The sequence below is a fragment of the Klebsiella sp. genome, from assembly GCF_027492335.1.
In the GTDB taxonomy this organism is placed as follows: domain Bacteria; phylum Pseudomonadota; class Gammaproteobacteria; order Enterobacterales; family Enterobacteriaceae; genus Klebsiella; species Klebsiella huaxiensis.
The window spans coordinates 114,458-164,128 of the sequence record NZ_JAPUEW010000079.1 but is presented as its reverse complement, the minus strand read 5'-3'; the positions used below and the strand labels follow the sequence as shown (position 1 = coordinate 164,128).

Sequence of the window (49,671 nt, the reverse complement as noted above, 5' to 3'; positions counted from 1 at the left end):
CGGTGAACCCGTAGCCCGGTCAGCGCAGCGCCACCGGGACGAAGCAGCGCCAGTGCATCAGGTTCCGCACATCTCCCGGAGGCGGCGCTTGACGCGCCTGTCCGGGCTACCGGCCCGCAGACGGCGGTGAACCCGTAGCCCGGTCAGCGCAGCGCCACCGGGACGAAGCAGCGCCAGCGTATCAGGTTCGGCACATCTCCCGGAGGCGGCGCTTGACGCGTCTTGTTCGGGCTACCAGCTTGCAGACGGCGGTGAACCCGTAGCCCGGTCAGCGCAGCGCCACCGGGACGAAGCAGCGCCAGCGTATCAGGTTCGGCACATCTCCCGGAGGCGGCGCTTGACGCGTCTTGTTCGGGCTACCAGACCAGCAAAAATCGATGAACCCGTAGCCGGGTAATAAGCCCATCAGGGCGTTCTGAACAGATCGAGCAGCGTGGCGACCTGCTCATCAATCGGCGTTAAATCCCGTTTAACGATCAGGTGCAGCGGCGTAGCCCGCCGTGCGCCGTGGCCCAGCGGCAGCGCTTTCAGCACCCCCTGTTTGAGCTGTGAACGAATGCGCTCTTCTGGCAGCCAGCCGAAACCAACCTGATATAACACCGCATCAATGGCGGCATCAATAGTGGAGAACGTCCACGCGTCGCGGGCGGATTGCGGGTCGTTGCTGCGGTCAGCGATGCGCACCAGCGGCCAGGGGGCCAGCGTATTATCATCCAGCGGCCCCTCGAATGCCGAAAGCGGGTGATCGCGATGGGCGACGGCGACAAAATCAATATTCATCAGCCACTCTCCGCGCCCGGTAATATCCTGACGGCGGGTCAGCACCATCACATCGGCCTCGGTGCGGGCAGGGTGTTCTTCCTCAAGGTTTTCCAGCACTTCGGTCAGCCTCACCTGGGTTTGCGGATAGTGTTGCTGAAACTGACGCAGAATGGCGAATAGCCGATCGCGGGGGAAAATGCTGTCGACCACCAGGTCCAGCCGGGTCCGCGCGCCGTCGCGCAGGGTCGCGGCATGGGTTTCAACATAAGAAAAGGCCTGCAAGAGCGGCTTGACCTGGCCGAGCAGCAGCTCGCCCGCTGGGGTCAGCACCGCACGACGACCTGATGGCGTGAGCAGCGTGACGCCCAGACGCTCCTGCAACAGCGCAAGGTTATAGCTCACCGAAGACTGGCTGCGGTGGGTCTCTTCCGCCGCCTTCGCAAAGCTACCCAGCTCAACAACTTTTTCCAGTAGCGCCCATTGCTCGAGGGTGGTCTTGTGCATAATTAATCTAAAAAATGGATGGATTTAATCCAAATATAGCGTTATTTATCCATTTTTTAAAGCAGTATGCTTGTTCTCAACAAATAGAGGAGAACAAATTATGAGTACTTTCGACAAACATGACCTCAGCGGTTTTATCGGCAAACATCTGGTTTATACCTACGATAATGGCTGGAACTACGAGATTTACGTTAAAAACAGCACGACTCTGGATTATCGAATTCATAGTGGGATCGTGGCGAATCGTTGGGTAAAAGATCAGCAGGCATACATTGTTCGCGTAGGTGAAAGCATTTATAAAATTTCCTGGACTGAACCGACCGGCACCGACGTGAGCCTGATTGTTAATCTCGGCGATAAACTGTTCCATGGCACCATCTTTTTCCCGCGCTGGGTCATTAATCATCCGGAAAAAACCGTCTGCTTCCAGAACGATCATATCCCGCTGATGGTGTCTTACCGCGAAGCCGGTCCAGCTTATCCAACAGAAGTGATCGATGAGTTTGCCACTATCACCTTTGTTCGCGATTGCGGCGCGGATAATAACGAAGTGATTAATTGTCCGGCTAACGAATTACCTCATAACTTTCCGGCCAATCTGTAACGTTGCTGAAATAATTTTGTGATTCAACTGGATTTTTTATATTTCGTAGACCATGTTTAAAGATGGTTTATTGGAATTCGGTTTAATATTCGTTTACTTTTCTCCAGCGCGTTCCTGCTATTTCTCCATGAAGTGGGAACGCCAACCCTCTGTTCATCTCGATTAAAATCAATTATCTCAATGATTTTCAAATAAAAATTAATGAACATCTAATTAATATTAATTTCTTAATATTATCCTAAGCAAACCTGTCTAAATTTAATAGCATCTAAATATCCTGTAATGAAATGCGCCATCAAACTGATTTCGCTTTCATTTTCATTTTGTTTAAGTCAGCAGGTGCAGGATATTTCTTATCGACCCCGTTCCTCGTCGGGTCATTTACAGAACAGGAAAATGATGAGCGATTTTTTGCCGTTTTCGCGCCCGTCGATGGGCGACGCAGAGCTGGCTGCGCTGCGTGAAGTTTTGCAATCGGGCTGGATCACCACCGGGCCGAAAAATCAGGCGCTGGAAGAGGCGTTCTGTACGTTAACTGGCAACCGCCACGCTATCGCAGTCAGTTCGGCGACCGGCGGTATGCACGTCACGCTCATGGCGATGGGAATCGGTGCGGGCGATGAAGTGATCACCCCTTCCCAAACCTGGGTCTCCACGCTGAACATGATCTGCCTGCTCGGCGCAACCCCGGTGATGATCGATGTCGATTCCGATAATCTGATGGTTACCCCTGAAGCGGTGGAAGCGGCGATCACTCCGCGTACTAAAGCGATCGTGCCCGTGCACTATGCGGGCGCGCCGGTGGATATCGACGCTATTCGCGCCATTGGCGAGCGGCACGGAATTGCGGTGATTGAAGACGCTGCACACGCGGCGGGAACGCACTACAAAGGCCGCCATGTCGGCTGGCGCGGCACCGCCATCTTCTCGTTCCATGCGATCAAAAATATGACCTGCGCCGAAGGCGGGTTGGTGGTGACCGACGATGACGAGCTGGCGACGCGCATTCGCAGCCTGAAGTTCCACGGTCTCGGTGTTGACGCCTATGACCGTCAGACCCTGGGTCGTGCCCCGCAGGCGGAGGTGATTTCTCCGGGCTTTAAATACAATCTGGCGGATATCAACGCCGCGCTGGCCCTGGTGCAGCTGGATAAACTGGCCCACGCCAATCTGTGGCGCGCCAAAATTGCCCAACGCTACTTGAGTGAACTCGCTGATACCCCATTCAAGCCGCTGTCAGTACCCGAGTGGGAACACCAGCACGCCTGGCACCTGTTTATTATCCGCGTCGATGAGGCCACCTGCGGTATCAGCCGCGATGCTCTGATGGAAAAACTGAAAGCCATGGGTATCGGCACCGGCCTGCACTTCCGCGCGGCGCACACGCAAAAGTATTACCGCGAGCGTTTCCCTGAAGTTTCATTACCGTATACGGAATGGAACAGCGCGCGCATTTGTTCCATTCCGTTGTTCCCGGATATGACCGATGACGATGTCACTCGGGTCATTGCCGCACTGCACCAGCTGTCAGGACGTTGATATGTTTAGCTATCCTCCCGTGAAAAAGGTCTCGGTCGTTATTCCTGTTTATAACGAACAGGAGAGCCTACCGGAGCTTATCCGCCGCACCGATACCGCCTGCGCGACGCTCGGACGCCAATATGAAATTCTGCTGGTCGACGATGGCAGTAGCGATGATTCGGCGCGGATGTTAACCGAAGCCGCTGAGGCCGAAGGCAGCCACGTGGTGGCGGTGTTGTTGAACCGCAACTATGGCCAACACTCGGCGATTATGGCGGGCTTCAGCCACGTCACCGGCGATCTGATCATTACCCTTGATGCCGACCTGCAAAACCCGCCGGAAGAGATCCCGCGTCTGGTGGAGAAGGCCGACGAGGGCTACGACGTAGTCGGTACCGTTCGCCAGAACCGCCAGGATACCTTTTTCCGTAAAAGCGCCTCGAAGATGATCAACCGCCTGATCCAGCGTACTACCGGTAAAGCGATGGGCGACTATGGCTGCATGCTGCGCGCCTATCGCCGCCACATTATCGATGCAATGCTCAACTGCCACGAGCGCAGTACGTTTATCCCAATTCTGGCGAATACCTTCGCCCGCCGGGCAATTGAGATCCCGGTAATGCATGCCGAGCGTGAATTTGGTGACTCCAAATACAGCTTTATGCGCCTGATTAACCTGATGTACGACCTGGTGACCTGCCTGACCACCACGCCGCTGCGTCTGTTGAGCCTGTTCGGCAGCGCCATCGCCCTGCTGGGCTTCGCCTTCGGCCTGCTGCTAGTGGTGCTGCGCCTGGTGTTTGGCCCACAGTGGGCGGCGGAAGGGGTGTTTATGCTCTTCGCGGTGTTGTTCATGTTTATCGGTGCCCAGTTTGTCGGTATGGGCCTGCTAGGGGAGTATATCGGTCGCATCTATAACGATGTTCGCGCCCGTCCCCGCTACTTTATTCAACGTGTTGTTCGCCAGCCGGAAACGGCATCTCAAGAGGAAGATCGTTCATGAAAGCTGTAGTCTTCGCTTATCACGATATGGGTTGTGCAGGTATTCAGTCTCTGCTGGATGCCGGTTATGACATCGCCGCTATTTTTACCCATCCGGATAACCCTGGCGAAAACCATTTCTTTGGCTCCGTGGCGCGTATTGCCGCAGAGCAAGGCATTCCGGTGTGGGCGCCAGAAGACGTGAACCATCCGCTGTGGATCGAACGTATCCGTGAGATAAAACCGGACGTGCTGTTCTCGTTCTATTACCGCAACCTGCTGTGCGATGACATTCTGAATCTCGCGCCGCAGGGGGCTTTCAACCTGCACGGTTCACTTCTGCCGAAATACCGTGGCCGTGCGCCGCTGAACTGGGTGCTGGTGAATGGTGAAAGCGAAACCGGCGTGACGCTGCATCGTATGGTTAACCGCGCGGACGCCGGGAATATCGTGGCGCAGAAAAGCGTGGCTATCGGCGCAGATGACGCGGCGCTGGTTCTGCATCGTAAACTTTGCGCTGCGGCATCCGAACTGCTGGGCCAGGCGCTGCCGGCTATCCGCGACGGTAAAACCGAAGAGCGTGCACAAGATGAAAGCCAGGCGACCTACGTGGGTCGCCGCACGCCGGAAGATGGTCGCCTCGATTGGGAGCAACCCGCTCAGACGCTGCATAACCTGGTGCGCGCGGTCTCCGATCCGTGGCCGGGCGCGTTCGGCTACGCCGGGGCAAATAAGTTTATCGTCTGGAAGTCCCGCGTGCGCCACGATCTAAGCGCTGCCAAAGCGGGTACGGTGATTTCCACTGCGCCTCTGGTTGTTGCCTGTCAGGAAGGGGCGCTGGAAATCGTCACCGGGCAGACCGAACGCGGCGTTTATATGCAGGGTACGCAACTGGCGCAGGCGCTGGGCCTGGTTGCTGGCGCGGTGCTGAGCAGCAAGCCGGTCGTGGCGATTAAGCGCCGCACCCGCGTGCTGATCCTCGGGGTGAACGGCTTTATCGGCAACCACCTGACCGAGCGCCTGCTGCAGGACGACAACTATGAGATTTACGGCCTGGATATTGGCTCTGACGCTATCAGCCGTTTCCTCGACAATCCGCGTTTCCACTTTGTGGAAGGCGATATCAGTATTCACTCGGAGTGGATCGAGTACCACATTAAGAAGTGCGACGTCGTGCTACCGCTGGTGGCGATTGCCACGCCTATCGAATACACCCGCAACCCGCTACGCGTGTTCGAACTGGACTTCGAAGAGAACCTGAAGATTATCCGCGACTGCGTGAAATACGATAAGCGCATTATCTTCCCGTCGACGTCCGAAGTGTACGGCATGTGCACCGACAATAACTTCGATGAAGATAGTTCGAACCTGGTGGTCGGGCCGATCAACAAACAGCGCTGGATTTACTCGGTTTCCAAGCAACTGCTGGACCGCGTGATCTGGGCCTATGGCGATAAGAACAACCTCAAGTTTACCCTGTTCCGTCCGTTCAACTGGATGGGGCCGCGTCTTGATAACCTGAACGCTGCACGCATCGGTAGCTCTCGTGCCATCACCCAACTGATCCTCAACCTGGTCGAAGGTTCGCCGATCAAGCTGATTGAGGGCGGTAAGCAGAAGCGTTGCTTCACTGATATCAGTGACGGTATCGAAGCGCTGTTCCGCATTATCGAGAACAAAGATGGCCGCTGTGACGGGCAGATTATCAACATTGGTAATCCGGATAACGAAGCGAGCATCAAAGAGCTGGCGGAAATGCTGCTGGCCTGCTTTGAGCGCCACCCGCTGCGCGACCGCTTCCCGCCGTTTGCCGGCTTCCGCGAAGTCGAAAGTAGCGATTATTACGGTAAAGGCTACCAGGACGTTGAGCACCGTAAGCCGAGCATTCGCAACGCGAAGCGCTGTCTGAACTGGGTGCCGACGGTAGAGATGGAAGAGACGGTGGAACACACCCTGGACTTCTTCTTGCGCACCGTTGAACTGGTGGACGACAACAAATCATGAGACAGGTCGGCTTACGCATAGATGTCGATACCTTTCGCGGTACGCGGGACGGGGTCCCGCGGCTGCTGGCTCTGCTAAGCCAGCACGGGATTCAGGCAAGCTTCTTTTTCAGCGTCGGGCCGGACAATATGGGGCGTCACTTATGGCGCCTGGTAAAACCGAAGTTTCTGTGGAAGATGCTGCGCTCAAAGGCCGCTTCGTTGTACGGCTGGGATATCCTGCTGGCCGGTACCGCCTGGCCGGGGCGCAGAATTGGTGCGGGTAATGAAGAGGTTATCCGCGCCGCCGCGCAGGAGCATGAAATCGGTCTGCACGCCTGGGATCACTATAGCTGGCAGGCGTGGAGCGGCGTCTGGCCACAGGAACGCCTGACGCTGGAGGTTGAGCGCGGACTGCTGGAGCTGGAGCGGATTATCGGCCGTCCAGTGGCCTGCTCCGCCGTGGCTGGCTGGCGTGCCGATCAGCGGGTCATCAAGGCCAAAGAAGCTTTTGATTTCCTCTATAACAGCGACTGTCGCGGGACAGGCCCGTTTCTGCCGCAGCTTGGCAACGGCGCGCCGGGAACCGTGCAAATCCCGGTGACGTTACCGACCTGGGATGAAGTGGTCGGCAGCGCGGTGGATATTGCGGGTTTCAATCGCTATCTGCTGGATTGTATCCATCGCGATACGGGTACGCCGGTCTATACCATCCACGCTGAAGTTGAAGGTATTGCCTTTGCTCAACAGTTCGATGAAATGCTGACCATGGCCGCTCAGGAAGAGATTCAGTTTTGCCCGCTAAGCCAGTTGCTGCCCGCCGATTTTAGCGTGCTGCCGCGAGGCAAAGTGGTTCGTGGAGAACTGGCTGGCCGGGAAGGCTGGCTTGGACGTGAACAATTACTCAATTCGGGTGTTTGATGAAAAGCATTCGCTACGGTGCGGCTCTGGTCGCTCTTTTTGCCCTCTACTATTTACTGCCGCTAAACTTCCGCTTGCTTTGGCAGCCGGATGAAACCCGCTATGCGGAAATCAGCCGTGAGATGCTGGCGACCGGCGACTGGGTGGTGCCGCATTTCCTCGGCCTGCGCTATTTTGAAAAACCAATCGCCGGATACTGGATTAACAGCATTGGCCAGTGGCTATTCGGTCACAATAATTTTGGCGTCCGCTTCGGGGTGGTGTTCTCCATTACCGTCACCGCCCTGCTGGTAGCCTGGCTGGCATGGCGGATTTTCCGCGATAAACGCCTGGCGATCCTGTCGCCGGTTATCTTCCTGACCGCGCTGCTGGTCTACGGTATCGGTACCTATGCGGTACTGGACCCGATGATTACCATGTGGATGGCGCTGGCGATGTGCAGCTTCTGGGGCGCGGTACAGGCCCAAAGTCACAGCGGCAAAATCGTTGGCTACGTCTTACTGGGCGTGGCCTGCGGAATGGGGGTGATGACCAAAGGCTTTCTCGCGCTGGCGGTGCCGGTGGTCGGGGTATTGCCGTGGGTGATTGCGCGTAAGCGCTGGCGCGAAGTGCTGACCTACGGCTGGCTGGCGGTGGGAGTCTGCGTGCTGGTAGTGCTGCCGTGGGGGCTTGCCATCGCCAAACGCGAACCGGACTTCTGGCGCTACTTCTTCTGGGTTGAACATATCCAGCGTTTTGCTGAAAAAGATGCCCAGCATAAAGCGCCGTTCTGGTACTACATCCCGTTCCTGATTGCCGGGAGCCTGCCGTGGCTGGCGCTGCTACCAGGGGCGCTCAAGCGCGGCTGGACCGAACGCGATGAGTCGCGCGGGGCGCTGTATTTGCTCGGATGGGTGGCGATGCCGTTCCTGTTCTTCAGCATTGCCAAAGGTAAGCTACCAACCTACATCCTGCCGTGTTTCGCGCCGCTGTCGATTCTGATGGCTCGCTACGCGCTGGATGCCGCGAAGGCCGGGGCGAAAGCGCTGAAAATCAACGGCATGATCAACTTAGGCTTCGGTCTGATTGGCCTGGTCGCCGTGCTGGTGGTCTCGCCTTGGGGCTTTATGCACAATCCGGTGTGGAGCCACATTGAGCTGTACAAGTGCCTGTTGGCGGCGCTGATCTTTGGCTGCTGGGCGCTGATGGGCTGGCTGGCGATGAAAGATAATGGCCGCCGCTGGACCTTAGCCGCCATTTGCCCGCTGGGACTGGCGCTGCTGGTAGGTTTTGCTATCCCGGACCGGGTTATTGACAGCAAACAGCCGCAGTTCCTGGTGGATATCGTCAGCGAGTCGCTGACGCCAAGCCGCTATGTTTTGACCAATAATGTCGGTATTGCCGGTGGGCTGTCGTGGGAGCTAAAGCGTAGCGATATCATTCTGTTCGACAAGCAGGGCGAGCTGAAGTACGGTCTGTCCTGGCCGGATGCGCAGAGCCAGTTTGTGGATAAAGAACAGTTTGCCGATTGGCTGGCTGCGCACCGCCAGCAGGGGCCGATTTCACTGGTTCTGCTGATGGACAAAGGAGAGAGTATGGCCGACTTACCGCTACCCAAACCTGATAACTCCTACGAGCTAGGCCGGGTAGTGTTTATCCAGTACTTGCCGCAATGAGCGTCTGGATCTGTCTGGTTTTCGCCAGCTTACTGAGCTGCGCCGGACAGCTGTGCCAGAAACAGGCAACCCGCCCGTCCAAATCGGGGCGGCGCGGGCACCACATCCTTGGCTGGCTGGGGTTAGCATTACTCTCCCTGGGCTGCAGCATGCTGTTGTGGCTTAGTGTACTGCAGTCTATCCCGGTCAGCATTGCCTACCCGATGCTGAGCCTGAACTTTGTCTGGGTAACCCTTGCGGCGTGGGGGATCTGGCGCGAGCCGGTGGCGCGCCGCCACTGGGTTGGCGTAGGGCTGATCGTCGTCGGGATCGTTATTCTGGGGAGCCGCATCTGATGGGCTTAATCTGGGCATTATTCAGCGTCGGACTGGTCAGCGGCGCGCAGCTGTTGCTGCGTAGCGCCATGGTTGAACTGCCGCCGCTGACGGATTTACTCACCTTTCTCAACCATCTGCTGCATCTGCGGGCGGGGACCTTTGGCCTGGTGTTTGGCCTGCTCGGCTATCTGTTGTCGATGGTCTGCTGGTACTTCGCCCTGCACCAATTACCGCTGGCGAAGGCCTACGCGCTACTCAGTCTGAGCTACATTCTGGTGTGGGCCGCCGCCATCTGGCTCCCCGGCTGGTATGAGCCTTTCCACTGGCAATCGTTATTGGGCGTGCTGCTGATTGTCGCCGGGGTGCTGACTATCTTCTGGCCGGTGAAGCGCCGGGGCTGATGCATCGGCGCTGCTTCGTCCCGGTGGCGCTGCGGCTTCCCGGGCTACGGGTTCACAACCGTCTGCGGGCCGGTAGCCCGGACAAGGCGCGTGAAGCGCCGCCTCCGGGAAATGGGCCGGCGCTATTCCCAAAAGCTATCTCTCAGGGCCAGCGCTTGATCACCAGCGAGGTGTTGATGCCGCCAAAAGCAAAATTGTTGCTTTGCAGGAACTCGCAATCAATCTTGCGGGCTTCACCCATGATGTAATCCAGTGCGCCGCAGTTAGCATCCGGCCGGTTTAAATTGAGCGTCGGGGCAAACCATCCCTCGCGCATCATTTGCAAACTCATCCAGGCTTCCAGCGCCCCGCAGGCACCCAGCGTATGGCCAAAATAACTTTTCAGTGACGAGATCGGCACGTTGTCGCCATAAATCGCTGCCGTTGCCAGGCTTTCCGCAATATCACCGCGGTCGGTAGCCGTGCCATGAGCCGAAATATAGCCGATATCCCGCGCGTTTAAGCCCGCCATTTTCAGCGACTGCTCCATACAAATCTGCATCGTCTCGCGCTGCGGCTGGGTGATATGCGCCGCATCGCAGTTGGTGGCAAAACCGATAATCTCGCCGTAAATGGTCGCGCCGCGCGCTTTGGCGTGCTCAAGTTCTTCCAGAATCAACGTGCCTGCGCCTTCGCCTATTACCAGCCCGTCGCGATGTTCATCAAACGGTGAGGGCGTGGTTTTCGGTTCGTCGTTACGCTGGCTGGTGGCGAACAGGGTATCAAACACCGCCGCTTCCGACGGACACAACTCTTCCGCGCCGCCAGCGACCATCACTGTTTGGTAGCCGTGACGAATCGCTTCCCATGCGTAGCCAATCGCCTGGCTGCCGGAGGTGCAGGCGCTGGAGGTAGGGATAACGCGACCGCGCAGGCCGAAAAACAGCCCGGTGTTGACGGCGGTGGTGTGTGGCATCATCTGCACGTAGGTGGTGCCGGTAATATTATTGGTGTGCTTTTCGGTCAACATGGTAGCGAATTCGCTCACCGGACCGGTGCTGCCGGTTGACGAGCCGTAGGCGATGCCGGTTTCACCATTGGTCAGCACCGCATCGCCAATCAGCCCGGCCTGCTCCAGCGCCAGTTCGGTCGCGCGGGTGGACATCAGCGACACGCGACCCATAGAGCGAATACGCTTGCGGGTATAGTGCTCCGGTGGGGTGAAATCATCCACCGGCGCGCCCAGCAGCGTGTGCAGCCCGTCATAAACCTGCCACTCCGGCATTTTGCGCACTGCGTTTTCATAGGCCAGCAGCCTGGCGGAAACGGTCTGCCAGCTTTCGCCAAAGGCGGTGACGCCGCCCATCCCTGTGATCACGACGCGACGTGTCATAACATCCCTCCATTGATAGAAATCACCTGACGGGTGACGTAACCCGCGATATCTGACATTAAATAGCTGGCAAGCCCGGCCACTTCATCGGCCTGGCCCATCCGTTTCATCGGGATCATCGACATGGCTTCTTTCAGCGCGGCCTCTTCCATTTCGATCATCCCGGTATCAATTAGCCCCGGCGCGATGCAGTTGACGGTAATTTTGCGTTTTGCCAGCTCAATCGCCAGCGCTTTTGTCGCTCCAATAATCCCCGCCTTGGCGGCGCTGTAGTTGACCTGGCCGCGATTGCCCATCACGCCGGAAACCGACGATAAGGTAATGATGCGCCCACCCTGACGAGCGCTAATCATCGACATCATGCACGGCTGGATAACGTTATAGAAGCTGTCGAGGTTGGTGTGGATCACCGCATCCCAGTCGTTATCGCTGAGCGCCGGGAAGGCGGCATCGCGGGTAATGCCGGCATTGCTGACGATGCCGTACCAGGCACCGTGCGCGTCGTTATCTTGCTCCAGCACTTCTCGACACTGCTCGCGGTTGGCGACGTCAAAGGCCAGCAGACGCCCCGTGCCGCCAGCATTGAGGATTGCATCCAACGTCCCCTGGGCACCTTGTGCATCGCGATGATAGTGAACGCCGACCACAAAGCCGTCCGCCGCCAGCTGGCGGGCGATAGCGCGACCGATGCCCTTACTGGCGCCGGTAACCAAAACTGAACGACTCATGCGGACGCTCCTTGTTGAAATAGGGTGTTAAGTTCTTCCGATGTCGGCTGGAAGGTGTTGACGCGACCGCTTGCCAGCATCTCTTCACCGGCCTGAATGGCGCATTCAAAGCTGCCAAAACGTGCATCTTGCATCAGCAGCGTGACGTTAATATCCAGCGTCAGGCCGTGGGGCAATATTCCCGCCGCACAGATTAATTCACGTGCCCCGAGCACCATGCCCAGCGAGATACTGGCCTGACCCGTCTGATGACGGTGCCAGCCGGACCAGACGCCAACGGTCTGCGCCATCAGCTCCAGGGCGAACCAGCCGGGCAGATTGCCTGCTGTATCAAGAAACGGGGCCAGCACGCCGTTAGGCGATATCGTGACGCGGCAGGTAGCGGAGTCGTCCGTCACGCTAACCACTTCTTCAAGCAGCAGCATTGGCGCATCGTGAGGCAGATAGTCTCCGGGCGCTAAATAGTGGCTCATGGCATTCTCCCGAGCAGGATACTGGCGTTATTGCCGCCAAAGGCAAACGAGTTTGACAGGATGACCGGGCGCGCCAGCGGCTGCGGGCACTCGATGATCCCGCAGGCAGGCAGCGTTTCATCGCGCGGCGACTGGCTGAAATCCTGCGGCGGTAGCGGCAGGTCGCGCTGCAAAACCAGCATACTGATGGCGGCTTCGGTGATCCCTGCCGCACCCAGCGTGTGTCCGGTCAGGTGCTTGGTAGAGCTGCATGGCACGCGCTCGCCAAACAGCTCGCTTACCACGTTGGACTCAATTTTGTCATTCAGCGGCGTGGCGGTACCGTGCAGATTGATATAGCCCACCTGCTCCGGCGTTAGCCCCGCGTCGTTCAGCGCCTGACGAATGGCGCGAATCGCCCCTTCGCCCTGCGGATGCGGGGCCGAAATATGGTACGCATCGCTGGATTCGCCAACGCCCAGCAATGCAATCGGCTGCGGCTCGCGGGTCAGCAGCATCAGCGCCGCGCCTTCGCCGATGGTAATCCCGCAGCGGTCGCGACCAAACGGCTGACAGAGCGTCGGCGAGAGTGATTCCAGACTATGGAAACCGTTGATTGGCATCCGGCTTAGCGTGTCCGCCCCGCCGACAATCGCCACATCCGCCAGCCCGGATTCAACCAGGCGACGTCCGCTCATGATCGCGCGGGCGCTGGATGAGCAGGCGGTAGAGAGCGTAAACGCCGGGCCGTCTAATGCCAGCCAGTGGCTGAGAAAGCGCGACGGGTCGCCCAACTCCTGCTGCGGGTACTGCCAGGCGCTGCTCGCTTTGCCGTTGAGCGTGAGATCAACATGCACGTCGCCTTCGTCCAGCCCGGAGGTGCTGGTGCCGAGCACCACGGCAACGCGGTCGCGACCAAACTGCGCAATGGCGTCATCTACCTGCGGCTGGATTTGCGCGAGCGCAGCCAGCAGTAGCTGATTATTGCGCGAACGATGGGCGCTAAACTCATCAGGAATCGTCGGCAGTTCACCGTCGACGCCGGCTAAAACCGCGTGCGGATGGCCCTGAAGCCAGCCGGTGCGCGGGCGCATACCGGGAGCCACGCCGCGCGTCAGATTGGCGGCTATTTCATCGGCGTTGTTGCCCAGCGCGTTAATCAAGCCAACCGCAGAAATGTAGATCATCTCAGTCACCCAGGTATTGAATGGTGATGTGGTATTTAAACACGTGCTGTTCGATGCTGATGGGCTCGCGCTTGCCTTTGCGGTTCAGGTAGGTGATTTCGGTGACCAGCTTGCCGCGGGCGTTGCGCAGCTCGCGCTTGTCGCCGATATCGGTGAGCGTCCAGCCCTTCGGCAGCTGTGGCTGCCAGGCGCTAATCGGCCAGTGGCTGAGCATCACGTCGGCCAGCACCTGGCTGGCTGGCGGCAACTGCGGCACCACGATCGACTGTTCGGCATGCAGCCCTTTTTCATCGTAAGTGACGAGGAACAGGCGGATACCGACAGAGGAGAGTCCTGCCAGGGTGAGTTTTTTATCATCGGCATTAAGCATCACCAGCAGCGACTGGGTTTTGCCGTTAAAACTGCCAGTGAGGAGCTGCTGGGAACTGACCGCCGGAGAGATCCCCGGCGCGGGTAGCGTCACGCGTGCGCCCGGTTCCAGCCACGCCTGTGGTCGGCCTTCTTGTTCGGGCTGTGAGTGGCTGCAACCGGCCAGCATCAGCGTGGCGACCAGCGCAGCGGCGCGCCAGAATGTCTGTTTAATCATCTTCTTTTTTTCTCTTTTTTCCCTGGCATCGCCAGCGGTGACAGCAGGAAGGCTGTGAAAATGCCGCTTACCAGCACAATGCCAAAGCTACTGATCGCCTGAGTGGCGCTAAAGACCAGCATCCCCAGCGTGAGCAAGGTGGTTAGCATGGCCAGCGTAATCGCTAAAAATGAGGTTAACGGCGTGCCGCGGGGATTGCTGAAAAACAGCGTGTAGTTAATGCCGATGCCGAGTACCAGCACCAGCGCCAGCAGCGAGAACAAATTGACTGCATGGCTGCTCAGCGCCAGCACTGCCAGACTGCAGCCCAGTGATAATACCGATGGCACGAGACTGATTAACCCTTTGTGCCAGCCAAGCCGCACCATCGCGCCGCAGGCAATCACTGCCAGCGCAACCAATAGCAGGCCGGTCAGAATATGGCGATACAGCGCGAACAGTTCGTCAAAGCTGCTTTTACGATCCATCCACGCGACGCCGGAGTATTTCGTGCTGAGGGTACTTAATGCAGCACTGTTTTTCATCCCTTCAACCGGTACCAGCACGCCACTTTCGCCATCGACCAGCGTTATCCACAGCAGCCGCCAGCCTTCGCTGGCCGGGCTGGCAAGCCAGGCATCGACCGTTACCGGCATGGCGTTAAGATCGGGATTTACCGTCGCCAGTCCGGCGTTGTTCAGGGCTTTGATGACGGCTGGCGCTGCGTTTTTCAGCAGGCTGAGATCCTGCTGCTGTCGGGCGAGTGAATTCAGCGCAATAGTGCGATAACCGCCAAGCCATCCCTCTTTTTTCGCCTGCTCCAGCGCGGGGGTAAACAGTTCCAGCCGCTCCAGCGTTTGCTGTGCAGACTTGCCGTACACCACAAACCACTTCTGATCGACGCTCTGCCCGGTCAGCGCGGTAATCGCTTTTTCCTGTGCCAGGATATCCTGTGGCAGCGCCTGGAGCTGCGAGATATCATCGTCCACGCGCAGCGTCGCTATTCCCGCCAGTGAGAAGAGAGCCAGCGCCACCGGCAGGCCGAGGGAAAGCTTTTTATTACGTCGCCAGGCCGCAAGCCAGCGTAGCATCAGTAGCATCGCCGGAACCGGGCGCACCGGCAGCCCACGACACAGCCACGGATGCCAGAAAATCACCGTCAGGCAGGAAGCACTCAGGCCCACCGCCGCGAATACCGCCATCTGACGAATGCCGGGGAAGGGGGCGAGCATCATAATCAGATACGCCGCCACGGTGGTAAGCAGCGCCAGCAGCAGGGCATTGCGCACTTTGCTGAGGCTTTGCCACGGTGAGGTTTCTGCGCCGTGCACCATCCGCTCGGTCAGATAGTAAAGCGTGTAGTCAGCGGAGATCCCGATGATGCTCATGCTCATCACCAGCGTCATCAGGTGCAGCTCGCCAAAAATCAGCAACGTGACGACGGTGCCCGCCAGCGCGCCAATACCGATCGAAATCAGGCACAGCAGCAGCGGGCGCAGGGAACGGAACACCGCCACAATCAGCAAAATCACCCCAAACAGGGTGGCAACGCCGAGGGTCGAAACATCTCGCTTCGCCTGCTGGCTGGCGTAATCGCTGTAGAACATGGTCCCGCGAGACAACAGCTGCGCCTGCGGATATTGCGCCTTGAGCTCACCTTCCAGCGTATTGAGCGTGGTGACCAGATGGTGCGTCTGCTGCATATCAAACGACGAACCGGCCAGCTCGCCGTGCAGCAGGTACCAGTAGTTGCCCTGTTCATCCTGGGCCACCAGCCAGCCGTCCATCAGCCGCAGGCGCTGGCCGTTTTTGGCCATTGCCAACTGCGAGCCGCGCATCAGCATCAGCGGGTCATTTTGCAGCTCTTTACCGCTCACGCCGGAGAAGGCCGAGTAGAGTTGGGAAAGAATCCACTGCGCCTGCGCCTCGCCGCCGTTTTGCAGGCGTGCGCGGGTGTCGCTATCGATCAGGCCGTTGCGGTGCTGCCAGAAGAAAGCGCCCCAGGCCTGCTGGCTGTCGGCGTCCATCGGGCCTTTGACCTCAGCCAGCGCCTGCGATTTCTGTAATAGCGACAACCAGCTGCGGGCAACCTGCGGGTCGGCTTTTTTCCCAGGGCTTACCAGCCAGACCAGTTGCCGGTCAAGGCGCTGCATAAAGCCGTCGTTGAGGCTCGGTGGGATCGCGCCGAGCGCCTGTTTTGGCAGCATCGCCAGGACGCTGCTGTTAAGCCGCGCCTGAGGCAACAGCGTCAGCAACACGCCCAGCAGGATCAGGCAGGCGATTCCCCAGAACAGCGCGGGACGTTTACTGGGCGGCAAAGCGTTGGCGTTCGTCATCAGTTAGCTGTGCGGGCGTCAGTTGGTGTTGGGAAAGGGCGATATCGGTGCGATCGCCCTGCTTATCGTTCAGTTGAATGCTCTCCAGATAGATTTTTCCGGCTAAATCGATGGTCGCGAAAATCTTATCCAGCGGCGTGGTGATCGGCGTCAGGCGCAGCGTCCAGCGGCCTTCGCCTTTGTCAGCAAACTCTACGCGAAAGTTCTCTTCCAGCACTTTACGATCCGCCTGGAACAGCGCGCGTAGCAGATGGTTGAACTGGAACATTTGTGGGTTGTTCTCGGCGGTGATGGTTTGCGGCGGCTGGCCGTTAATCACCTGTACCATCCGTTTGTCATCGAGCAGCAGCTGCATCGGGAACGGGGCGGTTTGATCCCACAGTAAACCTTGTTCGCGAGCGATCAGCATTTTGCCCTGGGATCGCAGCGGCTGCGGCAGATCCTTGATGGTGCGGGTTTGATCGAAGTGAGCGCGAACCACCGGCTGTTCGGTAAAGCGCTGTTGTAGATCATCAAGCGTCAGGGCGCTGACGAAAGGGCTGATGAGCAGCGCCAGCAGTGGTAAGTATCTCATGGCGTGACTCCCATACGTTCGAACAGGATTGCCGGGCTGACGAAGCACAGTTCGCGGCTTTTTTCTTCTACCGCCACCTGAATGGTGTAACCGGTAGTGGCGCGCTTGCCGGTTTCGGCATCGAAAATTTCGTAACCAATGCGCAGACGGTTTTCGAACTCCTCGAGGCGGGCGCGTACGCGAATGTGCTGCTCAAAGGTCAGTGGGTTGCGGTACTTAACGCGGGTATCGACTACCGGCCACAGATAGCCCGATTCTTTCATCTGCCGATAGCCATAATCGAACTGATTCAGCAGCGCCTCGCGGGCAATTTCGAAATAGCGGAAATAGTTTCCGTGCCACGCCACGCCCATCATATCGACGTCGTGGAACGGAATGGTCAGCTCGACTTCAGCCGTAAAGCGGGGATCGTTAAGCACCCTTACTCCTTGTCTTTGGTATCCGGCAGCTGCCAGAAATCGAAAAAGTTAAACCAGTCGAGCGGCGACTGTAGTGCGTAGTGCTCCAGGCGCTCGGCGTAGCGATCGATGGTTTGCTGTAACGCGTTTTGCCGGTCGGCGCGCGGCAACAGTAGCGGGTCGGCGAAAGGCTCGCAGTGAATACGCAGTTTCCCCTGTTGGCGCAGGGCGAAAATCAGATCCACCGGGCAGCGTAAAATAGAGGCGAGAATAAAGGGTCCCTGCGGGAAGGGGGCCGCTTGCCCCATAAAGTGGCTCCAGCAGACGCGCCATTCGCCGCCGCGTTGCGGATTGACTGCAATACGATCGCCGACGATGGCAATCCACTCGCCGCGATCCAGCTTCTCTTTAAGCAGGATCGCGGTATCCGGGCCAATATCGGTTACCGGCAGCAGATTCAGCCCGGCCTGCGGGGCCATCTCTTGCATAATTTGCTTAAAGCGCTGGGCATTGTCGCTAAACACCAGCGCGTTGATGGTTTTGCTACCCTGTAATTGCGCCAGTGCGCGACAGGCTTCCACATCGCCCAGATGCGAGGCCAGCAGCAGCTTGCCGCGTGGTGAGCTAACGTTGAGCGTCTCTTCTGCGCCAGGGGCAAAGATCACATCGCGGCCTAACCGCAGTTCGCCACGCCAGCTGGCAATTTTATCGAGCATCGCATCGCCAAAACGCAGGAAGTGCTGATAGCTGGTGAGCGATGGCGGCAGCGGCATCTGGCGAGCGGTTAGCTGTTCACGCACGCGGGCAATCCAGCGTTGGGAGGCTTTGCGGGCGGTTGTTGCCGTCATCCAGTAAACGCCGACCACCGGGTAGAGCAGCAGGGAGAATGCTTTGCGCCCGAGTAATCGCCACACGAGTAGCATCAGGCGCATCCCCCATAAACCCTTCACTTCCTGCTGGCGCGCCCAGTGTGGCGATGCGCGGCGAAAAAGCAGCGACGGGATGCGCGGCAACATGCCAAAAAACAGGCGTGTGTGCATCCGTGAAATACGCAAATTGTCTTTCAGGGCGTCAAAATGGGACAGACCGTCCAGCGGATAGGTGACGCGGGTGGGGACAAAATAGCTGGTGTTGCCCTGCCAGTAGAGGCGCACCATCACTTCGGTATCAAAATCCATTCGCTTGCCGAGCGTCACGCACTGCGCCAGCTGTAGCGTCGGTGCTACCGGATAAACCCGAAAGCCGCACATGCTGTCTTTGAGCTGGAACGAGAGGGTTTCAATCCACACCCAGACGTGGGTCACCCAGCGTCCGTACAGGCGCGAGCGGGGTATGGAATCGTCATAAATAGGCTGCCCGGAAATCAGTGCTGTTGGGTGAAGCTCTGCCAGCACAAGAAGTTCAGGAATATCTTCAATGGCATGCTGGCCGTCGGCATCAACCTGCACCGCATGGCTGAATCCGGCCTCTGCCGCCGCCTGCATGCCGCAGATCGTCGCTGCACCTTTGCCCGAGTTAATCGGCAGGCGAATTAAGGTCAGATTTTTATCTTCTGCCGCCAGGCGGGCTAGTTCATCCCGCGTGGCATCGTCGCTGCCGTCGTCCACCACAATGCAGGGCAGACCAAACGGCTGAAGCCGTGCCAGCACGCTTGCCATCATTGCGCCGTGGTTGTAGCAGGGGATCAGTACGCAGGGCTGGAAGGCTATCGGCATAACCGGATTTTCCCGCTGCTGGTGGTGTGGCGCGCATCGCCATCATGGCGTTGATAGCTGAAGCTCAGCATCTGGCGTTCTTCTTGCCAGTTCAGGGCTAGCGTGACGGTGGTTTCCGGCAGCAGCGGGGCCTGAAATTTCACGTTCTGAATGCTGTGAAAACGCCAGCCGGGGGCGAGCAGCGTGGTGGCGTAATGCATTACCCAGTCCATCTGCGCGACGCCGGGCAGCAGCGGCTGCACGGCAAAATGTCCACGAAACCAGAACAGAGAAGGGTCGAGATGCAAAACGATCTCGACCTGTTGGGGTTGTGCCTGATGGCGCTCAATTTCATGGGGTTTCATGAAATAACTCCTGTAATTGCGCATAGACACGCTTGTTCATACTGTTAACCGGGATTTCGTCAACCACCCGCCAGTAACGAGGAATAGCAACCGGCTCAAGCAACGCGCGCAGCGCTTTACGCCATGCTAATTCCTGGCTTTTACTCCAGCGCTCGCGGGCGTTGTCGTCCAGCACCAGCAATGCGCCAACGCCCTGACGGCTGCCGCGAGTCACTGGCAATACCGCCGCTTCAAGGATGCCGTCCAGCGCCAGCAGGCGCTGCTCCACTTCGCCAAGTGAAATACGTTTCTCTTCAATTTTAACTATCCGGCCCTGACGTCCAGTCAGGCGAAACTGGCCGTTTTCTTCAAAATGCAGAGCATCGTCGAGTAACAGGCCGTTATCATCAGCAATCAGCGGAGAAAACACGCGAAATACGTCATTTTCAGCATGAAACCTGACGCCGGGAAAGGGCAACCATGCCGCGTCGTCTTGCTGGCGATGGCGCCAGGCGATAACGCCAGTTTCGGTACTGCCATAAATTTCGTCCGGCCAGACTTGCAGCCAACCGGCGGCCTGTGCGGCATCTTGCCAGGGCAGCATGCCGCCTGCGGACAAAATCAGTTCGACCGGTGGAGGCGTCAGCTGGTTGTCGAGGCGTTTGAGAAACGCCGGGCTGCTGATAAACGCATAGCGATGTTCATGGCTCAGGGCGGCCAGCTGTTCGGCATACCAGGTCATGGCGGCATGCAGGGGCAGGCCCAGCGTCATCGGCAGGAAGATACGAAACGTCAGACCGTACAAATGCTGAGGGACCACCGAGGCCACGACCCGACAGCCTGCAAGACGGTCGGCAAAACGTGAGGCGAGCAGTGCTGCTTCGCGGTCAAGGCGGCTGATGGGCTTGATGACCCTCTTCGGCTGGCCGGTTGAGCCTGAAGTAAAGAGTTCAACGAAGACGTCCTGGCGGATCGCTGGTAAAGAGATTTCGTGCGTTGCGGTTGCCATGGCAGAGCTGACAATTAGCTGCGCTCCCTGCCAGTCCAGTGACTTATCGCTCAATACGCCGTCAAACAGTGCGCGCTGTTCGTTTAATAACGACACGCGGCAGTGACCGGGGATCACCGGCGTTTTGCCCGCATGCAGCGTCGCCAGCAGCGCTACGATAAACAGATAGCTGTTCTCAAAGCATAGCGCCCAGCGTTCAGCTTTCTGCTGATGCAGGTGCGCTATCAACTGGTCAACATCATGGCGTAGATGGCCGAGTGTCCAGGTACAGCCTTCTTGCCATGCAATGGGCATCTCGGCTGGACGTTGGGTGCTGAGCCACTCTGAGAGTGGGAGGGGCTGCTTCATTGGATATCTCGTTTAATCATCCGGCGGCGGACTAACCACTCGCCCGCCATCAGCGTTCCCATCAACAGATAGGAGAGCATCCCGTTCCAGGCCGTCCACAGGGACATATCACCGCGTAGCGCGGTAAACAGCGCAATGCCGCCGTTGATGATGAAAAAGGCGCACCAGATTTGCGTCACGCGGCGGGTATAGCACACGCCATTATCCGAGAGCGCTGGCTCGCGCAGTCGTGCCAGACGTTCGACGATGGGCATGGATGACCATAGCGAACCGCCAAACACCGCCAGCATGACGGCGTTGACCACCACCGGGTAGAACAGCAGCAACTGGTGCGTTTTAAGCAGATAGCTAGCAATGCACAGCGTCATGCCCGCTATCGCTACCACCTGGGTGACGATACGCAGCGGTCCCGCCTGTCGCCGGGTCTGGCGAAAGCGTAAAAAAAGCAGCAGCGCCATCAGAGGCAGCAGCCAGTGCAGGCTGTTATGTGCCAGCCCAAACCAAATCAAAAATGGCCAGGCCAGAAGCAGTAAGCCCGTCAGCAGTGGGACCACCGGTAGCGAGCGAACGCCTGACATGACGAATCAGGCTTCTTTGAGCAGGCGTTCTACCGCGTCGACAACATCCTGCACGGTACGCACGGCTTTGAACTCTTCCGGCTTGATTTTCTTACCGGTTTTCTTTTGCAGATGGACGATCATGTCGACAGCATCAATGCTGTCCAGCTCCAGATCGTCGTACAGGCGCGCCTCGGGCTTAATATCCTGCGGGTCGATTTCAAACAGCTTAACCAACAGCGTGGAGACTTCTTCGTAAATGGCTTTTTGATCGGTCATAACGGACTCTCCTCAGGCACGTTGCGCGTGAATGAAAGATGCCAGCGTGGCGACGGAAAAGAAGTGTTGGCGCATCTCTTCGCTCTCAGCCGACAGCACCACGCCATACTGGTTTTTCACTGCCAGACCGAGCTCCAGAGCATCGATTGAGTCCAGACCCAGACCATCGCCAAACAGCGCTGCTTCTGTGTCGATATCGTCAGCGGACAGTTCGTCCAGGTTCAATGTGTTGATAATCAAATTTTTAATTTCAAGATAGAGCGCTTGCATCATTAATTCCTGTGCCAGGCGTAGTACCTGATTGTAATTGAAGCAAAAGATGCCGGTTCAACTGCCTTGCCGCCAGTGCCGGTTCTTGTACATTTGCGTTGTAAAATTGGTCGATTTGCACCCGCTCGCCAACCGTAATGGTAAAGATCGGTTTGGTTTGCGGTGCGTCATACCACTTGCTCTGTTTGCCCAGCATGTGCTCGCTGCAGCGGATAACCACTACGCGTAAATCGCTGCTACAGCGCACGGCGATATTAGCCGCGCCGCGTTGTAGCGTCATTTTTTCGCCGGGAAGCGTGCGCGTTCCCTCGGGAAAAATCAAAATAGTATCGCCTTGCTGTAAACGCTCACGACTGGCGGGCAGCAGGGCATCGGCTTGATCGTTAACCAGATAATCCGCGGCACGAATTACGCCGCTGAGGAAGGGATTTTTCAGCAGCGCGCTTTTCACCAGGCAGTCGGTTTCGGGCATGACGGACGCCAGCATGACGTAATCGATCAGGCTGGGGTGGTTGGCGACGACCAGGCAACCGTGCTCCTGGCGTAAAATATCGCCCCCTTCAATGTGGTAATCGAGTACGCCGACGGATTTTACTACGGTTAAAAAGAGTCGGAAACTTGCCGAAACGCTGCGCCGCGCGAGGCGGCGGCGGCGGGCCTTGTTGCGGACCGTCACCAGCAGCAGGTTGAACCAGACAAGAGAGAGCAGCAGCCCGCCAATCCCGAACAGCGCGAAACAAAGGCCGGCCATCGCCGCTCGCCAGAGACGGTTTAGCTGTGACAAGACGCCGTTCATGCGCGGCTCCATAGCCACTGAACGCGCTCGCCGGGGAGCGTAAAGGCGTCGGTGTGTTGTAAATAGTGGCGTAAAAACAGCAGGCTTTGCGGCAGGGCGGTCTCTTCGCTGGGCACGCTTTGGCGCTGAGTCTGACACTGCCATTCGCTGCCTGCTTCAATCACCCATGCCGTCGCATAGGGCCAGGTTGGCATATCAGATGGCAGCTGTGGGTGATAAAACTCGGGCAGAAAGCCATCGAAATCGACCATTAGTACGCGCTGATAGCCCGCCTGTAAAAGGCCCATCACTTCATATAAGCCCTGCTGGAAGGTATCCCGTCCGGCAGAAAGCGACGACGAGACTATCGGTTTTTTTGCGGCAATCGTCAGGTTACCCACCGCGGAGTTATGCACCGATAAGGCGAAATCGGTTGGCGAGAGCGCCTGCTCTGTTGCCAGCGCGTGGAGGATTCGGTAATTGCGCTCCAGCTCGCCGTGGCGGCTGGTGTACAGCACCGCGTCGATATGATGACGGCGCAGCATCGCCAGTCCGCATTCTACGGCCAGCTTGCTACCGGAACTGAGTCGGCGGGCGGTCATCATCGGCAGCTCGCTAAGCTTGGCTGGGGAGGCCGCTGGATCAATGGCGTGCAAATGCCGTGACCACTGAAGCCACTGTTCGCTACCATTGACCCCAGGAGCCATGGCTTGCCAATCAACTATGTTTAATGAAAATGTCATCCACTCGCGTCCGCGATCGATCAATGATTCTACTGGCGTTAATTTGAACGCCAAAACAGCGCTTAGCGCTGCTTTATTATTTTATTTTCTGGCATATCAATAAGGTATGCCCGACGCCTAAATTATCGTGGCGTTGTTCTATCTTGAATCCTGCCATTTCAAGATAGCGGTAAAACTTCTCTATGCTGTAGAAACGGCTATTTCCGTTGGCCATACAGGTAAAATAGAGCGAAGACGCATTCAGGCTAAATGAGGCCGCTTCAAATTTCTGCGCGTCCCAGAACAGTTCCAGAATGCATAATCTTGCACCTGGCTTCATCACGCGCGCCACATTACTGAGCATGGTGACAATTTGTTCTGGCGAAAAGCAGTCAAGAAATTGGCTCATCCACCAGATATCAGCCTCTCCCGGCAGGCGCTCGTCGCTCAGCATATCCACGGCATGAAAATTAATGCGATGAGACAGACCCGCATTTTCTATATTTTCGCGAGCCAGCGCAATTTGTTGTGGCAAGTCTAATAACGTTACCGCGATATTTTCATCATACTGGCAGCAGCGCAGCGCCCATTTTCCGGTATTTCCGCCTACATCGTACAGGGTTGCAGGCTGACTGGCGAATACATACGGCAGCGCGGCGTTGAAAGCGCCGTCAGAATAGTAATGATCGAATGCGAACCAGCTTTTACGCGCCGCCTGTGGGAGCTGCGATAATGCTGGATAAATGGTTGGCCAGTCGCCAAAAACTTTTAGCCCGGAAGGCCTTCCTTCCTGCAACGCATTTTCTAAAAAGAACAATCCCTGATAGCAAACGTCCTGAGTGAAATCCATATTTACTCGGGTCATTGCATCATGAAGTAAGAAATGCCCTACTTTAGCGAGATAATATTGCCCCTCTTTATGGGTAAGGATGCGTCCGCTTAATCCCATATCCAGCAATACGCTGACGGCATATTCATTTACGTCGCAATCCGTGCAAATAGCTTCAAGCGTTGCGCCGAGTTTTCCTTGCTTATCGAGATAATCCAGGATGCCTGAATTGCGTAGGCATAATGCGGTTTGAAAGAGCATGGGGGCAAAAGCAATACGTTGCGCTTCGGTAATGGCATCCAGTGCGCTGAGAGAGTCCTTTTTGTACACGTTCGGCACAACCTTTTACAGTATTAGTAGAGAGAGCGGGCCATGACTGGCCCGAGTGTACTTCAGGGACAGGATTACAGAGATGAATCCGCGGCCAGGTTAATCTGAATGTCTTTATCGAGGTTGTGCACCCAGCGGTTATAGTTTCTGTGAATTTTTCCACCGGAAGCCATCAGGTTGAGGCTGCTATCGTAGTTAATGGAATAGCTGGTGGCAGAGTAGGTGATTTTTATTTCGGCAACATGGTCACGTGATTGCTGACGGGCTTTGATGACCCCAGGACCTGCGTCTGACATAATCCATTCGCGTTGCGCGCCAGCTTTGATAATTGCTTTTTTGACCTGGGCTTCGGTATGACCTGCGCTTACCGTGGTTTGGATTTGCTCAATAGGCGCCGTGCGTGCGCAGCCAGCCAGAGCACCGATAACCGCAATCGCGGCAGCCCAGCGAATAACCTTTTTCATGAATACTCCCTATCAATCTATTGTTCGAAGAAATGTTTTATACACCGTTTGAATATATCGATGCATAGATGCAATAAAGTCATCTGTATTATTCTATTTGATTAATACATTTGTCTGTTTTTAAAGTGTGTATCAGCTAAATACTCTAATGTTATTAGATTTTTAGTATCGAATTAAAACCAGTTGCAAATATAAATGCAGGGGCGAAATTATAAATAAATTAACGCCTTCTATCAATGAATATAATCAATAGGGGATGATTTACTACTTTTTCTGGTGGTTTTTTTGATGAGTAGCAGGCGAATTGTCAAGAGTATCTGGTGTTTTAATACGGGGTTCTTAATGGACGCTGTTGGGGTTATCGTATTTCAATACAAAATACGATAACCCGTTGTTGCTGTAAAAGTGGCTAGCCTGGCAGCCTGCTTTTGGGTCGTCCTGGCCCGAGCAAGAGGGCTAATTTGCTGCCGCCTTTAGTGGTTTCCATCCATATTTTGCATACGCTGGTTAACGGCACCGAAAGTAGCATACCCACCGGGCCAAGCAGCCATCCCCAAATTAGTAATGAGAGGAAAACCACCAGCGTAGACATCCCAAGACGGTGCCCCATCATGCGCGGTTCCAGAATATTGCCGATGATCATATGAACAACTAAAAAGAGTGCGCCAACCAGCAGGCATTCATAAAAACCGTTAAACAGCAGCGCCTGAATCATTGGCGGAACGGCGGAAATCACCGAGCCAATATTGGGTACATAGTTAAGCAGAAAAGCCAGCACTCCCCACATCAGCGCGAACTGAACCCCCATCAGCAATAAGCCTAACCAGACAATGACTCCGGTCCAAAGGCTGAGGAGCGTTTTCAGCGCCAGATAGTGCGAAACGCCTTTTAACGCCCGGTGCAGCCCGGCTATATGGATCTGCGGGTTATTGAGGGCGAAGCGGAGTTTATAAGGCACATGGCGGACTTCAAAAAGCATAAAGACCACGGTCATGACCAGCAAAATGACGCTGGCCATAGCGCCTGAAAGCCCGGTCATCAGGGCGGTAGTGAACGTCATCAGCTTGTCAGAATCCATGCGCTGCAGCATACGTTCCGGGGACATATGAATATGTAAAAATGGCAGCGCCTCCTGCAGCCGCAGGACTTTCGCCGTCAGCTCTTTATTGTACTTCGGCAGCATCGCGACGAATTCGTTAACTGATGCGGCCAGCACGCCAATTAACGCGGTGAGAACAATCAGCATCACTAACACCACAATCGTAATCGCCACCGGGCGACGGACGCCGCGGCGGATAAACCAGCTCACCAGAGGATTAAGGACAATAGCGAAGAACAGCGCCAGTAATAGCTGTACGATGATATCCGCTGCGGCATGAATCCCGGCGAGGATAACCACCAGCGATGCCAGCTTGAGCAGGATATGCATGCCCGTTTTATCGGGCTGAGGGGTTGTCATTAACGGTTCCTTTCTTATGATTTTCATTAAGAGCCCACCCCATTAGGGCTATTTTACTTGTCATTTTGAACTTGGGCAGTGCTCAGAATCCTCACGTACTACGTGTACGCTCCGGTTCTTGCGCGCTGTCCGTGTTCAAACTGTCTGCGCCAATAACGCCTACTGGGATAGGCTCTAAGTGTAGCGGCTGGCTTGTTTCCGATATTCCTAATCTGGCTGCTGATTTAAAGCGTGCAGCATGGTAAAAATGAAACACTGTTGTAAAAAACTGGTGGAACCCATGCCTGAAGCCGCTGCCGAACCGGCACTCAATGGACTGCGTCTCAATCTGCGGATTGTCTCGGTGGTTATCTTTAATTTTGCCAGCTACATGACGATTGGGCTGCCGCTGGCGGTTTTGCCGGGTTATGTTCATGATGTAATGGGCTTTAGCGCCTTCTGGGCCGGGCTGGTGATTAGCCTTCAATACTTCGCTACGCTGCTTAGCCGTCCTCATGCCGGGCGCTATGCCGACCTGTTGGGGCCGAAAAAAATCGTCGTTTTTGGTCTGTGCGGCTGCTTTCTGAGCGGGTTGTGCTACCTGTTGGCGGCGTTCAGCGACGGCTGGCCCATTGTTAGCCTGTCGCTGCTGTGCCTTGGGCGCATTATTCTGGGAATCGGACAAAGCTTTGCAGGCACAGGTTCGACGCTATGGGGCGTCGGTGTTGTCGGCTCGCTGCATATCGGTAGAGTGATTTCGTGGAACGGTATCGTGACCTACGGCGCAATGGCGATGGGCGCACCGCTTGGCGTGCTTTGCTATTCCCTTATCGGCCTGCACGGTTTGGCGTTCACTATTATGGCGGTGGCGCTGGTGGCGGTACTGTGCGCACTGCCGCGCGCAGCGGTGAAAGCGGGCAAGGGCAAAGCGATGTCGTTTCGCGCGGTGCTGGGGCGGGTCTGGCTCTACGGGATGGCGCTGGCCCTGGCTTCGGCCGGTTTTGGCGTTATCGCCACCTTTATCACCCTGTTTTATGACGCCAAAGGCTGGGATGGCGCGGCTTTCGCGTTAACGCTGTTTAGCTGCGCGTTTGTCGGCACTCGTCTGTTGTTCCCCAACGGAATCAACCGCCTTGGCGGGCTGAATGTGGCGATGATCTGCTTTGTGGTTGAGATTATTGGGCTGCTGCTGGTGGGACTGGCGGAGACGACGCTGATGGCGAAAATCGGGACCTTCCTGGCCGGGGCAGGTTTCTCATTGGTATTCCCGGCGCTTGGTGTGGTGGCGGTGAAGGCCGTGCCGCAGCAGAATCAGGGATCGGCGCTGGCAACCTATACGGTGTTTATGGATCTCTCATTGGGGATCACCGGTCCGCTTGCCGGATTATTGATGGCATGGGCGGGGATTTCTTCGATTTATCTGGCGGCGGCGGGGCTGGTGGCGGTAGCGTTGCTGTTGGGGTGGCGGTTAAAAAAACGGCCTCCGGTCGGTGAACCGGAGGCCGCAGCGTCAGGCCAGTAATTACTGAATGACGAGGGTGTTGATGATGTTTTCCGCTTCGGTCTGCGCCTGCTGCTGGTTATCCGCCGGTAGCGTAACCTGCAGGGTCAGCAGTTTGTCGTCAACCTTGCCGAGGAGTACGGAAGACCATGCGGTCTGACCCTTAGCAGAGATAATGCTGTCCAGCTGCTGCAGAGTGTGGCCTTTAATCTCAACGGATTTATTGGTCACGACCTGCAGCTGCGGATCGCGACTGCGCTGCTGCTCTTCCAGACGCTGCGCCATCACGGCCAGGTCTTCATTGGTGCTGTCGCCAACAATCACAATCACCGCTTTCTGGCCGGTGGCATCAGAGTAGACGTGCATATTGTTGGCCTGAGTGCCCAGCTTGCCGCTCTGGTCGGTCATACCAGCCGGTAGAGAGAAGCTCAGTTTGCCATCCAGCAGACTAATAGGTTGCCCGCTGGCGTTACTTTCCGCAGCAGCCCCGGCAGTCGGCGTTTTTGTGTCGCTGTTATCACAGGCCGCAAGCCCCATAACCAGCAGGCCAATACCGACATATTTAACCAAATTGCGCATTGACATCTTCCTTTCGATAAACGGCCATTAACGGCTCATCCCCGTATCTTATCACATCACTCTGTGAGTACTCTTAACCTGGCTGCAATGCCGATAAATCGGATTTATCTGCCAGCTTTTTCAGCAGCATATTCAATAACATGCCGTACATTGGCAGGAAGAAAACGATGCTAATCAGTACTTTGAAGCAATAATCGACGATGGCGATTTCTCCCCAGTGCGCCGCCATAAACGGGTCCGGGCTGCGCCAGAAGGCGATAAAGAAGAAGGCCAGGGTATCGCTGACGTTACCAAAGAGGGTCGATGCCGTTGGCGCCAGCCACCAGCGACGGTTTTGACGCAGGCGGTTAAAGACGTGGACGTCGAGGATTTGCCCCAGCGCGTAGGCCATAAAGCTGGCGGCGGCGATGCGAGCGACAAACAGGTTAAAGCTGGTTAAGGCGGCAAAACCTTGCCATTCACCCATATAGAACAGCGCAGAAACGCCATAGGAGATCACCAGCGCCGGGATCATGACCGCGAGGATAATGCGTCGCGCCAGCGGAGCGCCGAAAATCCGCACCGTAAGATCGGTGGCAAGGAAAATAAACGGAAAGCTGAACGCGCCCCAGGTGGTATGAAAACCAAAGATGGAGATCGGTAGCTGCACCAGATAGTTACTGGAAGTGATGACCAGCAGATGGAAAAGCGATAGCCAGATCAGCGCTTTTTTACGCTGTACGGTAGTAAACGGACTCATATTGTGACCTTTTTATGCCCGTCATACTTCAAGCTGCAGATGCGTTAACTTTCCTCGCTCATCCCAGTCACTTACTTAGGTAAGCTCCAGGGAATTCACTGCGTCGTCGCCTTTCTGCAACTCGAATTATTTAGGGCCAGAGAGTTGGGGTGAGGGAACCCAATAAAAACGGCTGCATGATACTGCGTTGGGTGCGTAATGCAATGGTTGTTTTTCGCGCAAACGTTAACCTGGCTTGCGTACTGATGAACTGGGGGTAAACTAGGGGCGTTTTGTTGATATGAGATGAAAATGAGCGAACTTTTCTCCAGCCCTGACCATACTCTTGATGCGCAGGGGCTTCGTTGCCCGGAACCGGTGATGATGGTGCGTAAGACCGTGCGTACGATGCCGGTGGGCGAGACGCTGCTGATTGTCGCCGACGATCCGGCAACCACCCGCGATATCCCCGGTTTTTGCCGCTTTATGGAACACGAGCTGCTGGCGCAGGAAACCGAGGCGCTGCCGTACCGTTATCTGATTCGTAAAAGCCACTGATCTGCTTCAGGTTTCCCCGGAGGCGGTGCTGCGCAGCTGTCCGGGCTACAAAAACCAGCCAGTAGCCCGGGCAAGGCGCTCTGCGCCGCCCCCGGGGTGGATACTACTTCTTACGCAACAACCGCAATGCGTTGGCGGTGACCAGCACCGTCGCTCCGGTATCCGCCAACACCGCCAGCCACAGGCCGGTCAGGCCGAGCAGGGTGGTGACGAGGAAGATCCCCTTCAGACCCAGTGCGATGGCGATGTTCTGCCGAATATTGGCGTGGGTGGCGCGGGCCAGCGAAATCATCTGCGCCAGCCCGGTTAAGCGGTTATGGGTTAACGCTGCGTCGGCGGTCTCCAGGGCGACGTCGGTGCCGCTACCCATAGCGATACCAATGGTCGCTGCTTTCATTGCCGGAGCATCGTTGATCCCGTCGCCGACCATCGCCAGCGGTGCTTGTGCATTAAGCGCCATCACCGCCTGCACTTTATCCGCGGGCAGCAGCCCGGCGCGGAACTCCAGCCCTAATTGACTGGCTATGGCCGCCGCCGCGCGCGGGTTATCACCGGTCAGTATGATTCCCTGAACGCCTAACTGATGGAGTTCATCCACTGCCTGACGGGCATCGTCGCGCAACGTATCGCGCAGCGCCAGAATCCCCAGCAATACCTCATCGCGCATCACCAGCACCACCGTTTGCCCGGCGCTTTCCAGTTGCTGAATACGTTCCTCATACTGCGGGTTGCTATTTTTGCTGGCGGCGCAAATCAGCACCTGACGACCGTTGACTTGAGCCTCAATGCCGGAACCAGCCAACGCGCGCTGGGCGTGCGCTGCTGGAATGACGAGCTGGCGTTGTTCTGCCTCACGCACGACGGCCTGGGCTAACGGGTGGCTGGAACCTTGTTCCACGGAAGCTGCCAGCGCCAGCAGATCGTTTTCGGCGATGTCCACAGTGGCGATAACGGCGGTCACGCGCGGCTGGCCAATAGTCAGGGTACCTGTTTTATCGAATGCGACCTGGCGTACGCGGCCTAATTGCTCCAGTGCCGCGCCGCCCTTAATCAGCGCGCCGCGACGCGCCGCTACCGCCAGCCCGGAGGTAATCGCCGCCGGGGTGGAGATGACCAGCGCGCAAGGGCAGCCAATCAGCAGCAGCGTTAAGCCTTTATAGATCCACGGCAGCCAGGCACCGGCAAACAGCAGCGGTGGCACAATGGCGACCAGCAGGGCGACGACCATAATCGCTGGAGTATAAATACGGCTAAAGCGATCGATAAAACGCTCAATCGGCGCGCGGCGCTCCTCCGCTTCTTCAATGAGCTTAAGAATACGGTCGATGGCGCTATCGCCCGGCTCTGAGATAACCGTTAGCTGGACCAGACGATCGACGCTGGTTGCGCCCGCCGCCACCCGTTCACCGACATTACGTTCTACCGGTACGGACTCACCGGTTAAGGCGCTCTCATCAAAGCTGGCGAAAGGAGACAGCAACTGACCATCAGCAGGCAGACGGCCCCCAGCGGCGACTTCAATAATGTCGCCGGGGCGCAGATCGCGCTGGGCGACGGTTTCACGGACGCCATCGCGAACGCGGATTGCCGTGTCGGGTTTCAGCGCCATCAATGCGCTAACCCCCTGACGCGCGCGACTGGCGGCCCAGCCTTCAAGACGTTCGCCAATCAAGAACAGCAGCAGCACCATTGCCGCTTCGGCGGTCGCACCGATAAACAGCGCGCCGATGGCCGCGACGCTCATCAGGGTTTCAATGGCGAACCAGCTTCCGCTTTTGATCAGGCGAAGGGCTTGACGGGCGACGGGCCACAGGCCAACAAGAGTGGTGGCTACGAATGCCATTTCGCCAAAGGGATGGTTGAACTGCTCGAGTCCCCAGCTTAGTGCCATCATCACCACCAGAGTGATAAGCGGCAGATTTTCGCGCAGCCACGAAGTCTGTTCCTCTTGCTGCGGAGCGCTTTCATCACGCAGTTTGTATCCTGCGGCGCGAACGGCGCTTTCGACCTGCGGGCGGACATCGCCATCAGCGTTAACCAGCAGTTTTTCGGTGGCAAACAGCACCTGAACCTGGCTGACACCCGGCACCTGGCGAACGGCGGTTTCGACCTTGCGAGCGCAGGCTGCGCAATCCATACCTTCGACCAGCCAGCTATAGCGTGCGTGATTCAACGCTTCGTTTTCAGCGGCGGTTTCGGTGCTGCAGGCGTGGTCCGAGCAGCAGCTTTCCGACGGCTGTTCGGCTGGGGTAAATTTTAATGATGAGAAGTGTGGGACTTTTTTATCCTGCGATTCTGGAGCCGACATAGGACCCTCCGGGTAATGATAATTTTCTCATTACCCGAATGATACACTCTGGAGTCGACTCCAGAGTCAAGCGCTTAATTACAAATAAAGTGCGCGGACGATCAGGAAGTGCCCGGCGAAGTAAAACGCGGAGGAGATGGCGTTATCGGCACGGAAACGACGGCGATAATGGCTGATAAGCCAGACGGCGTTACCCAGCAACAGGAATGCCGCACCAACGAAACCGGACAGCGCGGTATCGGTCGGGCGGGCGAACCACAGCTCACCGGCCAGCCAGACCATCACCAGCGTCATGCCGATAAAGGTAAACACCGGCATTCGCATCTCTTCCAGTCGGGTCCAGATAATCGCCAATAGCAGAGCGCCAAGGATCAGCAATATTAGCGGCAGTGGCCAGAAGAACGACAGCGTTAGCTGACTGGCAAACCAAATGGTGTAGAGCAGATGCGAGAGAAAGAACGCTCCCACGGCGTACATTACCCGCTGGCGAGGCAACAATGTGAGCGCATCACCAACCAGCGAGGCGCAAAGACCGGCCAGCACCAGATAGCTGATGGCGTTGAACATCGGCGCTTGCCAGGCCAGTAACAGAAGCAGGATCAATGTGACGGGCTTAAACACCCAACGACGCCAGGCGGGTCCACGATAAGATGCATCGACGTAAAGCCATGCGGAGAAACAGACAGCAATAAATGACCAAAGCATAGTAAGTCCCTGTATCTGTTATCATTAAGTAAGTGATTGTACTTACGGTACTGAATCTCAGTGTAGTGGTTTGCAGCGGAAGATGACAATGTTAATCAAGCCGCTGTACTCTTATTCTTGATAATTCCTGGGGGCAAGGTGAATGAGTAAAGTTCCGCTTTTTTTTATGGTTGCCGTTGCCATCATTGTGGTTGCCGCGTCGTATCGTTATGTGCAGCAGCGTCGGGAAAAGATGGAGAACGATGCCGCGCCGCTGTTACAAAAGCGGGTGGTGGTGAGCAGCAAGCGGGAGAAGGTGCTTAACGATCGTCGCTCACGCCAGCAGACGGTGACGCCTGCTGGCAGCGAGATGCGTTATGAGGCCAGCTTCAGGCCGGAAGCTGGCGGGCTGGAAGTGGTTTTTCGCCTGCAGGCACCGCAGTATCATGCGCTGAGCGTCGGCGATAAAGGCACGCTGAGCTACAAGGGCTCGCAGTTTATGGCGTTTACGCCGGACCCCTGAGCTATATTTGATGACTACTTCTTCAGGGTCGCCTTGAGCTTCTTTTGCCAGGCGACCAGTTCGAACACGCCGAAGACGAAAATCCGAACCTGCTCGAAGCGCCCCAGCGGCGGCATCTCTTTCGTCTGCGTCGCCTTCAGCAGCGTCAACTGCAGACCGTGCATCAGGATCATAAAGATCAGCGCCACGTTAACGAAGATGTTCAGCGGCTTTGGGAACGGTTGAAACAGATTCAGTAATAGAAACGCCCACACGCACAGCATCAGCAAGCGGCCAAAATTAATCAGCATGGTTTTCTCCCTGGACCTCATGTTGGTAAAGGCGGTAGGCGACCTGTCCGGCCACTTTCTCTCGGTACAGATGCCAGCTTGCAGGCACCGGCGGTAAGCCGTTTTCGACTTCACTCTCTATGTAGATTAGCGCTTCATCGTTAAGCCAGCCGTTGCTTTCCAGCAATTTCAGCGTCTCTTCGAGTAGCCCTTTACGGAAAGGGGGATCGACAAACACGATATCGTGCGGCGTGCCTGTCTGAGCAAGAAACGCCAGGGTGTTGGTATTGACCACTTTGCCGTTGCTGGCCTTCAGCGTAGCCAGATTTTTTTGCAACTGCTGGGCGACGCCGCGTTCCATTTCCAGCAGCGTGGCGTTCGCCGCGTAGCGGGAGAGGGCTTCAAGGCCCAGCGCGCCGCTGCCGGCGAAGCAGTCGAGGCATTTTGCATCGACGATGGTGGGTGATAGCCAGTTAAAAAGCGTTTCGCGAACCCGGTCGGTTGTCGGGCGCAGACCCGGGCTCTCCGGCACCGGTAATTTGCGGCCTCGCCATTGCCCGCTGATAATGCGGATCTGGCCGCTGCCTGCGTGGTTTGGTTTCTTCATCTCTTTGCTCAAGTCTCAACTTCCGGGCTGCTATTCTAACGATCGATAGCGGTTGACGAAACCTTAATCCGGGGGCGGTGATGCGAGTTAAGTTAAGTGGTAGACTATCCGACTAATTTCATCATTTTTTCAGCTTCCGCGACAGATATGCCGAAGCTGTGCCATGAACAAACAGCGAGGAGTGTAGTCGCAAATGGCGAAAGACAAGAAACGTGGCTTCTTTTCCTGGCTGGGCTTTGGACAAAAAGAGCAGGAGCAGGGAACAGAAACAGAACAAAAAGTAGAGGCTCAGCAAGAGGTTGAAGAGCAATCTCCGGCGACTGAATCGCCAGTGGAAGCGGTTGTTACGCCTGAAACGATTGAAGCGCCTGTTGCGGAAAAAGAAGATGCAGAAGCCTTCGCTGCCGAGATCGTTGAGGTAACCGAGCAGGTTGTGGAAAACGAGCAACCGCAGGCGGTCATTGAAGCTCCGGTTGCTGAAGAAAATATCGTCCCGCCGGTCGCTTATCAGCCTGAAGTTGTGGTTGAAGAGATTGCGGAACAGCCTGTACCTGAAGAGGCCGTTGCCGAGCCACTGATTGAAGAGGTCATCGCCGAACCGGTTGTTGCTGAAGCCGTGGCTGAAAATATACCGGAAGAAGTGACTGCCGAACCGGAAGCTGTGGTCGTTGAAGAAACTGAAGAGACTATCGTTGAAGAAGCGGTAGACGACGCGGAGCCGGAAATTTCTGACGAAGAGCTGGAAGCGCAGGCCCTGGCTGCAGCGGATGCGGCAGAAAATGCCATTGATGTGGTGCCGGACGAAGAGGTTGTCGCGCCGTTAGAGCAGGAAAAACCGACCAAAGAAGGTTTCTTCGCCCGCCTCAAACGTAGTCTGGTAAAAACCAAACAGAACCTCGGTTCCGGATTTATCAGCTTGTTCCGCGGCAAGAAAATCGACGATGATCTGTTTGAAGAGCTGGAAGAGCAACTGCTGATTGCCGATGTTGGCGTGGAGACCACCCGTAAGATCATCGCTAATCTTACCGAAGGTGCCAGCCGTAAACAGCTTCGCGACGCGGAAGCGCTATATGGCCTGCTGAAAGAAGAGATGGGCGATATTCTTGCTAAAGTGGACGAGCCGCTAAACGTTGAAGGCAAAACACCATTTGTTATTCTGATGGTCGGCGTCAATGGCGTCGGTAAAACCACCACCATCGGCAAGCTGGCGCGTCAGTTCGAGCAGCAGGGTAAATCGGTGATGCTAGCGGCAGGGGATACCTTCCGTGCGGCAGCCGTTGAACAGCTCCAGGTTTGGGGTCAGCGTAACAATATTCCAGTGATTGCACAGCACACTGGTGCGGACTCAGCATCGGTTATTTTCGATGCCATCCAGGCGGCGAAGGCGCGTAATGTTGACGTCCTGATTGCCGATACCGCAGGCCGCCTGCAGAATAAATCGCACCTGATGGAAGAACTGAAGAAGATTGTCCGCGTCATGAAAAAACTGGATGTCGATGCGCCGCATGAAGTCATGCTGACGATTGACGCCAGCACCGGGCAGAACGCGATTAGCCAGGCCAAACTGTTCCATGAAGCGGTTGGACTGACCGGTATCACCTTGACTAAGCTGGATGGTACCGCCAAAGGCGGGGTTATCTTCTCGGTTGCTGACCAGTTCAGTATTCCAATTCGCTATATCGGTGTTGGCGAACGTATTGAAGATCTGCGTCCGTTTAATGCGGGCGACTTTATTGAGGCACTTTTTGCCCGAGAGGATTAAAAATGATTCGCTTTGAACAAGTCAGCAAAGCCTATCTCGGTGGGAGACAAGCGCTGCAGGGGGTCAATTTCCACCTGCAGTCAGGCGAGATGGCGTTTCTGACAGGCCATTCCGGCGCGGGGAAAAGTACCCTGCTGAAGCTTATCTGCGGTATTGAACGGCCCAGCGCCGGGAAAATCTTATTTGGCGGCCACGATATTAGCCGTCTCAAAAGCCGTGAGGTGCCGTTTTTACGCCGCCAAATCGGTATGATTTTCCAGGATCACCACCTGCTGATGGATCGCACCGTATTTGATAACGTGGCGATTCCGCTGATCATTGCGGGTGCCAGCGGCGATGATATTCGTCGTCGCGTATCGGCAGCGCTGGATAAAGTGGGCCTGCTGGACAAAGCGAAAAACCTTCCCATTCAGCTTTCGGGTGGTGAGCAGCAGCGTGTGGGTATTGCCCGCGCGGTGGTGAACAAACCGGCGGTGCTTTTGGCGGATGAACCGACAGGTAACCTCGACGAAGCGCTGTCGGAAGGGATTTTACGTTTGTTTGAAGAGTTTAACCGCGTTGGGGTGACGGTTCTGATGGCAACGCATGCCCTGGGGCTTATCTCCAGCCGTCCGTACCGCGTCCTGTCCCTCAGCGACGGGCATATGCATGGAGGCCGCATCGGTGAATAAACGCGAGGCAATGAACCACATTCGCCGGTTCGGTAATCGATTCGATCGTTTTCGCAACACGACGGGCGCAGGCGGTAGCGGCGGACGCAATTCGTCAAAACGGCCAAAAGCGGCACCGAATCCGGCTTCCCGTAAGAGTAACGTGTTTAATGAACAGGTGCGCTACGCCTGGAACGGTGCGCTTCAGGATCTGAAAAGCACACCGCTGGCGACTTTTCTGACGGTAATGGTGATCGCCATTTCACTGACGCTACCGAGCGTGTGCTACATGGTGTACAAAAACGTCAGCACCGCCGCGACGCAGTATTATCCGACGCCGCAAATTACCGTCTATCTGGAAAAAACGTTGGATGACGATGCAGCCGCCCGGGTCGTTGGTCAGCTACAGGCCGAGCAGGGCGTAGAAAAGGTAAACTACCTGTCGCGCGATGAAGCCCTTGGCGAGTTCCGCAATTGGTCAGGTTTTGGCGGCGCGCTGGATATGCTGGAAGAAAACCCGCTGCCGGCGGTCGCGATTGTGGTGCCGAAGATTGATTTCCAGAGCGTTGAGGCGCTGAACACGCTGCGCGATCGTGTGAGTCATGTGCAGGGCGTTGATGAAGTACGAATGGATGACAGCTGGTTTGCGCGCCTCTCGTCGTTGACCGGGCTGGTTGGGCGCGTTTCGGCGATGATTGGCGTGTTGATGATCGCGGCGGTATTCCTGGTTATCGGCAACAGCGTGCGTTTAAGCATCTTTGCCCGTCGCGATACTATCAACGTGCAGAAACTTATCGGCGCGACCGATGGCTTTATTCTGCGTCCGTTCCTGTACGGCGGCGCGCTGTTAGGTTTCTCCGGCGCATTTTTGTCGTTGATTCTGTCAGAAATTATGGTGATGCGGCTGTCGTCGGCGGTCACCGAAGTGGCGAAAGTGTTCGGTACTCAGTTTGAGCTCAGTGGTTTAGGCTTCGATGAATGCCTGTTGATGCTGCTGGTTTGTTCGATGATTGGTTGGGTTGCGGCCTGGCTGGCAACCGTTCAACATTTACGTCACTTTACTCCCGAGTAATAAAAATCTGGTATAATCTTTCCCTGCACTGAATGTCTCTCTGCAGGGAAAGAGTCCCTGTTGGCTCTCCCCTTTAGTTCATCTCCATGTCACATTTTGTGCGTAATCTATTCACATCATTGCATGGAACTTGTGGATAAAATCACTGTCTGATACTAATGTGAGTGATATTCTCGTTGCTCATCAATGCTGGCATGTTTGTTGCTCCGTTGTGAGGACAGAATGATGTCAGAAGATATCGATTGAGAGGATTTGAATGACCAAAGATATGCAAACTTTAGCCTTAGCCCCCGTTGGTAACCTGGAATCCTACATCCGGGCTGCGAACACTTGGCCGATGTTATCGGCTGATGAAGAGCGGGAGCTTGCTGAAAAGCTGCATTACCAGGGCGATCTGGAAGCAGCGAAAAAGCTGATCCTGTCTCACCTGCGCTTTGTTGTTCATATTGCTCGTAACTACTCGGGCTATGGCCTGCCGCAGGCGGATCTGATTCAGGAAGGTAACATCGGCCTGATGAAAGCCGTGCGCCGTTTTAACCCGGAAGTGGGCGTGCGCCTGGTTTCCTTCGCCGTGCACTGGATCAAAGCGGAAATTCACGAATACGTGCTGCGTAACTGGCGTATCGTGAAGGTCGCGACCACTAAAGCGCAGCGTAAGCTGTTCTTTAACCTGCGTAAAACCAAGCAGCGTCTGGGCTGGTTCAACCAGGATGAAGTGGAAATGGTTGCCCGCGAGCTGGGCGTGTCGAGCAAAGACGTGCGTGAGATGGAGTCACGTATGGCAGCGCAGGACATGACCTTCGATATGTCGTCAGATGATGAGTCCGATAGCCAGCCGATGGCACCAGTGCTCTATCTGCAGGATAAAACGTCTAACTTTGCCGACGGCATTGAAGACGATAACTGGGAAGAGCAGGCGGCGAATAAGCTGACTGACGCGATGCAGGGTCTCGACGAGCGCAGCCAGGATATCATCCGCGCCCGCTGGCTGGACGAAGATAACAAGTCCACGCTGCAGGAGCTGGCAGATCGCTACGGCGTTTCGGCCGAACGTGTGCGTCAGCTTGAAAAGAATGCCATGAAAAAGCTGCGCGCTGCTATCGAAGCCTAATCTGAGCGTCAGCTTCCCCCGATAACGCCCCACATTACGTTGGGGCGTTTTGTTTTTTCAGCTCCCAACCAGCGCCTGTGGGCAGTGCATTTGCAGGCACTGGAGCAGGATTTTGAACGCGGCTTCCATCTGCGTTTCAGGCTGGGAGGCAAAACCCATTAACAATCCTTTCTTACGCTGCGCCGTCAGATAATAGCGCGACAGCGGGCGCACTAAAATATTGCGCGCGTTGGCATCCCGGGCAATGGCGACGTCATCCGCCTCATCCGGCAGATTCAGAATCAGATGCAGTCCGGCATTATCACTAAAATCCGACAGCGTGTGTGGGCTGCAGTGACGCTGAATAAGCTCGGTCAAAAAGATGCGACGGCGGCTGTACAGCAGGCGCATGCGGCGAATATGCGCCGAATAATGTCCGGCGTTGATAAATTCTGCCAGCGCCAGCTGGATCAGCGAGTGACCACCGCGATAAAGTTCGGCATGGGCATTTTTGAGTTCAGCCGCCAGTGGTCGTGGAAGCACCACATAGCCCAGCCGAAGCCCCGGATAGAGCGTCTTACTAAACGTGCCGACGTAGACCACTGGTGCTTCGGGGGCCAGGCCCTGAAGAGCCGGTATCGGCTGACCGGAAAAGCGAAACTCACTGTCGTAGTCATCCTCCACAATCCAGCTTCCGTGCTGATGAGCCAGCGCCAGCAGCCGCTGTCGGCGCTCAAGGCTCATTACCGCGCCCAGCGGATACTGATGGGATGGCGTGACGAAGATAAGCCTTGGCGCTTCGGCGATGGTGTCGGGCGGACACAGGCCATTGGCATCAACGGTAATCGGTTCTGCTCGTACTTCATTCATCGCCAGCACGTGGCGAATACCCCAATAAGACGGTTCTTCGACCCAGGCAAGATCCCCGTTGTCGCACAGCATACGGGTGACCAGGTCGATGGCCTGGTGGATCCCTTCAGTAATAAGAATCTGATCTGCCTGACACTGCACGCCGCGCGCTACTCTTAAGTAGTCCACCAGCGCATGTTGCAGTTCGGGCGTGCCGCCATTGCAGCTATAGCTAAGTTGTTCCGGTTTCGGGCGGCGGCTGATGCGCGCCTGAATTTTACTAAACAGCGGATGGGGGAAGGCGTTGACGTCCGGAACGCCAGGGATAAAAGCCCCCCACTGGCGAGGGCTAGCGCTAACGTGACTCAGTAGATGCTGACCACGTCGGGAGATATGCGCTGTTGTCGCAGGCATGGCGCTGTTTTCATTGGCGCAGCTTGCGGAAGGGAACATATCAGGCAGCGTTTTTGCCACAAACGTCCCGCTACCGCGGCGGGAAACGACATATCCCTCAGCAAGTAGTTGTTCGTAAACTGTTAGAATTGTGTTGCGTGATATTCGTAATTCCCCGGCCAGATCTCGTGAGGGGGGCAGGCGGCTATGGGGCGGCAGAGAACCGTCCAGAATTGAGCGACGAATCGCCTTATAAAGACGTTTATGCAGGAGTGGGTCTGCTTCTTCCTGCAATCTGACCAGTACCAGGTCTGCGACGAGCGAGCGCAATTGGATCCCTCAGATAATCTGAATTGGTACTCGATTGTAGAGCCAAATCCTGTGTAAATAAACGACATAGTTTCGAATTTGTTGCGATAGAGTAACATACATGACAGGAGATTCTCGGGTGAAAAGTTCAGAACTGAATCAGCGTCGCCAGCAGGCGACTCCGCGCGGCGTAGGGGTAATGTGCAGTTACTTTGTTGAGAAAGCAGAGAACGCTACGTTGTGGGATCTTGAAGGCAATGAGGTGATTGATTTCGCCGCCGGTATTGCGGTGCTGAACACCGGGCATCGTCATCCAAAAGTGGTTGCCGCAGTTGAACAGCAACTACAGGCATTTACCCATACCGCTTATCAGATTGTCCCATATGAGAGCTATGTCACCCTGGCTGAACGCATTAACGACCTGGCGCCGATTGATGGCCCGGCGAAAACTGCGTTCTTTACCACTGGAGCAGAAGCGGTTGAAAATGCGGTGAAGATTGCTCGCGCTTATACCCGACGTCCGGGTTTGATCACCTTTGGCGGCGGTTTCCACGGCCGTACCTTTATGACCATGGCGCTGACCGGCAAAGTGGCTCCCTATAAGATTGGCTTTGGCCCGTTCCCGGGCTCGGTCTATCACGCCGTCTACCCAAACGCCGCTCACGGTATTACTACCGCCGACGCGATGAAAAGCCTTGAGCGCATTTTCAAAGCCGATATTGCAGCAGACCAGGTCGCGGCGATTGTGCTGGAGCCGATTCAGGGCGAAGGCGGCTTTAACGTTGCACCGTCTGATTTTATGCAGGCTCTGCGCGCGCTGTGCGATACCCACGGCATTTTGCTGATTGCCGATGAAGTGCAAACCGGCTTTGCGCGTACCGGCAAACTCTTTGCGATGCAGCATTATGATGTGAAGCCGGACCTGATGACGATGGCTAAAAGCCTCGCCGGTGGCTTCCCGCTTTCTGGCGTAGTTGGTCGCGCCGAGGTGATGGATGCGCCAGCGCCGGGCGGCCTCGGTGGCACCTATGCCGGTAACCCTCTGGCAGTTGCGGCGGCGCACGCGGTACTTGATGTCATTGAAGAAGAGCAGCTGTGTCAGCGTGCTGAACAGCTGGGCAGCCACCTGAAAGAGGTGCTAAATCAGGCGCGTCAGAACTGCCCGGCCATTGCTGACGTTCGCGGACAGGGTTCGATGGTGGCAGTAGAATTTAACGATCCGCAAACCGGTGAACCGTCGGCGGAAATCACCCGCCAGATCCAGCAAAAAGCCCAGGAAAATGGCCTGCTGCTACTGAGCTGTGGCGTTTACGGCAACGTGATTCGCTTCCTCTATCCGCTTACTATTCCGGATGCGCAGTTTACTAAGGCGCTGGATATTCTGGCCCGCATCCTGAAGAACTGATTCCCTCCGTCTGCGGTGGTTGATGCTGCCGCAGACTCATTATCCCTAAGCGTTATATACATCCCGTCTATCGTTTAGCCCGTGACGTTTTCTTTTGGCGCCGATTTTTATTTGTCACTTATCTGTTACATAACCCGCAATTTTATCGTTTCCAATTCCCCTGAATGACGGTATGTTTAGCATAGTGTGCTGCAAAAGCGCAGGCAGCAGACCCTAATCTAACTATCATATGCTTTTCTTATGTGTCTAATTAGAATAATGCGCTATCAAACAACATCACAACAAATGCAAAAACCATAATAATGGGGAGCCTCAGGATGAATATGAAGGGTAAAGCGTTACTGGCAGGATGTATTGCCTTAATTATGAGTAGTGCGGCAATGGCCGAAGACATTAAAGTGGCCGTCGTTGGCGCGATGTCTGGCCCGGTAGCGCAGTATGGCGACCAGGAGTTTACTGGGGCAGAGCAGGCCATTGCTGATATCAACGCCAAAGGCGGTATCAAAGGCAATAAGCTGCAGATGGTAAAATACGACGACGCCTGTGATCCGAAACAAGCGGTTGCTGTGGCAAACAAAGTCATTAACGACGGCATCAAGTACGTTATTGGTCACCTGTGCTCTTCTTCCACTCAGCCGGCGTCTGATATCTATGAAGATGAAGGCGTGCTGATGATCACTCCAGCGGCAACCGCACCGGAACTGACTGCTCGCGGCTATCACCTGATTCTGCGTACCACCGGTCTTGACTCTGACCAGGGGCCGACCGCCGCAAAATATATTCTGGACCAGGTGAAGCCGCAGCGTATCGCGATTGTTCATGATAAGCAGCAATATGGCGAGGGCCTGGCGCGTGCGGTGCAGGACAACCTGAAGAAAGGCGGCGCTAACGTGGTGTTCTTTGACGGCATCACCGCTGGTGAGAAAGACTTCTCTACCCTGGTTGCGCGCCTGAAGAAAGAGAATATCGACTTCGTTTACTACGGCGGTTACCACCCGGAGATGGGGCAGATCCTGCGCCAGTCCCGCGCCGCTGGCCTGAAAACCCAGTTTATGGGTCCAGAAGGGGTAGCGAACGTTTCGCTGTCTAACATCGCGGGCGCTTCTGCGGAAGGTATGCTGGTGACTAAGCCGAAGAACTATGATCAGGTTCCGGCGAACAAACCGATCGTCGACGCTATCAAAGCGAAGAAACAAGATCCGAGCGGCGCGTTTGTGTGGACCACCTATGCCGCGCTGCAATCTCTGGAAGCGGGCCTGAATCAGTCTGAAGATCCGGCGGAAATCGCTAAGTATCTGAAGGGTGCGACGGTCGAAACCGTTATGGGGCCGCTCTCCTGGAACGAGAAGGGCGATCTGAAAGGCTTCGAGTTCGGCGTGTTTACCTGGCATGCTAACGGTACTGCGACCGACGCCAAATAAATTTAACCTGCGCCTTTCGCGCCGCAGATGCGTTGGCTGCGTCCCTCAACCCCGGTCACTTACTGATGTAAGCTTCCGGGGATTTCGGTTCTTGCCGCCTTTCTGCAACGTGAAATTCTTGGTTAAATGATGAGGCCTTTCGCGCCGCAGATGCGTTGGCTGCGTCCCTCAACCCCGGTCACTTACTGATGTAAGCTTCCGGGGATTTCGGTTCTTGCCGCCTTTCTGCAATGCGAAATTCTTAGTTAAATCAGTGGCTCCTTGCGTCTTCGTATAGATGAGGGCAAAGGTAGAAGCAAAAAGGCAACGTAAGTTGCCTTTTTTAGTGTTTGCTCCCTCTCCCGTGGGAGAGGTTTGGAGTGAGGACATCAGGCGGCTCCAGACCACATATCCCCGGAGGCGGCGCGTCGCGCCTGTCCGGGCTACTTGCAGTGTTTTTCCCAACCGCCCGTCTGTGCGCTAAACCCCAGCGCCTGCATAAACGCCGCCATCACGCCGCGGTCTTCCACGCCAGCATCCTCTACCCGCCAGCAGCTGATTTCTGGGTTATCCCGCAAGACTTCCTCGACTAAATATTGCCCGACGCCGCGACGGCGGGTCACTTCACGCACGCACAGTGCGCTTAGCTCGCCCGCGACGCCGCTCAGCGTCACGTGAACCGCTCCCAGCAGGCGCTCGTTAAAACGGGCGGCATAAATACGCTGGCGATCATCTAAGGTTAATGCCGCCAGATCCTGCGATGGCCAGATTTTCGCTAAGTCGATGCGGTCCTGATCGCTGAAGTGTTGTAAACGAATAATGGTCAGTTTCATGCGCGGTGAGTCCAGTCAAAACGGATGCCTCAGTGTATCCAAATTCACTGTCAGGCGGAGCGCTGTTTTTTGCGCATTCATCAGGTGATTCGTTTTCCTGGATGGAGCAGGGTAGCGCAATTCATCATGGATCGAAAAATAAGCAGAATTTTAACCTAATATGTAGCGTTTTATTCCGCCTTATGTATCGTTATTTTATGCTGTTTACTGGACTTTTTTTGTTTATCTTCCATCGAATACAGAATATTATCTTTGCTTAATCGCCTGAAAAATAGAGATTTTAATCTGGATTCAGGCAAAAAACTGCGCTAAACCATTAAAGATAATGGTAAAAGTAGCGTTGTTTAATAAAAGCACAGAATGCTTTTTAACCATAAAAATACAAAATATTTACATCACATCACGAACGGGGTTCTGCAGCATGAAAAGGAACGCGAAAACAATTATCGCGGGATTCGTCGCACTGGCGATGTCCCATGCGGTAATGGCCAAGGATATTAAAGTCGCTGTTGTTGGCGCGATGTCTGGCCCGGTAGCCCAGTGGGGCGATATGGAATTCAACGGCGCGCGTCAGGCGATTAAAGATATTAATGCCCAGGGCGGCATCAAGGGCGATAAGCTGGTTGGCGTGGAATATGACGACGCCTGCGACCCGAAACAGGCCGTTGCGGTTGCCAACAAAATCATAAACGACGGCATCCAGTATGTTATCGGCCACCTCTGCTCTTCTTCCACTCAGCCCGCATCAGATATCTATGAAGACGAGGGTGTTCTGATGATCTCTCCGGGGGCGACCAACCCGGAACTGACTCAGCGCGGCTACCAGTACATTATGCGTACCGCGGGTCTGGACTCTTCTCAGGGGCCGACCGCTGCTAAATACATCATGGAAAACGTCAAGCCGCAGCGAATTGCTATCATTCATGATAAGCAGCAATACGGTGAAGGCCTGGCGCGTTCTGTCCAGGATAGCCTGAAAAAAGGCGGGGCGAATATCGTCTTCTTTGACGGTATTACTGCCGGTGAAAAAGACTTCTCCGCGCTGTTGGCACGCCTGAAGAAAGAGAATATCGACTTCGTTTACTACGGCGGCTACTACCCGGAAATGGGCCAGATGCTGCGCCAGGCGCGTTCCGTGGGCCTGAAAACCGTGTTTATGGGGCCGGAAGGTGTGGGTAACGCGTCGCTGTCCAACATCGCGGGCGATGCGGCGGAAGGCATGCTGGTCACGATGCCAAAACGCTATGACCAGGATCCGGCGAACAGCGCTATCGTTGACGCGCTCAAAGCTGAGAAGAAAGATCCAAGCGGTCCGTATGTCTGGATCACCTACGCCGCTGTGCAGTCTCTGGCGCAGGCGATGGACAGAGCCAGCAGCCAGGAGCCGCTGGATTTAATCAAAGATCTGAAAGCTCACGGTGCGAAAACCGTGATTGGGCCGCTGAATTGGGACGAAAAAGGCGATTTGAAGGGATTTGAGTTTGGTGTCTTCCAGTGGCATGCGGACGGGTCATCCACCCTCGCGAAATAAGCCATAAGACAAGTTATCCCACCGCCCGCGCGTCGGGCGGTAGAAAAAGGTTACCTTATGTCCGAGCAGTTTCTCTATTTTCTGCAGCAGATGTTTAACGGCGTCACGCTGGGCAGTACCTACGCGCTGATCGCCATCGGCTATACCATGGTGTACGGCATTATCGGCATGATCAACTTCGCCCACGGCGAGGTTTACATGATTGGCAGCTATGTCTCCTTCATGATCATTGCCGCCCTGATGATGATGGGCATTGATACCAGTTGGCTGCTGGTCGCTGCCGGATTTGTGGGGGCGATTGTGATTGCCAGCGCCTACGGGTGGAGTATCGAACGCGTGGCCTATCGGCCTGTACGCAGCTCCAAGCGCCTGATTGCGCTGATCTCTGCCATCGGGATGTCCATTTTCCTGCAAAACTACGTCAGCCTGACGGAAGGTTCGCGCGATGTCGCGCTGCCGAGTCTGTTTAACGGCCAGTGGACGGTAGGCAGCAGCGAAAACTTCTCTGCTACCATCACCACCATGCAGGCCGTTATCTGGGTCGTAACCTTTATCGCCATGTTGGCGCTGACGGTGTTTATCCGCTATTCCCGCATGGGCCGCGCCTGTCGCGCCTGCGCTGAAGACCTCAAAATGGCCAGCTTGCTGGGGATTAACACCGACCGCGTGATCGCGCTGACCTTTGTCATCGGCGCGGCAATGGCGGCGGTCGCGGGTGTGTTGCTCGGTCAGTTCTATGGCGTTATCAACCCCTATATCGGCTTTATGGCCGGGATGAAAGCCTTTACCGCTGCGGTTCTGGGTGGCATCGGCAGTATTCCAGGCGCGATGATTGGCGGTCTGATTTTGGGTATCGCGGAAGCGCTTTCCTCTGCCTATCTCAGCACGGAATATAAAGATGTCGTCTCCTTTGCCCTGCTGATTGTGGTGCTGCTGGTGATGCCGACCGGCATTCTGGGTCGCCCGGAGGTAGAGAAAGTATGAAACCGATGCATTTTGCGATGGCGCTGCTGTCTGCGGTGATGTTCTTTATTCTGGCTGGCGTCTTTATGGGCGTGCAGCTGGAGCTGGACGGCACCAAGCTAGTGGTGGATACCGCCGCCGATATCCGCTGGCAGTGGATCTTTATCGGCACCGCGGTCGTCTTCCTCTTCCAGTTACTGCGTCCTGTTTTTCAGAAAACCATGAAAAACGTCTCCGGACCGAAGTTTATTCTGCCAGCTATCGATGGTTCGACGGTTAAACAGAAGCTGTTCCTGATTGCCCTGCTGGTTATCGCCGTGGCGTGGCCGTTCATGGTGTCGCGCGGGACGGTGGATATCGCCACGTTGACGATGATCTATATCATCCTCGGCCTGGGTCTTAACGTGGTAGTGGGGCTTTCCGGCCTGCTGGTATTGGGCTACGGTGGTTTCTATGCCATCGGCGCTTACACCTTCGCACTGTTGAACCACTATTACGGCCTGGGGTTCTGGACCTGCCTGCCATTGGCGGGGCTGGTCTCAGCGGCTGCGGGCTTCCTGCTCGGCTTCCCGGTACTGCGCCTGCGCGGTGACTATCTGGCGATTGTGACCCTCGGCTTCGGTGAAATCGTGCGTATCCTGTTGCTCAACAACACCGAAATAACCGGCGGTCCGAACGGTATCAGCCAGATCCCCAAACCGACCCTCTTCGGTCTTGAATTTAGCCGCAGCGCCCGCGAAGGCGGCTGGGATACTTTCAGCAACTTCTTTAACGTGAAGTACGACCCGTCCGATCGCGTGATCTTTCTCTACCTGGTCGCTCTGCTGCTGGTGGTGCTGAGCCTGTTCGTGATTAACCGCCTGCTGCGTATGCCGTTGGGCCGCGCGTGGGAAGCGCTGCGTGAAGATGAGATAGCCTGCCGCTCACTGGGCCTCAGTCCGACGCGTATCAAGCTGACTGCTTTTACCATTAGCGCCGCGTTTGCTGGTTTTGCCGGAACGCTGTTCGCTGCCCGTCAGGGCTTCGTCAGCCCGGAATCCTTTACCTTCGCCGAGTCGGCTTTTGTGCTGGCGATTGTGGTGCTAGGCGGGATGGGCTCGCAGTTTGCGGTTATCCTGGCGGCAGTTCTGTTGGTGGTATCGCGCGAGCTGATGCGTGATTTCAATGAGTACAGCATGTTGATGCTGGGTGCGTTAATGGTACTGATGATGATCTGGCGTCCGCAGGGCCTTCTGCCGATGACCCGTCCGCAGCTGAAGCTGAAAAACGGTCAAGCGAAAGGAGAGCAGGCATGAGTCAGCCATTATTATCCGTAAACGGCCTGATGATGCGTTTCGGCGGCCTGTTGGCGGTCAACAACGTGTCGCTGGAGCTGCGCGAGCGGGAGATTGTGTCGCTTATCGGCCCTAACGGTGCCGGCAAAACGACGGTATTTAACTGCCTGACCGGTTTCTATAAACCGACCGGCGGTAGCATTATGCTGCGCGACCAGCATCTCGAAGGGTTGCCGGGCCAGCAGATTGCCCGTATGGGTGTGGTGCGTACTTTCCAGCACGTGCGCCTGTTCCGCGAAATGACGGTGATTGAAAACCTGTTAGTGGCGCAACACCAGCAACTGAAAACCGGCGTCTTCTCTGGCCTGCTGAAAACGCCATCTTTCCGCCGTGCGCAGAGCGAAGCGCTCGATCGCGCCGCCACCTGGCTTGAACGCATCGGCCTGCTTGAGCACGCCAACCGTCAGGCCAGCAACCTGGCCTATGGCGACCAGCGTCGTCTGGAGATCGCCCGCTGTATGGTGACCCAGCCGGAAATCCTGATGCTGGACGAACCGGCGGCAGGGCTGAACCCGAAAGAGACCAAAGAGCTGGACGAACTGATTGTCGAGCTGCGCAACCATCACAACACCACTATCCTGCTGATTGAGCACGATATGAAGCTGGTGATGGGCATTTCCGATCGTATTTACGTGGTAAACCAGGGCACGCCGCTGGCCAACGGTACGCCGGAAGAGATCCGCAATAACCCGGACGTGATCCGCGCCTATTTAGGTGAAGCATAATGGTGGTGACGGATAAGATGGAAAAAGTGATGTTATCTTTTGACAACGTCAGCGCGCACTACGGCAAGATTCAGGCGCTGCATAACGTCAGTCTGCACATTAACCAGGGGGAGATTGTCACCCTGATTGGCGCGAACGGCGCGGGGAAAACCACGCTGCTGGGTACGCTGTGCGGCGATCCGCGCGCTTCCAGTGGGCGCGTTGTTTTCGACGGTAAAGATATTACCGACTGGCAGACGGCGAAGATCATGCGTGAAGCGGTGGCGATTGTGCCGGAAGGACGTCGCGTCTTCTCGCGCATGACGGTAGAAGAGAACCTGGCGATGGGCGGCTTTTTTGCCGAGCGTGACCAGTTTCAGACCCGCATCAAGTGGGTCTACGAGCTGTTTCCGCGCCTGCATGAACGTCGGGTTCAGCGAGCGGGCACTATGTCCGGCGGCGAACAGCAGATGCTGGCGATTGGCCGTGCGTTGATGAGCCAGCCGCGTCTGCTGCTGCTCGATGAGCCTTCGCTGGGACTGGCGCCGATTATCATTCAGCAAATCTTCGACACCATCGAACAGCTGCGCGAACAAGGAATGACAATATTTCTTGTCGAGCAGAACGCTAACCAGGCGCTGAAGTTGGCTGACCGCGGTTACGTGCTGGAAAACGGCCACGTGGTGTTAGAGGATACCGGTGATGCGCTGCTGGCGAACGAAGCGGTACGCAGCGCTTATCTGGGTGGGTAATGAAGTAAAAACGCCCGGCATCAGCCGGGCGTTTTGCTCGATTCCTACAGCTCCAGCGATCGTTTCCACATCATAAAATCATACTGTTCAAGCGCATCCGCTTTCGTCTGCCAGCTCCCGCTGGCGGTGGCGATGATTTTCTCAAACAGGCCGTCGGCGATTTCCGCCAGCGGCGTTCCTTCGATAATCGGCCCGCAGTCGTAATCGATAATGTCCGGCATCTTTTTCGCCAGCGTAGAGTTGGTCGAAACTTTGAGAACCGGAACGATAGGGTTACCCGTCGGCGTACCGAGCCCGGTAGAGAAGATAACGACGTTGCATCCTGCTGCAACCAGCCCCGTCACCGCATCGACATCGTTACCCGGCGTACAGACCAGCGAAAGGCCGCTCTCGCCCATCGGTTCGGCGTAGTCGCATACTGCGCTCACCGGCGCTCTGCCGCCTTTTTTCGCCGCACCGGCGGATTTGATGGCGTCCGTAATCAGTCCATCGGCAATATTTCCCGGACTGGGATTATCGGCAATGGTGGTGCCGAAGAAGTTAGCCACGTGCTCATAG

General features: G+C 56.0%; 51 protein-coding genes and 1 pseudogene (1 of these 52 running past the window's edge). 22 read left to right on the top strand and 30 right to left on the bottom strand.

Going from position 1 to position 49,671, the window contains the following annotated elements:
• Window positions 1-268: 268 nt before the first annotated feature.
• Entirely contained in the window at window positions 269-406 is a 138-nt protein-coding gene (locus tag QVF11_RS24030) for a hypothetical protein (protein ID WP_287859802.1), read from the bottom strand.
• Window positions 406-1,266: a LysR family transcriptional regulator gene (locus tag QVF11_RS24025; protein WP_287859799.1), complete on the bottom strand. Its 861-nt coding sequence runs from the start codon at window positions 1,264-1,266 to the stop codon at window positions 406-408. The genes QVF11_RS24030 and QVF11_RS24025 overlap by 1 nt, the downstream gene beginning before the upstream one ends.
• Window positions 1,267-1,363: 97 nt before the next feature.
• Here QVF11_RS24025 and QVF11_RS24020 point away from each other — a divergent pair, with 97 nt between their 5' ends.
• The 8 genes from QVF11_RS24020 to arnF all read left to right on the top strand — a co-directional run bounded on the left by QVF11_RS24020 (window position 1,364) and on the right by arnF (window position 9,648).
• A complete protein-coding gene (locus QVF11_RS24020) occupies window positions 1,364-1,870 on the top strand; it encodes a phenolic acid decarboxylase (protein WP_167492846.1) in 507 nt (168 codons plus the stop codon).
• A 399-nt stretch (window positions 1,871-2,269) separates the two neighbouring features.
• Complete coding sequence (gene arnB, locus QVF11_RS24015; protein WP_287859816.1) at window positions 2,270-3,409, top strand: UDP-4-amino-4-deoxy-L-arabinose aminotransferase; 1,140 nt, start codon at window positions 2,270-2,272, stop codon at window positions 3,407-3,409.
• Between the two features lies 1 nt (window position 3,410).
• Complete coding sequence (gene arnC / locus QVF11_RS24010; protein WP_112214850.1) at window positions 3,411-4,394, top strand: undecaprenyl-phosphate 4-deoxy-4-formamido-L-arabinose transferase; 984 nt, start codon at window positions 3,411-3,413, stop codon at window positions 4,392-4,394.
• A complete protein-coding gene (arnA, locus tag QVF11_RS24005) occupies window positions 4,391-6,376 on the top strand; it encodes a bifunctional UDP-4-amino-4-deoxy-L-arabinose formyltransferase/UDP-glucuronic acid oxidase ArnA (protein WP_287859796.1) in 1,986 nt (661 codons plus the stop codon). The genes arnC and arnA overlap by 4 nt, the downstream gene beginning before the upstream one ends.
• Window positions 6,373-7,275 carry a 4-deoxy-4-formamido-L-arabinose-phosphoundecaprenol deformylase gene (gene arnD / locus QVF11_RS24000; protein ID WP_287859794.1) on the top strand — a complete coding sequence of 301 codons (903 nt, stop codon included), beginning with the start codon at window positions 6,373-6,375 and terminating at the stop codon, window positions 7,273-7,275. The genes arnA and arnD overlap by 4 nt, the downstream gene beginning before the upstream one ends.
• The gene (gene arnT, locus QVF11_RS23995; protein ID WP_112214847.1) at window positions 7,275-8,930 is read left to right on the top strand and encodes a lipid IV(A) 4-amino-4-deoxy-L-arabinosyltransferase; all 1,656 of its coding nucleotides are present in this window, start codon (window positions 7,275-7,277) and stop codon (window positions 8,928-8,930) included. Before arnD ends, arnT begins: the two co-directional genes overlap by 1 nt.
• Window positions 8,927-9,265: a 4-amino-4-deoxy-L-arabinose-phosphoundecaprenol flippase subunit ArnE gene (gene arnE, locus QVF11_RS23990; protein ID WP_112214846.1), complete on the top strand. Its 339-nt coding sequence runs from the start codon at window positions 8,927-8,929 to the stop codon at window positions 9,263-9,265. Before arnT ends, arnE begins: the two co-directional genes overlap by 4 nt.
• A complete protein-coding gene (gene arnF, locus QVF11_RS23985) occupies window positions 9,265-9,648 on the top strand; it encodes a 4-amino-4-deoxy-L-arabinose-phosphoundecaprenol flippase subunit ArnF (protein WP_287859789.1) in 384 nt (127 codons plus the stop codon). Before arnE ends, arnF begins: the two co-directional genes overlap by 1 nt.
• A 142-nt stretch (window positions 9,649-9,790) precedes the next feature.
• Here the strand turns inward: arnF and QVF11_RS23980 are convergent, their stop codons facing one another.
• The 19 genes from QVF11_RS23980 to QVF11_RS23890 form a co-directional block, all read right to left on the bottom strand.
• The gene (locus QVF11_RS23980) at window positions 9,791-11,020 is read right to left on the bottom strand and encodes a beta-ketoacyl-ACP synthase (RefSeq protein ID WP_287859786.1); all 1,230 of its coding nucleotides are present in this window, start codon (window positions 11,018-11,020) and stop codon (window positions 9,791-9,793) included.
• Complete coding sequence (locus QVF11_RS23975) at window positions 11,017-11,748, bottom strand: 3-ketoacyl-ACP reductase FabG2 (protein WP_287859783.1); 732 nt, start codon at window positions 11,746-11,748, stop codon at window positions 11,017-11,019. The genes QVF11_RS23980 and QVF11_RS23975 overlap by 4 nt, the downstream gene beginning before the upstream one ends.
• Window positions 11,745-12,221 (bottom strand): ApeP family dehydratase, encoded by a 477-nt coding sequence (locus QVF11_RS23970; protein WP_287859780.1) that lies wholly within the window; start codon window positions 12,219-12,221, stop codon window positions 11,745-11,747. Before QVF11_RS23970 ends, QVF11_RS23975 begins: the two co-directional genes overlap by 4 nt.
• Window positions 12,218-13,387, bottom strand: coding sequence for a beta-ketoacyl-[acyl-carrier-protein] synthase family protein (locus QVF11_RS23965; protein WP_287859778.1), 1,170 nt, complete (start codon window positions 13,385-13,387; stop codon window positions 12,218-12,220). Before QVF11_RS23965 ends, QVF11_RS23970 begins: the two co-directional genes overlap by 4 nt.
• A gap of 1 nt (window position 13,388) precedes the next feature.
• Entirely contained in the window at window positions 13,389-13,973 is a 585-nt protein-coding gene (locus QVF11_RS23960) for a DUF3261 domain-containing protein (protein ID WP_287859775.1), read from the bottom strand.
• On the bottom strand, window positions 13,970-16,288 hold the full coding sequence (locus QVF11_RS23955; RefSeq protein WP_287859772.1) for an MMPL family transporter: 2,319 nt from the start codon (window positions 16,286-16,288) through the stop codon (window positions 13,970-13,972). The genes QVF11_RS23960 and QVF11_RS23955 overlap by 4 nt, the downstream gene beginning before the upstream one ends.
• Complete coding sequence (locus tag QVF11_RS23950; RefSeq protein WP_112214838.1) at window positions 16,257-16,862, bottom strand: LolA family protein; 606 nt, start codon at window positions 16,860-16,862, stop codon at window positions 16,257-16,259. Before QVF11_RS23950 ends, QVF11_RS23955 begins: the two co-directional genes overlap by 32 nt.
• Entirely contained in the window at window positions 16,859-17,281 is a 423-nt protein-coding gene (locus tag QVF11_RS23945) for an acyl-CoA thioesterase (protein ID WP_112214837.1), read from the bottom strand. Before QVF11_RS23945 ends, QVF11_RS23950 begins: the two co-directional genes overlap by 4 nt.
• A gap of 2 nt (window positions 17,282-17,283) precedes the next feature.
• Window positions 17,284-18,975, bottom strand: a complete 1,692-nt coding sequence (locus tag QVF11_RS23940) for a glycosyltransferase family 2 protein (RefSeq protein ID WP_287859768.1) — start codon at window positions 18,973-18,975, stop codon at window positions 17,284-17,286.
• Window positions 18,966-19,319, bottom strand: coding sequence for an ApeI family dehydratase (locus QVF11_RS23935; RefSeq protein WP_112214835.1), 354 nt, complete (start codon window positions 19,317-19,319; stop codon window positions 18,966-18,968). Before QVF11_RS23935 ends, QVF11_RS23940 begins: the two co-directional genes overlap by 10 nt.
• Window positions 19,306-20,655, bottom strand: a complete 1,350-nt coding sequence (locus QVF11_RS23930) for an AMP-binding protein (protein ID WP_287859764.1) — start codon at window positions 20,653-20,655, stop codon at window positions 19,306-19,308. The genes QVF11_RS23935 and QVF11_RS23930 overlap by 14 nt, the downstream gene beginning before the upstream one ends.
• Window positions 20,652-21,233 (bottom strand): COG4648 family protein, encoded by a 582-nt coding sequence (locus tag QVF11_RS23925; RefSeq protein WP_287859762.1) that lies wholly within the window; start codon window positions 21,231-21,233, stop codon window positions 20,652-20,654. Before QVF11_RS23925 ends, QVF11_RS23930 begins: the two co-directional genes overlap by 4 nt.
• 6 nt (window positions 21,234-21,239) lie before the next feature.
• Window positions 21,240-21,491, bottom strand: a complete 252-nt coding sequence (locus tag QVF11_RS23920) for an acyl carrier protein (protein WP_110274883.1) — start codon at window positions 21,489-21,491, stop codon at window positions 21,240-21,242.
• Between the two features lie 12 nt (window positions 21,492-21,503).
• Window positions 21,504-21,761 carry a phosphopantetheine-binding protein gene (locus QVF11_RS23915; protein WP_024131035.1) on the bottom strand — a complete coding sequence of 86 codons (258 nt, stop codon included), beginning with the start codon at window positions 21,759-21,761 and terminating at the stop codon, window positions 21,504-21,506.
• Entirely contained in the window at window positions 21,742-22,557 is an 816-nt protein-coding gene (locus tag QVF11_RS23910; RefSeq protein ID WP_112214832.1) for a lysophospholipid acyltransferase family protein, read from the bottom strand. Before QVF11_RS23910 ends, QVF11_RS23915 begins: the two co-directional genes overlap by 20 nt.
• The gene (locus QVF11_RS23905) at window positions 22,554-23,279 is read right to left on the bottom strand and encodes a beta-ketoacyl synthase chain length factor (protein ID WP_287859758.1); all 726 of its coding nucleotides are present in this window, start codon (window positions 23,277-23,279) and stop codon (window positions 22,554-22,556) included. The genes QVF11_RS23910 and QVF11_RS23905 overlap by 4 nt, the downstream gene beginning before the upstream one ends.
• A 76-nt stretch (window positions 23,280-23,355) precedes the next feature.
• Entirely contained in the window at window positions 23,356-24,417 is a 1,062-nt protein-coding gene (locus QVF11_RS23900; protein WP_287859756.1) for a class I SAM-dependent methyltransferase, read from the bottom strand.
• A gap of 74 nt (window positions 24,418-24,491) precedes the next feature.
• Window positions 24,492-24,881, bottom strand: a complete 390-nt coding sequence (locus QVF11_RS23895; RefSeq protein ID WP_110274887.1) for an LptM family lipoprotein — start codon at window positions 24,879-24,881, stop codon at window positions 24,492-24,494.
• Window positions 24,882-25,290: 409 nt separating this feature from the next.
• Entirely contained in the window at window positions 25,291-26,340 is a 1,050-nt protein-coding gene (locus tag QVF11_RS23890) for an AI-2E family transporter (RefSeq protein ID WP_142513355.1), read from the bottom strand.
• A gap of 280 nt (window positions 26,341-26,620) precedes the next feature.
• Here QVF11_RS23890 and QVF11_RS23885 point away from each other — a divergent pair, with 280 nt between their 5' ends.
• On the top strand, window positions 26,621-27,841 hold the full coding sequence (locus QVF11_RS23885; RefSeq protein WP_287859752.1) for an MFS transporter: 1,221 nt from the start codon (window positions 26,621-26,623) through the stop codon (window positions 27,839-27,841).
• On the opposite strand, the gene QVF11_RS23880 is transcribed toward QVF11_RS23885, so the two are convergent.
• Together QVF11_RS23880 and QVF11_RS23875 are read right to left on the bottom strand one after the other, a co-directional pair.
• A complete protein-coding gene (locus QVF11_RS23880; protein ID WP_110274889.1) occupies window positions 27,842-28,399 on the bottom strand; it encodes a DcrB family lipoprotein in 558 nt (185 codons plus the stop codon).
• Between the two features lie 73 nt (window positions 28,400-28,472).
• Window positions 28,473-29,138: a 7-cyano-7-deazaguanine/7-aminomethyl-7-deazaguanine transporter gene (locus QVF11_RS23875; RefSeq protein WP_025106844.1), complete on the bottom strand. Its 666-nt coding sequence runs from the start codon at window positions 29,136-29,138 to the stop codon at window positions 28,473-28,475.
• A gap of 291 nt (window positions 29,139-29,429) precedes the next feature.
• On the opposite strand from QVF11_RS23875, the gene tusA reads away from it, so the two are divergent.
• Window positions 29,430-29,675, top strand: coding sequence for a sulfurtransferase TusA (gene tusA, locus QVF11_RS23870; protein ID WP_004106582.1), 246 nt, complete (start codon window positions 29,430-29,432; stop codon window positions 29,673-29,675).
• A gap of 103 nt (window positions 29,676-29,778) precedes the next feature.
• On the opposite strand, the gene zntA is transcribed toward tusA, so the two are convergent.
• Window positions 29,779-31,983 carry a Zn(II)/Cd(II)/Pb(II) translocating P-type ATPase ZntA gene (zntA, locus tag QVF11_RS23865; protein ID WP_287859746.1) on the bottom strand — a complete coding sequence of 735 codons (2,205 nt, stop codon included), beginning with the start codon at window positions 31,981-31,983 and terminating at the stop codon, window positions 29,779-29,781.
• A 78-nt stretch (window positions 31,984-32,061) separates the two neighbouring features.
• Window positions 32,062-32,688, bottom strand: a complete 627-nt coding sequence (locus tag QVF11_RS23860) for a lysoplasmalogenase (protein WP_110274892.1) — start codon at window positions 32,686-32,688, stop codon at window positions 32,062-32,064.
• Between the two features lie 142 nt (window positions 32,689-32,830).
• Between QVF11_RS23860 and QVF11_RS23855 the strand changes: the two genes are divergently transcribed.
• A complete protein-coding gene (locus QVF11_RS23855; RefSeq protein ID WP_112214826.1) occupies window positions 32,831-33,190 on the top strand; it encodes a DUF2500 domain-containing protein in 360 nt (119 codons plus the stop codon).
• 14 nt (window positions 33,191-33,204) lie between these two features.
• On the opposite strand, the gene QVF11_RS23850 is transcribed toward QVF11_RS23855, so the two are convergent.
• Together QVF11_RS23850 and rsmD are read right to left on the bottom strand one after the other, a co-directional pair.
• On the bottom strand, window positions 33,205-33,480 hold the full coding sequence (locus tag QVF11_RS23850) for a DUF1145 family protein (RefSeq protein WP_287859743.1): 276 nt from the start codon (window positions 33,478-33,480) through the stop codon (window positions 33,205-33,207).
• Window positions 33,470-34,066 (bottom strand): 16S rRNA (guanine(966)-N(2))-methyltransferase, encoded by a 597-nt coding sequence (rsmD, locus tag QVF11_RS23845; RefSeq protein WP_287859740.1) that lies wholly within the window; start codon window positions 34,064-34,066, stop codon window positions 33,470-33,472. Before rsmD ends, QVF11_RS23850 begins: the two co-directional genes overlap by 11 nt.
• Before the next feature lie 193 nt (window positions 34,067-34,259).
• On the opposite strand from rsmD, the gene ftsY reads away from it, so the two are divergent.
• From ftsY to rpoH, 4 genes are all read left to right on the top strand, one after another.
• Complete coding sequence (ftsY, locus tag QVF11_RS23840; RefSeq protein ID WP_287859737.1) at window positions 34,260-35,828, top strand: signal recognition particle-docking protein FtsY; 1,569 nt, start codon at window positions 34,260-34,262, stop codon at window positions 35,826-35,828.
• Window positions 35,829-35,830: 2 nt separating this feature from the next.
• Window positions 35,831-36,499 carry a cell division ATP-binding protein FtsE gene (gene ftsE, locus QVF11_RS23835; protein ID WP_142513353.1) on the top strand — a complete coding sequence of 223 codons (669 nt, stop codon included), beginning with the start codon at window positions 35,831-35,833 and terminating at the stop codon, window positions 36,497-36,499.
• Window positions 36,492-37,550, top strand: a complete 1,059-nt coding sequence (ftsX, locus tag QVF11_RS23830) for a permease-like cell division protein FtsX (protein WP_112214873.1) — start codon at window positions 36,492-36,494, stop codon at window positions 37,548-37,550. The genes ftsE and ftsX overlap by 8 nt, the downstream gene beginning before the upstream one ends.
• 256 nt (window positions 37,551-37,806) lie before the next feature.
• Window positions 37,807-38,661 carry an RNA polymerase sigma factor RpoH gene (gene rpoH / locus QVF11_RS23825; protein ID WP_004106554.1) on the top strand — a complete coding sequence of 285 codons (855 nt, stop codon included), beginning with the start codon at window positions 37,807-37,809 and terminating at the stop codon, window positions 38,659-38,661.
• Window positions 38,662-38,695: 34 nt separating this feature from the next.
• Here rpoH and pdxR read toward each other — a convergent pair.
• A pseudogene (gene pdxR / locus QVF11_RS23820) lies at window positions 38,696-40,212 on the bottom strand (MocR-like pyridoxine biosynthesis transcription factor PdxR).
• Between the two features lie 118 nt (window positions 40,213-40,330).
• On the opposite strand from pdxR, the gene QVF11_RS23815 reads away from it, so the two are divergent.
• Together QVF11_RS23815 and QVF11_RS23810 are read left to right on the top strand one after the other, a co-directional pair.
• Window positions 40,331-41,596, top strand: a complete 1,266-nt coding sequence (locus tag QVF11_RS23815) for a 4-aminobutyrate--2-oxoglutarate transaminase (protein ID WP_142513349.1) — start codon at window positions 40,331-40,333, stop codon at window positions 41,594-41,596.
• Window positions 41,597-41,913: 317 nt separating this feature from the next.
• Window positions 41,914-43,017, top strand: coding sequence for a branched-chain amino acid ABC transporter substrate-binding protein (locus QVF11_RS23810; protein WP_112214821.1), 1,104 nt, complete (start codon window positions 41,914-41,916; stop codon window positions 43,015-43,017).
• 422 nt (window positions 43,018-43,439) lie between these two features.
• On the opposite strand, the gene panM is transcribed toward QVF11_RS23810, so the two are convergent.
• A complete protein-coding gene (gene panM / locus QVF11_RS23805; protein WP_287859731.1) occupies window positions 43,440-43,829 on the bottom strand; it encodes an aspartate 1-decarboxylase autocleavage activator PanM in 390 nt (129 codons plus the stop codon).
• A gap of 421 nt (window positions 43,830-44,250) precedes the next feature.
• Here panM and livK point away from each other — a divergent pair, with 421 nt between their 5' ends.
• The 5 genes from livK to livF are packed head-to-tail and all read left to right on the top strand — an operon-like array spanning window position 44,251 to window position 49,113.
• The gene (gene livK, locus QVF11_RS23800; RefSeq protein WP_112214817.1) at window positions 44,251-45,360 is read left to right on the top strand and encodes a high-affinity branched-chain amino acid ABC transporter substrate-binding protein LivK; all 1,110 of its coding nucleotides are present in this window, start codon (window positions 44,251-44,253) and stop codon (window positions 45,358-45,360) included.
• A 57-nt stretch (window positions 45,361-45,417) separates the two neighbouring features.
• Window positions 45,418-46,344: a high-affinity branched-chain amino acid ABC transporter permease LivH gene (livH, locus tag QVF11_RS23795; protein WP_110274905.1), complete on the top strand. Its 927-nt coding sequence runs from the start codon at window positions 45,418-45,420 to the stop codon at window positions 46,342-46,344.
• On the top strand, window positions 46,341-47,618 hold the full coding sequence (livM, locus tag QVF11_RS23790) for a branched chain amino acid ABC transporter permease LivM (RefSeq protein WP_112214816.1): 1,278 nt from the start codon (window positions 46,341-46,343) through the stop codon (window positions 47,616-47,618). Before livH ends, livM begins: the two co-directional genes overlap by 4 nt.
• Window positions 47,615-48,382, top strand: coding sequence for a high-affinity branched-chain amino acid ABC transporter ATP-binding protein LivG (gene livG / locus QVF11_RS23785; protein WP_110274907.1), 768 nt, complete (start codon window positions 47,615-47,617; stop codon window positions 48,380-48,382). The genes livM and livG overlap by 4 nt, the downstream gene beginning before the upstream one ends.
• A gap of 17 nt (window positions 48,383-48,399) precedes the next feature.
• Window positions 48,400-49,113 carry a high-affinity branched-chain amino acid ABC transporter ATP-binding protein LivF gene (livF, locus tag QVF11_RS23780; RefSeq protein WP_110275061.1) on the top strand — a complete coding sequence of 238 codons (714 nt, stop codon included), beginning with the start codon at window positions 48,400-48,402 and terminating at the stop codon, window positions 49,111-49,113.
• 44 nt (window positions 49,114-49,157) lie between these two features.
• On the opposite strand, the gene QVF11_RS23775 is transcribed toward livF, so the two are convergent.
• Window positions 49,158-49,671, bottom strand: partial view of a UxaA family hydrolase gene (locus tag QVF11_RS23775; RefSeq protein WP_287859724.1) — the final stretch only. It continues 1,082 nt past the right edge of the window; the window shows 514 of its 1,596 coding nt (coding positions 1,083-1,596); its start codon lies beyond the right edge, outside the window — the gene reads right to left on this strand; its stop codon occupies window positions 49,158-49,160.

Bases quoted from the DNA above. Each gene is read 5' to 3' on its own strand.
- QVF11_RS24030 (WP_287859802.1), bottom strand. From the start codon at position 406: ATGGGCTTATTACCCGGCTACGGGTTCATCGATTTTTGCTGGTCTGGT.
- QVF11_RS24025 (WP_287859799.1), bottom strand. From the start codon at position 1,266: ATGCACAAGACCACCCTCGAGCAATGGGCGCTACTGGAAAAAGTTGTT.
- arnB (WP_287859816.1), top strand. From the start codon at position 2,270: ATGAGCGATTTTTTGCCGTTTTCGCGCCCGTCGATGGGCGACGCAGAG.
- arnC (WP_112214850.1), top strand. From the start codon at position 3,411: ATGTTTAGCTATCCTCCCGTGAAAAAGGTCTCGGTCGTTATTCCTGTT.
- arnA (WP_287859796.1), top strand. From the start codon at position 4,391: ATGAAAGCTGTAGTCTTCGCTTATCACGATATGGGTTGTGCAGGTATT.
- arnD (WP_287859794.1), top strand. From the start codon at position 6,373: ATGAGACAGGTCGGCTTACGCATAGATGTCGATACCTTTCGCGGTACG.
- arnT (WP_112214847.1), top strand. From the start codon at position 7,275: ATGAAAAGCATTCGCTACGGTGCGGCTCTGGTCGCTCTTTTTGCCCTC.
- arnE (WP_112214846.1), top strand. From the start codon at position 8,927: ATGAGCGTCTGGATCTGTCTGGTTTTCGCCAGCTTACTGAGCTGCGCC.
- arnF (WP_287859789.1), top strand. From the start codon at position 9,265: ATGGGCTTAATCTGGGCATTATTCAGCGTCGGACTGGTCAGCGGCGCG.
- QVF11_RS23980 (WP_287859786.1), bottom strand. From the start codon at position 11,020: ATGACACGTCGCGTCGTGATCACAGGGATGGGCGGCGTCACCGCCTTT.
- QVF11_RS23975 (WP_287859783.1), bottom strand. From the start codon at position 11,748: ATGAGTCGTTCAGTTTTGGTTACCGGCGCCAGTAAGGGCATCGGTCGC.
- QVF11_RS23970 (WP_287859780.1), bottom strand. From the start codon at position 12,221: ATGAGCCACTATTTAGCGCCCGGAGACTATCTGCCTCACGATGCGCCA.
- QVF11_RS23965 (WP_287859778.1), bottom strand. From the start codon at position 13,387: ATGATCTACATTTCTGCGGTTGGCTTGATTAACGCGCTGGGCAACAAC.
- QVF11_RS23960 (WP_287859775.1), bottom strand. From the start codon at position 13,973: ATGATTAAACAGACATTCTGGCGCGCCGCTGCGCTGGTCGCCACGCTG.
- QVF11_RS23955 (WP_287859772.1), bottom strand. From the start codon at position 16,288: ATGACGAACGCCAACGCTTTGCCGCCCAGTAAACGTCCCGCGCTGTTC.
- QVF11_RS23950 (WP_112214838.1), bottom strand. From the start codon at position 16,862: ATGAGATACTTACCACTGCTGGCGCTGCTCATCAGCCCTTTCGTCAGC.
- QVF11_RS23940 (WP_287859768.1), bottom strand. From the start codon at position 18,975: ATGCCGATAGCCTTCCAGCCCTGCGTACTGATCCCCTGCTACAACCAC.
- QVF11_RS23935 (WP_112214835.1), bottom strand. From the start codon at position 19,319: ATGAAACCCCATGAAATTGAGCGCCATCAGGCACAACCCCAACAGGTC.
- QVF11_RS23930 (WP_287859764.1), bottom strand. From the start codon at position 20,655: ATGAAGCAGCCCCTCCCACTCTCAGAGTGGCTCAGCACCCAACGTCCA.
- QVF11_RS23925 (WP_287859762.1), bottom strand. From the start codon at position 21,233: ATGTCAGGCGTTCGCTCGCTACCGGTGGTCCCACTGCTGACGGGCTTA.
- QVF11_RS23920 (WP_110274883.1), bottom strand. From the start codon at position 21,491: ATGACCGATCAAAAAGCCATTTACGAAGAAGTCTCCACGCTGTTGGTT.
- QVF11_RS23915 (WP_024131035.1), bottom strand. From the start codon at position 21,761: ATGCAAGCGCTCTATCTTGAAATTAAAAATTTGATTATCAACACATTG.
- QVF11_RS23910 (WP_112214832.1), bottom strand. From the start codon at position 22,557: ATGAACGGCGTCTTGTCACAGCTAAACCGTCTCTGGCGAGCGGCGATG.
- QVF11_RS23905 (WP_287859758.1), bottom strand. From the start codon at position 23,279: ATGACATTTTCATTAAACATAGTTGATTGGCAAGCCATGGCTCCTGGG.
- QVF11_RS23895 (WP_110274887.1), bottom strand. From the start codon at position 24,881: ATGAAAAAGGTTATTCGCTGGGCTGCCGCGATTGCGGTTATCGGTGCT.
- QVF11_RS23890 (WP_142513355.1), bottom strand. From the start codon at position 26,340: ATGACAACCCCTCAGCCCGATAAAACGGGCATGCATATCCTGCTCAAG.
- QVF11_RS23885 (WP_287859752.1), top strand. From the start codon at position 26,621: ATGCCTGAAGCCGCTGCCGAACCGGCACTCAATGGACTGCGTCTCAAT.
- QVF11_RS23880 (WP_110274889.1), bottom strand. From the start codon at position 28,399: ATGCGCAATTTGGTTAAATATGTCGGTATTGGCCTGCTGGTTATGGGG.
- QVF11_RS23875 (WP_025106844.1), bottom strand. From the start codon at position 29,138: ATGAGTCCGTTTACTACCGTACAGCGTAAAAAAGCGCTGATCTGGCTA.
- tusA (WP_004106582.1), top strand. From the start codon at position 29,430: ATGAGCGAACTTTTCTCCAGCCCTGACCATACTCTTGATGCGCAGGGG.
- zntA (WP_287859746.1), bottom strand. From the start codon at position 31,983: ATGTCGGCTCCAGAATCGCAGGATAAAAAAGTCCCACACTTCTCATCA.
- QVF11_RS23860 (WP_110274892.1), bottom strand. From the start codon at position 32,688: ATGCTTTGGTCATTTATTGCTGTCTGTTTCTCCGCATGGCTTTACGTC.
- QVF11_RS23855 (WP_112214826.1), top strand. From the start codon at position 32,831: ATGAGTAAAGTTCCGCTTTTTTTTATGGTTGCCGTTGCCATCATTGTG.
- QVF11_RS23850 (WP_287859743.1), bottom strand. From the start codon at position 33,480: ATGCTGATTAATTTTGGCCGCTTGCTGATGCTGTGCGTGTGGGCGTTT.
- rsmD (WP_287859740.1), bottom strand. From the start codon at position 34,066: ATGAAGAAACCAAACCACGCAGGCAGCGGCCAGATCCGCATTATCAGC.
- ftsY (WP_287859737.1), top strand. From the start codon at position 34,260: ATGGCGAAAGACAAGAAACGTGGCTTCTTTTCCTGGCTGGGCTTTGGA.
- ftsE (WP_142513353.1), top strand. From the start codon at position 35,831: ATGATTCGCTTTGAACAAGTCAGCAAAGCCTATCTCGGTGGGAGACAA.
- rpoH (WP_004106554.1), top strand. From the start codon at position 37,807: ATGACCAAAGATATGCAAACTTTAGCCTTAGCCCCCGTTGGTAACCTG.
- QVF11_RS23810 (WP_112214821.1), top strand. From the start codon at position 41,914: ATGAATATGAAGGGTAAAGCGTTACTGGCAGGATGTATTGCCTTAATT.
- panM (WP_287859731.1), bottom strand. From the start codon at position 43,829: ATGAAACTGACCATTATTCGTTTACAACACTTCAGCGATCAGGACCGC.
- livK (WP_112214817.1), top strand. From the start codon at position 44,251: ATGAAAAGGAACGCGAAAACAATTATCGCGGGATTCGTCGCACTGGCG.
- livH (WP_110274905.1), top strand. From the start codon at position 45,418: ATGTCCGAGCAGTTTCTCTATTTTCTGCAGCAGATGTTTAACGGCGTC.
- livM (WP_112214816.1), top strand. From the start codon at position 46,341: ATGAAACCGATGCATTTTGCGATGGCGCTGCTGTCTGCGGTGATGTTC.
- livG (WP_110274907.1), top strand. From the start codon at position 47,615: ATGAGTCAGCCATTATTATCCGTAAACGGCCTGATGATGCGTTTCGGC.
- livF (WP_110275061.1), top strand. From the start codon at position 48,400: ATGGAAAAAGTGATGTTATCTTTTGACAACGTCAGCGCGCACTACGGC.